Below are 56,764 nucleotides of genomic sequence, written 5' to 3'. Positions count from 1 at the left end.
CGTTGTTTCTTTTTCGCGTGGTCCCGATTGGTAGTTCTGGTCTTGGTCATGGCTGGTCATAATTGCTCAACTACTTGCCTATTCTGAGTTTCATCTATTTTTTAACCAATGTAAATACCCCCTTGACAATTTACCCATCACCTTAACTTGTCACTAATGGTTTTGGAGTGGATCATTGGTATATAGCGATCGCAAATGAATTGTAAATCACAAATCATGTATAATAATGAGGACGTAAATCTCAGTAGGAGTTGAGATGTCCCAAAAGAAATCGGCCGAAGAATTTGTGGAGCATGAAGTCCAAGCTTTATTGGAATTCGAAAATTTTATTGCCAGCAATCACGACCCAAGAGAACTTAAAAGAGCTGCTTCTATCCACAGGTTAATTCAAGGGGTTCCCCGCGGAACTATTCAAAATATATTGGGAGTATCATCTCCATTTATCAGTAAGTGGAAAATCAATTATGCGTTGCAGGGAAGTGAAGGGTTGCGCTTAAACCATCAGGGTTCGCGGGGACAACTTAAGCCTGAATAACGAGCGGAAGTCATCCAATGGTTAACCAATAAAAACCAGTGGGATTTATCCGAATTGTCAAATTATATAGCCGAGCGATATCAGATTGAATTTCAATCAAAAACTAGCTACTACCAACTTTTTAATTCAGCGGGAATTAGCTGGAAAAAATTTCAAAAAAAGAATCCAAAACGTGATGAATACCTCGTCAAAAAAAAGCACCAAGAAATCTGTGAAATTCTGGAAGAACACCGCTCAGCTATAGAAGCGAGAAAGCTTGTGGTGTATTTGATTGATGAGTGTCATCTATTGTGGGAAGATGTCTGTGGTTATCTTTGGGGAAGGCGCAACGAGAGAATAGAAATACCAAGGCGTGAATCAGAGAGAAAAACAAACTTATTATGGCGCAGTAAATTATTTAACAAAATACTTTGTTCTGCGAGAATATGCAACGGCAAATTCTGAGAATACAGTGGCTTTCTTAAAAGACTTACAATCTTTAAATCCCGAAGCCAGACATTTGATTATTTGGGATGGAGCCAGCTATCACAAATATAAAGAAATGAAAGCTTACCTAGAAGAAATTAATCAAGGTAAGGAGCGGGATGAATGGCCTTTAACTTGTGTCCTGTGTGCTCCTAATGCTAGGCGAGCAGAATCCAGTCGAAGATATTTGGCTTCATGCCAAGACTTGGGTGAGAAAATTTGGGAATCGGCTCAGTTATGAATGCCTTGGTTAAATGGTTTTTCAATTTTACCATACAGTCACAAAGCTTTGACTTTCTCAAGTTACACAAATTTGGTATTTTTGAACCAACACTCAAGGGAACTGCTGCTCGATCGAACCCTTAATTAATTTACGAATGATTTGCGATCGCTATAGATTTGCTAAGCAACGATTACATTGGACATTACCTAACTTAAGAACTCCCGAACAATCAGAGCGGTGGAGCGATTTAATGCCGTTGATGAGTTGGCAACTCTGGCTGGCTAAGGACTTAGTGGTCGAGAATCGACTGCCTTGACAATCTGAAGCGTATCAATTTAACTCCTGGACGTGTTGCCCAATCAATGTTGTCGATTTTAGTTGATATTGGTACTCCGGCTCAACTGCCTAAACATAGGGGAAAATCCCCTGGTTGGGAAAAAGGAAAGGCACGTACTAAAGCACCGTACTATCCCACTGTTAAAAAACGGGTTTCTCAACGCAAAAAATCTTCAAAATTAGCTGTTTAATCTTCTACCTCTTGAGTTGTTGAGTAACAGTTTGCCTTCTAGTAAAAGGCAGCTACTTTTAGCTGCTACCATTGTTTAGTCTAAACTCCAATTACTAAGCAACTGCAAGTTCATATTGCAGAACTAAAATTTCATTAGCTTTCAACATAGCCATAGCATATTCACTCCTTTGACTATCAGCAAACTCCACTAAATACTGACATTCCTTTCCCGTATCATACACTTCAACAATAGTTCCCACAAGTCCAACTGGCAAACTAGAAATAGATGCGTATTCTGGTTCCACTGGCGCTAATCGCGTATTTGAAATCGGCTTGAGAATTGCAACAGAATCCAAAACTCTAAAGTGTGTGATCATAGTTTAAGAAAAGCTGAAATTCAACAACGGTTAGAATTAGTTGAACTAATTTCCCAGAAGTACCTTCTCAAGGTTTTTAGGGGCAGGTTTAGTTAGGATATACGCAATCGCAGCGAGTTTACACCTTTCACGCACCCGCCCTCCCCACGCTAGGATTTACCCATTACTTAGGCCTTAAGTTCGCGCTGCTAAACTCAGAAGCCACAATCATCGACCCAATCCCCGCATCCGTAAATATTTCTTGCAGCAAAGCATGAGGAATTCGGCCGTCAATAATGTGAGCACCCTTCACACCCTGAGCCAAACTCCGCACACAACAATTAACTTTCGGAATCATCCCCCCAGAGACAACTCCCGACTCAACCAACTCTCTTGCTTCTTGAATATCTAACTTAGCAATCAGACTATCCGGCTTGTGATAATCCTCTAAAATTCCCGCAGTATCAGTCATCAAAATCAACTTTTCCGCTCCCAAACCAGCCGCAATTTCTCCAGCCACCGTGTCAGCATTAATGTTGTAAGATTGACCGTTTTCATCGGCTGCCACGCTCGACACCACCGGAATATAACCGCTGTTCACCAAAGACTCCAAAATCTGGATTTTCACGCCGCTGACTTCACCCACAAACCCAATTCCCTCGCGGCCATCTGGACGAGCTTGAATCAGATTGGCATCCTTGCCACACAATCCCACTGCTTTGCCACCAGCTTGGTTGATTAAGGAAACAATTTCCTTATTTACTTTCCCCACCAAAACCATTTCTACAACTTCCATTGTCGCCGCATCAGTCACTCTCAAACCATCCTTGAATTGCGGCTCAATTCCCAGTTTTTCCAGCCAAATATTAATTTCCGGGCCGCCGCCGTGAACCACAACCGGACGCATCCCCACGCAAGCTAGCAGCACAATATCCCGAACCACCTTGTCTTTGAGATTGCTATCTTTCATCGCCGCACCGCCATATTTGACCACAATGGTGCGACCGGCAAAGTGTTGAATGTAAGGTAGTGCTTCGGACAGCACCTCTACTCGATTAGTGTCCGAATTCCTAACAAAATCGCTTTGTTTGAGCATGGGTAAATTACAAAAGACTAAAAACTTAATTCTAAACTTTAATGGCTAAAGCACATATTAACAGCCACAAAAATCACTTTTTCCCTTGAAGTTATCGACGCACAGGGTCGATCGCCTTTATTGAACCCCATCCTCAACAAATTCATAGGTTTTTTTAATAAAAGCATTAAAAATTATGTATTATAACTTATACATTTTTTGCTACAGTCAAGAAATGTATAACTCCCTAGATTTACTTAACGTTTTATGTTAACTGCTGTCGCCCAAGACTCCCAAAACCTTCAGTACAACCTACCATCAGACGCTGACTCGTCCCCCCGGATGACGGTATTTTGCGATTTAGACGGGCCCATAGTCGATGTGTCCGATCGCTACTATGCCACCTATCAAGAGGGATTGGCCGATACTCAAGCAGCTTATCTTGCTAGGGGAATCAACCTCAACCTTCAAATCCTCAGCAAACAGCAGTTTTGGCAAATGAAACAAAACCGAGTACCCGATGCTGAAATAGCCAAAAGTTCCGGCTTGTCGGGAGAAGAAATTCACGTTTTTCTCGGATGCGTCAGTCAGATTGTCAATCAGCCAGACTTGTTGCACTTAGATCGCATCCAGCCGGGAGTGCAATGGGCGATCGCACTTCTGCACTCCCGCGGCGTGCGGCTGATTTTAGTCACCCTGCGACCGAGAAATCAAGCCGTTCAACTGTTGCAAAATTACGGTTTAGCCAGACTGTTTACCAGCATTCGCGGAACTCAGATGCCGGATGCCGCCTATCACAACTATACAGCCTTAAAAACTGAATTGTTGGCTGAAGTTGCAGAAGAATTTGAGTCATCGCTGGGTTCGGCTTGGATGATCGGAGATACAGAAGCAGACATCCTCGCAGGACAAGCATTAGGAATACCTACAATTGCCGTTACCTGCGGAATTCGCAGCCGCTATCAACTGCAAAAGCACCAGCCTAATTTCATTCTCAGCGACTTGATTATTGCCGTCCATCACTTATTAGGTTCGGGCCAACAAGTAATAGTAGAATGACTCAGTTAACCGTAATTAGTTAACAGTTAACTGTTGACTGTTAACTAAGGACTAATGACTGAGGACTAATGACTGACTAAGACTTTTCTACATTCCTAGTCATTTCCCACAAGCGATTCAGGGGAAAATAAATCACCGGAGCCCAAAGACTGCTAAGAATAGCAGAACACAAAGCTACTCGCTGGTGATAGCTCCAAATTTCCAGTAAAGCCCGATCGCCCATAGTAAAAAATTGCAGCCCCATCACCGTTTCCGCTACCACCGCCATCCCAAACACAATTAACGCGATCGGAATCGGATCTCTCTCAACAATATCTACCGGAATCGACCAGGTTTTCTGCAAAACAACTGTTAGGACTCCTACAACAACTAAACTCACAGCGTGGCTGGGGTGAGGAGCCGTCATCGCATCTTGAAGAAACCCCAAAACCAAGCCCATGCTAGCAGCTCCCCAAACTGTACGTTTCCGCTTAATACTCCAAGCTACCAACCAAATTAACAGCCAGTTAGGTCCAATTCCCAGCAATTCCATTCCCGGCATCCGAGTGGGCAATATCAGTATGCACAGCATCACAGATAGAAATGTAACTGCGAAGTTGAGAAATTGGCGCGCTTGCGAAGACATCCGAGGTAAAGCTTTCATTGTTGCTGTTCTCCCCCAGATGGTTCAGAAGATTGACCCTCCGAAGCCTTTGGTTCGGCTTGCTTAGAGTGGGGGTAAACCAGCGCCCACTCCAGAGAATTCATTGGTGCAGAGAACTCAACAACAGCTTCGGGAGCCGGAGTTTTATTCATATCCACCGAAACCACTTTTCCCACCGGCAAACCCGCAGGGAACAACTGACTGAAAGAAGAAGTAGAAACCACATCTCCAGGCTTGACATTGGGAACATTATCAAAAAATTCCATCACAGCCTGATTTCCGCCTTTCCCGCGCATAAAACCCATGTGGCGACTGCGGGTAATTCCCACACCCAATTGGCTCGTAGCGTCGCTGACTAACAGCACCAAGCTAGTATTAGGAGTAACGCTGACAACCCGGCCTACCAAACCGCCGGGACCCATCACAGTAAAATCTGTTTTGATGCCATGATTACTGCCGCGCCCCAATGTTACTTGCTGCCACCAGTGGTCGGCGCTGCGGCCGACAATAGGAGCTACAATCCCTTGAGGTTTCTTAGCCGAAACGTAACCTAAAAGCTCTTTTAGCTTCTGATTCTGAGTTTCTAATTCTAATACCTGTGCTTGCAATTCTTGAGTCCGCGCCGAGATGAGCTGCTCTTGCCCAGAGCCGTTGGCTTGAAAAGGACGAGTCACCAAATTGTAAACTTCAAACACGGCATTACCTTGTGTTTGTCGAACTCCCCAAGCGGCAGTTACAGCTAAACCTAGAAGAGCAATTGGCAGTCGCAGATCCCACCACTTTCGGAATGTATTTTTTAGCATAATTTCACTAATCTAAAATTGTTAAGTCAGGATTTTAGATTTGAGATTGCAGCCGTATTTCTAAATCCACAATCCCAAATTTGTTAACTACATATTGCGCGACGACTGCCCGCTGAAAACCCGTTCCAACTGTTTGTTTTCCAATACCCTACCAGTTCCCAAAACCACGCAGCACAGCGGATCGGCTGCCACGTGAGTGACAATTCCTGTTTCGTGACTGATCAGAGTATCTAAACCTTTCATTAGCGCGCCACCACCAGCCAGCATAATTCCCCTGTCAATAATATCTGCTGCTAATTCCGGGGGGGTGCGTTCCAAAGTACGCTTGACAGCTTCCACAATTACTGAAAGCGGTTCCGACATACTTTCGCGAATTTCTGGGCCTTTGATAGTAACAGTTCGCGGCAGACCCGACAGTAAGTGCAAGCCTCGCACTTCCATCATTACGTCGTCATCCTCTGGAGTTGGATATGCAGAACCCACCTGAATCTTAATTTCTTCCGCAGTGCGTTCGCCAATGACCAGATTGTGAACTTTTTTCATGTATTGGACGATCGCCTCATTGAGTTCGTCGCCGGCTACCCGCACAGACTCACTGATCACCGTACCTTGCAAACTCAAAACCGCAACTTCCGTCGTACCTCCACCTATATCTATAATCATATTGCCAGTCGCCTCAGCAACAGGCAGTCCAGCCCCGATCGCCGCAGCGATGGGTTCATCAATTAACCGTACTTCTCTAGCACCGGCCTGAGTCGCCGCCTCAATGACAGCACGCCTCTCGACTCCGGTGACACCGCTGGGGATGCCAATAATTATCCGCGGCGAAACTAAGCTTCGGCCTTCGTGAACCCTGCGGATAAAAGTCTTGAGCATCAATTCTGCCGTATCGAAGTCTGCGATTACCCCATCGCGAAGCGGGCGAAGTGCTATGACGTTCCCTGGCGTGCGCCCGAGCATTTTCTTAGCTTCTTCTCCAACAGCCAGAGGTATTTTTAAGTCTTGGTCAATCGCCACTACAGAAGGTTCCTGCAGAACAATACCTTTGCCCGATACATAAACGAGCGTGTTAGCAGTACCGAGGTCGATACCCATATCTCTAGATAACGAAAATCGATTGAGAAGACCCACTGATTTGTACCCCCCCCAAAAACTAAAATACTATTGTGTGCAATAATGTTGTTACAAAAGTGTAACCGAGGTGGATTCTATTACGTTTTTCATCCTGAGTCTAGTCAGAAATGTACATTGTCGAGCTCAGGTTGAGCGTAGACTCGCCAATCATCCACCATAAATATGTTCTGGTAACTAGGTGTAAAATCAGGATGAAGCCCTCACAAGCACTGTTCCAAGTTCAGTTTGGAGGCTAGTGCGCCTGTGGACTGTTTAACTACATCACCGATCGACCACATTCCCAAAAAAGTTTATGAGTCTTAATGTTGTGACTTTAGTAGGCCGCGTCGGCGGCGACCCGGACGTGAAGTATTTTGAGTCGGGTACAGTTAAGTGCAAGTTGACGCTGGCAGTGAGAAAGCGCTCGCGCAATACCGACGAACCAGACTGGTTTACTCTGGAAATATGGGGCAAAACAGCGCAAATCGCTGCTGACTACGTTCGCAAAGGCGCTCAAATAGGGGTAACAGGCTCTTTGAAGTTCGATCACTGGCAAGACCGCAGTACAGGAGCTAATCGCTCGATGCCAGTAATTAAAGTAGACCAGTTAGACTTGCTGGGTTCCAAACGCGATAATGAATCGAGTATGTCGCAAAACCACAGCGAATTTTAGTGTTTGCGGAATTGGGGAAGTAATATTTGTGAATTGGGTGGGTGCTCATGACTTCAGAAAAGTTAGAAATTGTTCAAACTGAGTACCAAGCTGGGCAAGTAGCTTTTGAGAATGGCCGGTATGCTCAAGCTGTGCAGAGTTTAGAAACAGCTACCGGTTTAGTTGATCGAAATTCCCGGTTGGGCGGTGAGGTGCAGATGTGGCTAGTGACAGCCTACGAAGCCTCGGGCAATACAGAAAAGGCGATCGAGCTTTGTCGCAAGCTCACCCGCCATCCCCGCCAAGAAACCCGCCAGCAAGCAAAGCGCTTGCTGTTCATTCTCGAAGCTCCCAAACTCACTATCCCTCCTGAATGGATGGTGAAAATTCCTGATTTGGCAGCTTTAGATGAAAATCAATCAATCAGTTTTCAAGCTAATCCAAACGCTGATATCAAGTACGCTAAACCCAAGCCCGCCGTACCAGAGCCTGTAGATTTGAGTCAGGTTAATACGAAAGATAATAGGTTTATCTGGGTGGCGTTAATTGCGATCGGGCTAATTTTAGGCGGATTATTTCTTAGTTATTAATAATCATTTTTTCATTTACACAAACTCTATCTGTAGAGTGCGCAGTGCGCACCTCACCTACTGAGAGAAGTTAAGCAATGCCTTTTAGCAATTATAAAAGTATCAGCGCGGTCGCCAAAGAATTCCAAATTAATTACCTGCGGGATAATTTCATTGTCGAAACAGAATTTGCAGTCAGCGATGTTTTTCGGAATGAATTTGAATTGATCTTCAATGACGGAGTATTTGACAACTCGGAAATCGCCATTTGTGAAAATATCATTTATCCTGTATTAAAAGAAGTTTGGAAAAATTATCGCCGTAATTTTCTCCTCTGGAGTCACCAAATCTTAGCCTATAATGAGAATCTGTCAGGAATTCCAGATTATATATTGGAGAAGCGATCCCCCTTGGCACAGTAGTTTTTGACAAGCCCTATTTGATATTAGTTGAAGCCCAGAAAGAGAGCGCATTTGATGAAGGATGGAGGCAGTGTTTGGCAGAAATGATCGCTGTGCAGCGACTTAACAATGAACCCAAACAAACTATCTTTGGTATTGTTTCTAATGGGGCAATGTGGCAGTTTGGCAAACTGAAATTAGAAATGTTTACTCAAAATAAAATTTTCTAGACAATTCAGGACTTAGAGCGGCTGTTTGCAGCCGTTAACTATGTTTTTAAACAGTGTGAATTACAATTAGAGGAGAAGGAAGTTCGGCAACGGATTATTTAACGGATGTAACGGATGTAGCCGAGGTTAGGAAGAAGGAATAAGGAAGGCACTACCAGTGATTTTGACACGGATACACGGATTAATTATCGAGCATGAGGCAGGAGTCAGAAGTTGAATAGCGATAATTGCTAAAATAAAAAAAAACAAAACCAGAAAGGCGATTATTGTGAGCGATTCAACCATAGAACAGATATTGAAATTGGCCTCTCAGCGCGCCGATGCCGCCGAGGTATACTACCTGTCGAGTCAAGACACCCCTATTGAATTTGAAAACAATCGCCTCAAATCCCTGCAAACCAAAGCACTGCAAGGCGTAGCACTCCGGCTGATTTACCAAGGCAAAATCGGTTTTGCTAGTTCGACAGATTTAACGCGGATAGACGATTTAGTAGATGCAGCGATTCAAACAGCCGAAATCGGCGACCCCGCAGAATTTGAACTCGCCTCCAACTTCCACCTAAAAGGCCCGGAAACCACCTACACTCCACCCACAACTCAAGAATTAGTCGAAAACGGCAAAAACCTGATCGAGCAAGTTCACGCCTACAATCCCGATATTATGGTAGATGTCGGCTTTCACGTCCGCAGTGGCAGAGTGAAAATTGCCACCACGCAAGATTTGTATGCCGAAAGAAGCAGCCAAATAGTCAGCGGCTCGCTCTCAGGAAATTTGGTACAGGGAGAAGACTTTATGCAAGCATACAGTTACGACGTTGCGCGCGATCGTCCCCTCGACACCAACAGCATCCTCCAATCACTCCTCGAAAAATACCGCCTCGCCGAAGATTCAGCCACCATCGCCAGCGGTTCCTACCCAGTATTATTTACCCCCAGAGCCGCCGCTAGCACCCTCGGCGGCCTCTTTGATACCATCCTTTCAGGCCAAGCAGTAGTTCAAAAAGCCTCTCCCCTAGCCGACAAAATCGGCGAAACCTTATTTGACGAACGCTTTACCTTTTTTGAAGACCCCACTTTAGGCCCTTCTGCTTGTCCCTTTGACGACGAAGGTACACCCACCACCCGCAAAATCTTGATAGACAAAGGTACTGTCACCGGATTTTATTGGGATCGCAGGTGGGCCGCTCGCGCCGGTGTACAATCAACCGGCAATGGTTTTCGTGGCGGATTGTCTCGCCCAGGCCCTGATTTGACTAACTTTTGCATTTCCCCAGGAAATACCGCCACTCAAGACTTGATTGCTAGCATGGATGAAGGTCTAATAGTAGAGCAGGTTTTAGGTGCCGGTCAGTCCAATCAGTTAGCTGGCGAATTTTCTGTCAATTTGGACTTAGGCTATAAAGTAGAAAAAGGCAAAATTGTGGGTCGCGTCAAGAATACAATGGTGGCAGGCAGCATTTTTGAAGCGTTTAAAAATTTGGCAGATTTAAGCAGCGAAGCCGAATGGGTAGGCGGTGCAGCCTATTTGCCAAGTATGCTGTTTCAACAGTTGGGTGTAGCTTCGAGGCAATAAGTTCAGTGCGTTTTTACTCGTTACCAGGCTCTGCCTGGTAATACATATCATGAGGCTTTGCCTCGAATTTGGATGAAAGCTTGCGAGGCAAAGCCTCTGGACATGGGTTCCCAGGCAGAGCCTAGGAACCAGTTAAACAAACATAGAAACAGTGTCGGCAATTCAACGCTTTGCTAATTCATGCAAATAGGGAAAAATAGGGAAAAATTTATAATGAAAGAGCCAAATGTCAAGGATGGAACGGGGAAGAAGAAAAAGCACTTTTTCTTTCTTTTACCTTTGGTTTTTTGCCTTTTAACTCTAGTGACTGGATGCGTTCAGTACGATGTTGGGGTGAACTTTGAGAGTCAAACTCGCGGCGAAATCGTGCAGCACATTAAACTAGGGGAAAGGTTGACGAGCTTCAGCAGCGAAACTGTTGCAGAATGGTTGAAAAGCGTAGAACGCCGGGTGAGGTTGCTGGACGGAAAAACTAAACGGCTTTCCCCCACAGAAGTTCTAGTGAGGATTCCTTTCAATAATGGAGCCGAGTTACAAGACAAGTTCAACCAATTTTACAATCCGATCGCACCAACCACAAAATATCGGGTCGCAAGTCCGCTAGAAACAGATTTGCCGAAGTTTGAATCTCACCTTAGTGTCAAGCAGAATAATTTATTATTGGTGCTGCGAAATCGGTTGAGTTTGGAATTGGATTTGCGCTCTCTTTCTCTGCTTTCTTCTAATGGCAGTCTGCTGCTGAGTCCGGGGGGACTTTTGGAGCTAGACTTTAGCTTGAACACGCCTTGGGGGGCCGAAAGTATTGAAACGGTCGCCGGTGCGCTGGTTCCCGAAAGCTATCAGCAGGGAAAACAGTTAGTTTGGAAGCTCAAACCCGGAGAAGTTAACTATTTGGAGGCGATATTCTGGATTCCCAGTCCCGTAGGAATTGGGGCGCTGATTATTGCCTTATTTGTAGCTGCGGGCCTTGCTTTGAAATATCAAATATTGCCAGCACTGGGAATCGGCAAGAAACCGCAAAACATCGGTCAAACCTAAACAGGATATGCCCTAGAGGGGCGGGTTAACCAATATTTTCAATCAACTCTCAGAACTCCAATAAACCCGCCCCTCCCCGGATATTATGGTTAATTGACCGGATTTGATATTATCAAAAAAAAATGATAACATCTGTCAAAAAAACTGTTGACAAACGGTAAATAATTTGCTTAACCTGAATTGAGAATTAGGAACAGAGAAAATGCGATCGCTAAATTTCTTCTTCATCTTTCTGATTTGCTTGGCTCTAGTATTATTCAGCATCGAAAATACAGAGCCAGTCGCGATTCAAGTTATCAAAGGCGTCCAAGTTAAAGCTCCGCTGTGCGTAGAACTAATTGTGGCGGCTGGATTAGGGGCAACCCTAGCGTGGCTGTTCAGTCTGTGGTCGAGAATGCAGCGAACCCTCGCCTCGCGCCAACAACTCCGCCAAGTTCGCGAAAAAGAGCAGCGGATTCAGGAATTAGAACAAAATCTTGAACGCTATAAAGCAGAAGTAGAAGGCAAACAACCTTTGTTAGAAAGTGCAGAACCGATAAGTTTAGAAATAGCAGCTATTGAGGGCACAACTGCTGAAATGACAGCCAATTAACTTGATATGCTCTCTCGTTTTCTCAGAGGCAAAATCTAAAATCTAAAATATAAAATCTAAAATCTAATGGCCGTTTCCCGAGACCAAGATGGGTTAGAAACGATTTCCGAGGGGATCGCAATTTTAATTGACCTAGCCGAACGGGGAGAAATTGATCCTTGGGACGTTAAGGTAGTTGAAGTGTTCGATCGATGTCTGAGCAAGCTTACGAACGCCTGCGATGCCGATCAGAGTAAGGATTTCTCCGATTTGTCCCACTCCGGCCAAGCGTTTTTGTACGCTTCAATGCTGGTGTTGCTCAAAGCAGAAAGTATCGTCCTCTCCGAACCCCCCGCGAATCCCGACTCGGCCGACGAGCCGGCAGTAGAAGACGCAGAGCACTCAGGCGGGCGACACTTGCCGCAGCATTTAGAGCGACAATTGCGCCGTCGCGGTGTAGCTCAACTACCGCAAAAACGCCCGGTGACTCTCCCAGAACTGATTGAGCAGTTGCAGCTAATGAAAGCAGCAATGGAGCAGACAGTTACTCCCCGACGCCGCCCTACCTCAAAAATGCGATCGCAAGCGGCACAGGCTATCTTTGAGCTAGCTCACCAAGAAAATCTCGTAGAAACTGCTAGTGAACTCGAACGGTTTCTGACTCAGCGGGGCGCGGAAATTGACGAGGGTTGGCTGGACTTGGACAAATTGCTAGAGCTCTGGCATCATAACGATTTGCACTCTCCTGTCAACCCAGAACACCCGGTATCGACTGGGGAAGTTCACTTGCCAAATCATGACCGTGTGGGTATTTTTTGGGCGTTGTTGCTGCTATCGGCTCAGTCTAAAGTAGAGTTGCTTCAAGAGGAGTTTTATCAAGACCTCAAAATCCGCGCGCTTTGAGCTTGCAGGGTATTAGGTTATCGGGCGAAGCGAAACTAATAACTGTGCCGCTGCGTCGGTTAAAATTCCAGACAGAACCTCGCTCGCCGACATTCTGCTGCTGAGTCTCGAATGCGGACAGCGGGAGTGCGAAGTTTTTGCTGATTCCCGATTCCTGGTTTCTTAAATCAAGCAAATAGGGAAGAGTCATTGATAGCCTGGTACGATGTCGCCTATAAACAGGTCAGGATTTTGCCGCGCTCGATCGATTCGATCGCAACCGCTAGCATCTAATTGTTGAGTTTATATCAATTAACAGAGGGTTGAGGAAGTTAAGAATGAAAGCGATGATTCTGGCGGCCGGTAAAGGCACTCGCGTCCGTCCCATTACTCAGACAATACCCAAACCGATGATTCCCATCCTGCAAAAGCCAGTGATGGAGTTTTTGGTTGAATTGCTCCGACAGCACGGATTTGACCAGATTATGGTCAATGTTTCCCATTTGGCAGATGTGATTGAAAACTACTTCCGTGACGGTCAAAAATTTGGGGTACAAATTGCCTATTCTTTTGAAGGGCGAATTAAGGAGGGAGAACTTATTGGAGAAGCTCTGGGTTCGGCTGGTGGTATGAAGCGGATTCAGGACTTCTCGCCGTTTTTTGATGATACTTTTGTGGTGCTGTGCGGCGACGCTTTGATTGACTTGGACTTGACTGCTGCTGTGAAGTGGCATCGGGAAAAAGGGGCGATCGCTACTATTGTTATGAAATCGGTTCCCCGCGAAGAGGTTCCCAGTTACGGAGTGGTCGTAACAGACGAGTCTGGCAAAGTTAAAGCTTTCCAAGAAAAACCTTCTGTAGAAGAAGCTCTGAGTACCGACATTAACACTGGTATTTATATTTTTGAACCGGAAATATTCAAATACATCCCTTCGGGTCAGGAATATGATATCGGTTCGGAGTTATTTCCCAAGCTAGTAGCAGAAGGCGCGCCTTTTTACGGAATTAGCATGGACTTTGAGTGGGTGGATATCGGCAAAGTTCCTGACTATTGGCGGGCAATTCAGAGCGTGCTGCTGGGACAAGTTAAAAATGTTTCGATTCCGGGAATTGAAGTGCGCCCCGGCATTTACGCTGGTTTGAATGTAGCTGTCAACTGGGATAAGGTTGATATTACTGGGCCTGTTTACATTGGTGGGATGACGATCATTGAGGATGGAGCAAAAATTGTCGGCCCGACAATGATTGGCCCAAACTGTTGGCTTTGCAGTGGCGCCACTGTGGAAAACAGCGTGATTTTTGAGTATTCCCGTTTGGGCCCGGAGGTGCGGTTGGTTGACAAACTGGTGTTCGGGCGCTACTGCGTTGATAAAACCGGGGCTGCGATCGATTTGCAAGCGGCGGCTCTCGATTGGCTAATTACTGACGCTCGCCAAGTTTTACCAACTCAGCAGGGAGAAGAGCGGCGGGCGATCGCAGAAATTCTCCGTCCTGAATAATTGGTAATTGCTCAAGGTAAGGTGCGCTAGGCGCACCCTACTTTTACATTTATAAGCTCAGCTTTTAATTCTGGTAATGTGCTTAGGTTGCACCTCACATCTTCCACCATTCTCGCTTAACAGGCTTTCCGGCCTGTTCCACAAGAAAATCTACTCTTTGTGGAACAGGCCGGAAAGCCTGTTCATAAAAGGCTTCTTGACAGTGGTGCAACATCTCAGTTACACCCTACATTTTAAGACTGAAGATAAGTATATTGGCTGAGACTCCGCTCGTAATTTTGCAGCAAAAGCTGGGCCTCGGAAAGAGTAATTTTATTTTGCTGCAAAGCTGCTTCTGTCTGACGGCGAATGCTTTCAACCAAATTTTCTGAATCATACTGTACGTAGCTGAGGACTTCTTTCATAGTGTCTCCTTTCACAACGTGTTCGATATGATAGCCAGAAGGTGTTAGCTGAATGTGAACTGCATTAGCATCGCCGAATAAGTTGTGAAGGTTGCCCATAATTTCTTGATAAGCACCTCCCAAAAATAGCGCCAAATAGTAAGGTTCTCCAGGTTTGAGAGTATGCAGTTCCAAAACCGACTTCACATCTCGCAAATCGATGAATTGGTCGATTTTGCCGTCGCTGTCGCAGGTAAGATCGGCTAAAATACCGCGTTGAGTTGGTTCTTCGTCGAGTCGGTTAATTGGCATAATTGGGAATAATTGGTTAATTGCCCAACTGTCCGGTACTGACTGGAAAACAGATAAGTTGATGTAATAAATGGACGCCATCACCTTTTCTAAGTCTTCCAAATCGTCAGATACATATTCTTTTTGCCGCGCGATCTTCTGTATTTTATCGCAGCAAGCCCAGTACAACTGTTCGGTTTTCGCCCGTTCCGCAATTCCCAAATAGCCTAAGTTAAATAAACTGACTGCTTCTTCCTTGAATTGGATAGCATCGTGATAAACTTCTTGGTAATTTTCGGGACTAATAGATTGGTAAATTTCGTAGAGATTGCGCGGAATTTGGTGCGCGTTTTCATCTACTGGTTCTGGTACTTCTCTGGGGACATCGCTAGTACCGAGTACGTCAAAAACTAACACTGATTGGTGAGAAGCGATCGCCCGCCCGCTTTCGCTAATGATAATGGGAACCGGGATTTTCCGCTCGTCGCAGGCATCTTTCACTCCCGCTACTACGTCGTTAGCGTAGTTTTGCATATTGTAGTTTTTGGAAGCGTGAAAGTTTGTTTTAGACCCGTCGTAGTCAACGCCGAGTCCACCTCCTACGTCCAAGTAGTTCATATTAGCTCCCAATTTAGCTAATTCTACATAAATGTGGCTGGCTTCTCGAATGGCGTCTTTGATGACACTAATTGAGGAAATTTGAGAGCCGATATGGAAGTGCAGTAACTGCAAACAATCGAGCATTCCAGCTTTTTCTAGTTCGCCGACTGCACGGATAATTTCAGGAATTGTCAAGCCAAATTTTGCCCGATCGCCCGTGGAACCTCCCCAGCGGCCAACGCCTTTGGTAGTGAGTTTTGCTCGCACTCCCAAAATCGGTTTAATGCCTAATGTTTTGCTCGCGGCGATTGCGAGTTCTACTTCCTCTATTTGCTCCAGCACAATTACGGAAGTTTGCCCTAGCCGCTGCGCCAAAATAGCAGTTTCTATGTATTCGCGGTCTTTGTAACCATTACAAATTAACAAAGCGCCTGGAGTTTTCAATGTCGCCAAAGCTATCATTAATTCGGGTTTAGATCCGGCTTCCAGTCCGAAGTGATGGGGTTGACCAAAACGCACCAAATCTTGAATTAATTGTCGGTGCTGGTTGCATTTAACTGGAAACACACCGCGATAGACATTTTTGTAATTGTACCGAGCGATCGCTCTGGCAAAACACGAATTTAAGCGCTCGATCCGGTCTTCCAAAATATCAGAAAATCGAATCAGCAGGGGCAAAGCCAAATTTCGCTGTTTGAGAGAGTCTACCAGTTCGCACAAGTCGAGGGAACCGCCGCGATCGCCCTTGGGAGAGACTGTAACGTGACCGGCTGCATTGATCGAAAAATACGGTTCGCCCCAACCTTGAATTCGGTAGAGTTTCTCACTATCTTCTATTGTCCAAGATGCTTGTGGCAGTTGAGCTGCCGTTACCAAGGCACTGTCTGGTGTCGCCAAACTCGTGGCTGTTGGCGAGTGAGTCGATAGCGGATCGAGATCGGAGAAAGCAGCGGTGGCTGGGGAACTCATCTTATCGGAAACCTCTTTTAGGAGTGGTCAAATAGATAGTTTATCGCACATATCGGGTTTCCTGATGCAGTTGAAAAATCACTTTGGGTACACGGGCTGGCGATTTTAGATTTTAGATTTTAGATTTTAGATTTTAGATTTTAGAATTGACTCTACAGATGGATGAAGGTGGGGGATTGAACTAAAATCTCAACCGTAATTGCTTTCCTGGACTTATTTCTTCAAGCAAGTATCCGTATGGAGGTGAATTCGGAAACCTGGTTTCCGAGTTCACCTGCACCAAGAGAGTGGTCGGACGATCGATCGCCCGACACACACTAACCAAAAATCACCTCCGGCGGCGCCATGTCAGCCCCCATCCTCAATCCCCCGTTATTAGACTTCTTCAAACCCGGTTGAGGTGCTTTTTCTGGGGTCTTCTGAGCCGGTGCAACTGAGGCTGGCGGTGTCACCTGCGTTGGAGGTACTGCCTGTGCTCCTGGCACCACGGGTTGCTGTGACAGCCAACCCAAGCCCCCTACAGCCCCAGCCATCAAAGCGGTGTAGCCGATGTACAAATGCACCGGACGCATTTGAAAGCCTTCGCCTGAGTCAGAATCGGAAACAGACACATACATACTGGGAATTGGACTCGGAGCGGGTTTGGGCAAAGCATTCGCCATAGCGCTGCCGTCTAGTCCCAAGGCGTCGCCCAGTCTGCGGATAAAACCTCTAACGTAAATATCTTGGGGCAGTTTGTCGATTTCCCCATTTTCGATCGATTCGATGTGGTGAACCGGCACAAGAGTTTGACTGTGGAGTTGCAGCAGAGATAGGGAGCGAATTTGCCGTCCCTTACGCAATTCTCCACCCAACTCCCGCAGGCACTCTTCTCGCTGTTGAACTGCTATTGCTGCTTCTTCTTCCTTGGTGAGTTTTTTCGGCTTTTTGGGAAAACCGAACCCTGGGAAGGATTTTCCGGGGAGGGTGACAGTTGCAGGTGGAGCCGACTCGACTTTAATTTCGTCTTGGGGCGCTTCTTTGCTGTCTTCAGAGGTGTTACTTTCTCCATCGGAATTTTCTGTGTCGGACTCGGTTTGGGGCGGCGCTTCCACACTAGCGCTGCGCCAATAGAAGACAGGAGCAGCTACTGGTGGCTCCAATTCTTGAATTTCTGTCACCGTCTCAATGGCGGGACTTACAGCAGTAAAACTCTCTGGGGCTACTTGCGGTTCAATTTTGTTTTGTTTGGGAAATCGATCGAATGCGAGCTTGACGGCTTCTCTGCTAACTGCTCTAATTAAAATTTCGGCAGCGGAGGCTGCTTCACCCAACATTGTTTGCAAGCTAGCTAGAGCTTGGCTATAGGTGTCGCTACATACGAGTTCAGCTTCTATTTGACCTAGGACAGAACGAAAACTTTCTTGAGAAATTTCAATAGTTGGGTGATCTGTCACCCCAAAATAAGCCTCGGGTTTCAGTGCCATGATATTCATGTTGTCTTGGTAGAAGGTATCTGAGTACGTTCTTCGACAGGTTGGCAGTGATTCCGGATGTCGGTTGGGGGAGAGTGGGAGAGTGAGAGAGAGTGAGAGAATGAGAGAGTGGGAGAGTGGGAGAGGCGCAATTCCCACTTACCAATTTTCTATTGCTTGTGGATGCGATCGAGCAACCACAGAGCCCCGAAAATCCCGACAAAATGGGCAACAGTGGCGTGAGTATTGGCGAGTACCACAAATATATCTAGGGGCTGAATAAATCGGCCCACATCGACTGCGGCACCGAACAAGGCTTGCGGCTGAGCTAGAGATTTGGCTAAAAGCGTGCCGCTGATGGCTTCTGCGCCGATCAGCGTCAGCACCATTCCTGACAAGTTGCTCATCAGTGCCAGCCGCACCTCTTTGATGGTGTCTGCTTTTTTGGGGCGGACAGCGTTACCGGGCGATCGCAGTTGTCTCGACAAGCGGGTGAAGCGGAAAGAGCGATATACGCTGTAAGCGAGTACGGCCAGCCCGCAAAGGGCAAAAAATACGCCGCCGCCGGTGCCGGCACTGGTTGAACCCGCAGCGGCGCTAGCCCTGGGGAGGGCGAAGGGGATGGCAAAGAGCAAAATGATCGCCGCTACCACCCCTAGCACTACCTGTACCCAGAAGCAAACCCAGCCTGTTGTACGAAGGGCAAAGGCAACTCGCTGTACGGCGACAGGAAGCTTATCGTTATCTAACTGATTAGTCATATTTTGAGCGGGTATAATTAATTGGCATTAGTTGGTGGCAGTTTTTTCTCTTCCGGGACGGTTGACGGCGGTTAACCCTCTTTATAATAGAAGTAGCAATGTTTAAGATTTGTAACTAACATTGAATTTCACATTTGAATAGCGTCGATCGCCAGGTACCCAAAGTAATGACACAACTACAACCCACCGTCACTCCCAAACTGGAACAGCCAAAGTTTGGCTTCAACAGCTACGCGGAACGCCTTAACGGTCGAGCCGCGATGATCGGTTTTTCTCTAACTTTAATTATCGAGTATGTCACAGGCCAGGGCTTGCTGTCCTGGTTAGGTCTCAACTAATTTTAGCAATGGCGCGGTCAGCCTTACACTTTGTCTTGACTCGAACGACAGCGGGTGTGACTTCTGCTGACCGCGACAAATTCGGGAATTGATTAAAATATTAATTAGAAACAAGCCCAGCGACTTCTCTGTCGAGAGAGATCTGTTCCCGAATGCAATCGCTGGCTTTTGGAGGTATATATGGGGTGGAATTTTGATTTGACAAGCTTGGCAATTTTGCCTCGCTCCCGTACAATTCCCCACAGGCGAGAAGATTAATTTAGGTAAAGCTAGTCTTTGAGCTAGAAATCCCGATCGTTCCGCCAACTCTAAGTTTTAGAGCTTGTAAATAAATATAGAACAGAGTAAAACCAAATGAATGCTTCGTGGACGCGACTTTTGAGGTCAGCTTACCGTAGAGAACCAATTACCAGCTTTGTTGTGACAGTGGGCGTTGTCGATGCAGCCATCGGCAGCATGGGTGCGAGTGGCTCTTTATTGGCTTTTGGACTGGGTACGGCTGGGGTGGCGATGGGTCTCCGCTGGTGGCAATTTTACCGCTCTGGAGCCGAACAACCCGCACCTGCTCCTGAATACTATCTTCCTCCTCAGTCTTCTAGACCTCAGTTGCCCGTGCTTAATGTGTCTAAGAAAAATCCTCCTTATTAAGATTACCGGGCAATGGTGACTGGGCGAGGTGCCGATCGACTCCCTGGATCTGAGGCACTAAAAGATAGGGCAAGAAAGTCTTTCGATCTTGGATGCTTGGTGTATGAATATTTCTGTTGCCGAGAAACTGTACAAAATTGGCTCTGTAGCTGCCTGTAGTGGTTTGTCGGTGAAAACTGTTCGTTACTATGAGGAGATGGGCTTGCTGTCTCCTGCGGTAAAGCGATCGCCCGCTGGTTATCGCTTGTTTGGCGAAACGGTATTTAATAGGTTGGCGTTTATTAAACGCTCTCAGGCTCTGGGTTTGAGCCTTCAGGAGATTAAGGATATTTTACAGGTTCGCGATCGGGGAGATTTGCCTTGCTCTGAAGCGAAGCAGCATCTCACGGCTAAGGTAGAGGAAATTTCCGTGCAAATTGCAGCCTTAGAAACTTTGAAGAGGGAGTTGCAAGGCATTCTCAACTGCTGGCAAGAGCAACCCTCGCAGGCGAGCATTAGTAGCACGATTTGTCCGAACATTCAGCGGGATTGAGCAGCAGAAAGATACAAAAAAAGGGAAGGAATTATCGGTTTCCTTCCCTTGATGGTTTTGTTGGTGGTTTTGTTGGTGGTTTTGTCGATCGTGTTGAGCTTTTAACTGTTTTCGCAGAGTTTGCTGTTGCTTTTTGAGTTGCCGAGCCCTGGCTGAGCCGCCTTTACCTTTGGAGTTTCTACCCTCGCTGCGAGGAGACTCCCAACTTTTTAGTCTCATGTTTTTCATTCTATGCACTACTTCTATACTACACCGCCAGATTTTCACTGTCAAGTATTTTTTAGACTGATATTTCCTAGTGTCAACTTTTGACTGATGGGGATTTGCTACAGACATAGGGATTGTGCGCCCATAAGCACCCTACAGCCCGATGGTACCCCCATAAGCACCCTACAATTAGAGTTTTTTGTCGGATTCCGTTAACAGCCCTAATTGTGTATATTTATCAGTCCAAATATCCGGCGGGTATTTCAGCATCTGTAAAAATTGGCAGCGTTTCCCAAATTTTCACCCATTCCGGCAATTGGGCTACTTTTTTTAGCTGGAGCGACATTTCTATTAAGGAAAATCCTAAATTGTGGAAGTCTTGAATAAGTTCGGCTTTCAAGAAAATTTCATTTTTAGCTAAATCGGGAGCATTAGTCGCAATGACAACGCTGTTGCCGGTTTCTAAGTTGCATATATAAACTTGTGCGAACACAGTTTGAATCGTTTTCACCGCTGCCGCATTAAACTCTTGTTTGTGGAACAGGTGGACAACTAGAACACCTGCGCTTGACAAGCGAGTTTTGCACAGTTGGTAAAATTCTTGTGTCACCAGTCTATAGGGCATATAGCCGCTGCCAAAACCAGCATCCACGATAATTATATCGTTTTTTACTGTGGAATCTTGTTGGGCTAGATATTCGCGCCCGTCTTGAATGACTACTTTGAGTCTGTCGTCGAATTGAATGCCAAAAAATTTTTGAGCTACTTCGACTACTTTTTGGTCAATATCTGTACATTCGACTATCGCGTTAGCGAAATAGTGGTGAAAAAATCTGGGGAGGCTGCCGCCACCAAATCCGATTACATAGATTTTTTTTGGGTGAGTTTTCCAGACTAATGCTAGCAACACGGATCGGGAATAGGGAAAGATTAAATTTAGTGGATTGTTGAGGTCTAGGATTGATTGAGCTACATTTGTGATTAAGGTTTCTCTGTCTGCTAAAAGCAGTAATAGCACTGATTTGATTTTTTTTACGGCGATGCAGTTGTCGCCGGAGTTTTGTTGAAATAGGAAGCCGTCTGGCTGTTGCTGAAGCCAATTGATTTGTTGGTGAATAGCTGCTAAATTGCTAGTTTGTCGATCGCCTTTATAATCAGTCATACGATTTTAGATTTTAGATTTTAGATTCAGGGTAAACGTATCTTAACTTTAACCCCCAAATATGTTACAGTTATATGCGACTATTTTTTTGTGTAGTTTATTCTAGTTCATGAGTGTTATCAATGCCAAGAGGTTTTAGTAAAACTGTAACTTCCCAACAAAAACAAATAAATTAATGGTCTTCAGTGAATATTTTAACTGCCATTTTTTTAAAAAATTTTCCCACCTGGAACGACCCAAAAATAGAAAGAAGTAAAGAACATTTGCTCAAAGATATTAGATCGATTGCGATTCTAGCTATCATCAGCGGTGCCGACGGATGGGTGGTAATATAAGCCTATGGCAACGCCAAATATGAATGGTTAAAAAGCTTTCTAGAGTTACCGAATGGTATACCATCTCATTCACGTTTAGTCTCCTTATTTGCCCGAATTGAACCGCAGCAGTTTCAAGAATGTTTTTTGAGTTGGGTAAATGCGAGAATCGGGGAATTAGAACTAAACGTGATTGCCATTGATGGCAAAACAATGAAACTATCTTATGACAGAAATGAGCAGCAAAAATCGCTACATATAGTCACTGCATGGTCTTCATCTCATCAATTAGTGTTAGGCAAAAAAAAAGAGATAAAAAATTTAATGACCTAGATGAGTATGAAGCCGTAGAAGGGCGGCTGAGTGTATCGGAGTTAGTTTGAATAATTCATGTAGGGGCGATCACGCTTTTTGACAATTTGGGATGTAAGGGCGATCGCAATTTTGTAGTAACTAGGATATCAGCAGCTAGGCTTTGGGCTTAATCTCTGGGGATTTAAAACTTAATTGGTAATATGGATAAAATCAGGGCGATTCAGTTTTAATTCTGTTGCTTATTAGCGTGTAGTTGTTCTGATAACCGGCAAGCTTTTCTTTAGCTTTAGCTTCCACAAATGTACCTTGAGGAATAGAACTTAACAAGTTGATCGCCTGCTGCAATTTTGATTGAGCATTCTGCCAGACTTCTTTAGGATGAGGTGGATTATTCACCAGGACTGCAGCTTCCCATGCTAGTTTTTGGGCGGATTCTAAATTAGTGGCTGCTTTCTGTTCAGTGACAATTCTATTAGTAATCGCCTGATAGTTAGTTCGATAAACACTTAGCTTTTCTTGAGCTTGAGTTGCAACAGGCGAATTGTCGGGAATTGCCTCTAACAATTTGATTGATTCCTGCCACTTCCCTTGTACTTGCTGCCAATTTTCTAGTGGATGAGGTGGATTTTGAGTCATAACGGCAGCTTCCATTGCTAGTTTTTGAGCTGCTGCTAAATTTGTTGCTGTTGGGTCTGGCTGAGGAGCCGGTGTTAAGGTGGGTGAAGCTTCAGAATTTGTTTTTTGCTCTCCAACATTTAGAGGAATTCCCGAATTTGGTATTGTCTGCTGACTCGGTGAAATTTGAAAGGTAGTTTTCCAGCCGACAAAACCCAAAACTCCTAGAGTCAGTGTGGATAGTATCAGTATCCAGCCACTTCTACCCCCGCGTCTTTGCTCTGAAGACATGGTACGGTCAATAGAATTTAGAGATTCTCCTGTCTGTGTGGCTCTTTCACTTTGCTTACGACTAGGTTTTTTTTGTTCCTTGTGACGGCGTTCTTTTTCTAGGTGCTTAAGAGATTGTTCAGCCTCTCCTCTTAACCTATTAGCCCGGTCAATTAAAGCATTAGCTTTTTCTTTTAAAGATACACATTCATTCAAGATAATTCCTAATGTTGTAGTTTGATCCTCATAAGATATAATAAGCCCATGCTCTTCATCAAACCATTCTATCGCAAACACTGATTCCCCAAAGTAAGATATAAAAGCTTTTATGCGCTCAATTGGCTCGACATTACGTTCAAGATTGTGTACGATACTATCCAGTTTGGGCTGAACCTGTTTTAGCTGTTCTTGGGCTACCTTTATTTGCTGAACTTGTTCCCTTAAAGTTGGCTCTTCATCAAAGTCTATGTGAATTCTTAAATTTTCATCAATTTGCCTTACTTCTTCTGGAATACTTAGAGATTTCCTTTCCCATTCTAGCTTGATCAATAATTGTGAATCAGTTAAAATATTTTCTGCTATATTCTTTAAACCATCCCCCCACTCAATTAAGTTTTCAACATTTTGTATTAAGTCAGCAAGAGACGTTTCCTTATCTGGCTCGCCCAATTTTTCAGCAAGTAAGCCACTCCCTGCCGATACAAGTACATCTACTAAAAATCCACCAGGTATGAACCAGCCCGCAACTGCTCCTAACAAAGGTATCGCTCCCAAAAATCCTTTATTGAATCTTTCATTATTTAATACTTCTTCAAGTTCCTTGCCAATAGTATTTAGTCGCTTTATAAGATTATCGATCTTCCCAATTTCACGTCTGATTTCACTAGGATTGCCAATAGTAAGTTTCATTTCCTCGGCAATTTGTGGCAGTTGGTTTAGAAGGTTTTCAATGTCAGCCATGATTTACTCTCCTTTAGAGTGGGGGAATCCCCACTCTAGTTTATCAATAATGGTTTAACAGCTAGCTAATTAAAACTTCCACTCGTGGTTTGGATCTGCGAGAGCAGCCTGCACAGAAGATAAATTAGCCAGTTCTTTAAACGGGCTAGACTTCGCAAGTTCTGTAATCGAATCTAATGCTAATCCCAGTTGTTCATTATTACCAGATGCTATTGCTCGATCGACCACATCGAAAAGTTGATTAAAATTTTGCGATCGTTCATCAAAGGAGCGATCGAGGTACTCCATTAACAAGTCACGTTGAGCTTTAATCTTGGCGAGGCTTTCCTTTTCCCAAGCTTGGATTTCACGGCGCTTTGTCCGCTCTTGTTCAGCGATTTGCTTGTACTCAACGTAATGTGCCATAACTTGCTGCAAGGCATCAGCACAGCTAACAAACGCGGCCATTTTGCTCATTGTTAATTTCCTCAGAGATTTCGGTATTTTGCTTGAATATTCGCCACGGCAGAATTCAGATTTCCTTGGCTGTCTAACACAGGGGTTTTCATAATTTCTACAAGTGCTTTCACTAGCATTGCTGCCTGTTGAAATTTAGCAGCATCCCTATGCCGATCGAATGGTCTGGACTCAAGTTCATCAAAAGCTTCAGCCACGCGATTGTCTAAATCAGACACCAATTTGCCTAATTCTTTGACTCGCCGTTCGACTTGTCGGATGAAATCTCTAGCCTCTTCAATTTTGGCAACTTCAACGTTAACCTGATCTTCGTATTCACGTGCTTTCGTTAAAAATTCCTCACCTTTACCTGCAATTTGGAAACCGCCAACAGCTAAAGCAGGGCCAAGTGCAATACCTCCGAGTACAGCGCCACCTAGTGCCATGCTGCCACCGCCTAACCACGCCGCCACACCAGACATACCGAGTTGAGAAACAGCTACATTGGTACTGAACAAGCCAAAAAATTGAGGAACTGCAACTGTCCCAAAAGTTTGCGCCACGCCTACTGCTGTAGCACCAGCAGCCGCACCTGCCCCTGCGGATGAAGTCACACCTTGGAATACTTCCTGACCTTCCAGCGCGACAGTTTTATATTCTTTTAGCTGCTGAATTGATATGCCTTCTAGCCCAGCTAAAAATTTCATATCACTTTGGGAAGCTTTCTGGCCAATGCGTTCGATAAAAGCCACAAACTGCCCAATAGTACGATGCCTTACACGAATTTGTAGTTCGCCGTACACTTCTGCTAATCTGTTGGCTGCTTCCCAGTCTACTTTTAGATCGCTGACTGCTTTCTCGTGTCGGTGTTGGGATCGTTCTCCTATTTCCTGGGCTTCATTCATTTTGCCCATGCCTTCAGAGCCTTTAACCGATCCATACACAGCCCCAGCCGCAGCTAAAGCGCCCATAATAAACGGAATTACAAAAATCATAAACCACTCCTTTTATTCCTAGTAAATCAATCACCCAAAGACACGTTTAGCTCCCAATTTTTATCCTCCATCTCTTGATATGAATATGTCAAATCGCCTCGCCTACCGATCTGAATTGTGTAAAACTCTGCTTTTCTTATACCATTCACTTCGATAGCAAATTGGCAGTGGTTATCAGATATTATTTTACCTATGCCTAACTCTCCAGTCGCAATAGTTTCTCCTTTATGATCTTTTACTAGCACCTGCCTACCACTTTTAATATCTCCGTAACCTCCTTTTCCATTACAAAACTGACCCACTCCACCGAAGAAGTCATCCTTGAGTGTTAGTGAGCCTTTAATATTGTGATTGAAACTGAAAAAAGGTATTCCTTTAAAGGTGAGAGTTGCTAAGACAAGAACTCCTACTATAATCAAACGTTTTTGACGCTCTGGATTTTCATTAAGATAATTTTGGCCGATGTCTACAAATTCTTTAAATTTTCGTTCTCTAAGCAAATCAATAATCGGAGTCAATAGATCAGTCAAATTTGCAAATTTATCTGTTGATAATTTTTTTGAATCTGAACTAACCTCTGCCTTTAGCTCAAACTCTCGATTCCAAGCCGGAAAATCCTCACCCGCCTGCTGCCCGTAAACCTTCACAGATGCGATCGCCCCCGCCTTCAAATTCGTCAACTCCCTGCGGACAATCCTAACAGCCGCTTCCTCATCAGGAACCACATCCGACTCCAGCATCACTTGCAAACAACCGTCTTGCAAACTCGCAGTCGCACTAATCCCCTTATTCTGTAACGGAAGATTTAACAGAGATGCGATCGCCTCCACATCCCCAAGCTTAGCCCGTTCCTTCAAACTAAGCTGATTTGACTCCGTATTCTCACTAGAACTTGCCCGCCCCTCTGTGACATTTGCAACAGGCAAATTTTGCCCCGCCACTTCAAACTCTTGACTCCACGCCGGTACCTTCGCGCCCGTCTGTCGCCCGTAAACCTCGACTTTCTCAATCGAGGCAGCCCCCAAACCAGCGATCGACTTACTCACCCACGGGGCCAAGACTTGCTGACTAGGCGCTTCTGCCGCTTCCAGCATCACCTGTAAACAACCATCCTTAAGGGAAGCTGCGGCGGTGATGCCCTTGGCTTGTAGCTGGCGGTTCAGCAGAAGCGCGATCGCCTTTGCATCTCCCTGTTTCGCGAGTTCCAAAATATTCGGTTGTGTCATAACAGGTAGATACAACTAGCGCTTAGCATAACTTTTTGTTGTCTTAAGTATAAATTCTTTCCTAAATACCCAAGCTTGTCAAGCCAGATAAAGTCATATTTAGTAGTTGTTTTCATGCCAACTAGGTCATCAAAAGTCACATTTAGTTGGTTGCTACTGAAAAAGTCATATTTAGTTGGGTTACAATCAGGTGAACCCCTTGCATCTACGTGACCGATGGACGTTGAAGAAGCTTTAGAATTTGTAGACCATCTAGCTTTGACTACTACGGGAAAACATTTAGATAGTCTGCAAAAAGCTATATTACGTGGCGCTTGGGACAATCAGAAATATAAAGAAATTGCACAGCATCACAACCGTTCAGAGAAATATGTTAAAGAGGTTGGCTTTAAATTATGGAAACTTTTATCAGTTGCATTAGGCGAGGAACAAGTATCTAAAGCAAATTTTAGAGCAAAGCTGGAAAATTTACGAGTTGGCAATATCTCGCTTTTTGGCAATGGCTGTATTCATATTGGTAACATCTCTGCTGATAGTTCGCAATCCTCAAAAAAATTACAACCTGAACCGCAAGACAAGGATAGATTTAACGAAAAAACAAGCAATTCCGAACCGAAAGTACATTTAGACTTATCCGATGCACCAGAACCCAACCTATTCTATAACCGCACATCCGAACTCACCACCCTCGAAAACTGGATTTTAGGCCGCACCCGCCTCATCAGCATCTTAGGCTTATCCGGTATTGGCAAAACCGCCCTTACTCTCCAACTAATCTCACAAATTCAACACGAATTCGATCGCATTATCTGGCGAAGTCTCCGCAACTCCCCACCGCTGGCGTCACTCCAAACCGACTTAATTCAATTCTGTAGGGGCGGTGCCCCCGTGCCCGCCCCCTATCCCGAAGAAAGGGCAACCACGGGGGGATTGCCCCTACTAGAATATTTACGATCGCACCGCTGTCTGATCATCCTCGATGATGTCCAAACAATCTTCAGCAGCCAACAACTCGCAGGAAATTACCAGCCAGGATATGAAAATTACGGCGCATTCTTTAAACAAATAGCAGAATCATCCCACAACAGTTGCTTAATTCTCCTGAGTTGGGAAAAACCCAGAGAAATCGCTACCTTAGAAAGCGAAAACCGCCCCTGCAAAACTCTGCAACTCAACGGCTTAGGCCCCGAAGCACAAGAAATCTTTAGAGAAAAAGGTTTAGCAGAACCGGAGAAATGGTCAGAACTAATCGACCTTTACCGAGGCAATCCCCTATGGTTAAATATAGTTGCAACTATGATTCAAGACTTATTAGGCGGTAGCGTTTCCGAATTCCTCTCCTATGATACCCTATTCTTAGGTGACTTAGAATCTCTGCTGCACCAACAGTGCGATCGCCTAACCGCATCCGAACAACAAGCTATGGGTTGGCTAGCAAGTACCCCCGAACCAGCAGACATCTCAAAAATACCAGAAAACCTGCAACTATCAAGGGCAGAACTATTAAATGTCATGCAATCTTTAGGACGACGGTCATTAGTTGAAACTGTCCAACAAAATGGGCGATCGCACTTTACTATCGCGCCCGTAATCAGAGAGTATATAACAAACAAAAAATGAAAATCGCCACCTGGAACGTCAACTCAATCCAGTAGTAATAAATATGTAGTGAAGTTTAATTACAGTAATTGAATACATATGATAATTTTATAAATGACACAATCAAATTTTGTGATTTTAATATTTCTTTACGCGCTCGAATGTAGATTTAGTTACACTTCTGCTCTCATGACTAAACTATTGCTGGAATCCTTAATATCTGCCAACATTAGTTGAGTCATGTAATATGCTATTTTTACGACCAGACTGCCCTGATTGTGGTTCAAATCACATAGTGAAAAATGGTAGAATTCATAATAAAAAACCAAAATACAAATGTCAAAGTTGCGGTCGCCAATTTGTCGATAATCCGACAAACAAAGTAATTAGCTCACAAACAAAAGATTTAATCGATCGACTTCTTTTGGAGAAGATTTCTTTGGCTGGTATAGCTAGAAGCACGGGTGTTTCTCAAAAATGGTTACAGGATTATGTAAATAATAAATATGCCTCAATCGAACGCACAGTAAAGGTTAAACCTAAAAATAAAGTCAGATTGAATGTTGAATGTGATGAACTGTGGTCATTTGTAGATTGCAAAGAAAATAAGCAATGGGTGTGGTTAGCAAGGGATAGAGAAACCAGAGAAATTATTGGTGTTTATATTGGCGATCGTAGCCAAGAAGGAGCCAAACAATTATGGAATTCTCTACCTCCTGTATATCGACAATGTGCTGTTTGGTATACAGATTTTTGGCAGGCTTATGCTTGTATTTTTCCTTCGCTACGCCATCAACCAGTTGGTAAAGACAGTGGAAAAACTAATCACATTGAAAGATTTAATAATACTTTGCGCCAACGTGTTTTTCTGCTCGTAAGAAAAACTCTTTCATTTTCTAAAAAGTTAGAAAACCATATTGGTGCTATTTGGTATTTTATCCATCATTACAACTATGTTTTGAGCCAATAAATATCTAATCACTACATATTTATCACTACCCAATTTTCGATGGCTTAATGTTTGGCTTGAATCATGAGGATGGTGGAGTGCTGGAATTTTGGCTAGTTTTGGTGGGAGATGGGCCTAGTTTTGGTTCGTATGTAGCTAATGCTGCGCTAAGTTTTTGGATTTCTGGCCATAGCTCTACTATCAAGGCTTCTTTTGCCTCGTTCGATAGTTGCTTTAAGTCGGGGAGTTTTTCCATTCCTTGATCTAATGTCTATCTTGTCTTCTTGTCAAGGGGGTTGAGCAATTACAAATAAAATTACTCTATTTTGCAACTAACCCTAATGGAAACATTAATAGGACTTACGCATAGGGGGATAGAAACCGGGTATTTTACGACAATAGTTGGTTGTGACCTCTGATTCGGTAAAAAACCCGGTTTCTTCGATGGGAGTGTGTAAGTCCTGAGTAAATCAATAAGGGCGGGCAGTGCCAGTCCTCTTACTTCTCATTACTCCGAAATACCGACTTACCCTTCGCTTTCAGAGTATTAGCCGCATCTGCTAAAGTCTGCGCGAAAGGCTGCTGCGAGTGCATGAAAACGCGAGCGGTATTGCGTCCCGGCATCCCCGAAATTGAGCCACCCGGATGCGTTCCCGCCCCCGTGAGGAACAAACCATCGATCGGCGTTTTGTAATTCGCCAACTCCGGCAAAGGACGGAAAAATATCATCTGATCTAGCGTCATATCAACGTGATAATAATTCCCTTTCAAAGCCCCCAAACGCTCTCCCAATTCTGCCGGACTTTCCACGTGGCGTCCTATAATAGAATTTTTGATATTTGGCGCGTATTCTGCTAATTTATCAATGCAGCGATCGGCAACTTTGTTCTTCAGCTCATCCGTCCAACCCGTACCGTGCTGGCCGGTTCCTTCAGCATTTTCGATCATGTAAGGAGCAAAAAATTCAATCCAAGCCGTATGATGTCCGGGGGGAGCCATTGACGGGTCTAGTACCGTCGGAAACACCACATACATCGATGGGTCTGAGTCGGGGATTCTGCCAATTGAAGGGTCGCTGTGAGCGATTTCAACGTGTCTCACCGAGTCGGCAATTAAAACCGAACCGATTAAAAATTCGTCCCGATGATTCCAGCGCTCAAACTTGGGCATTTCATTTAGAGCTAAGTCTATTTTGAGAATAGTCTCGTTGTTGTTAACAATTTTTCGCTCCAATCTTTCCCGCAAATCCGGGTCGGCACTGTCAACATCGCTGGAGTCCATTAAGTGCAGAAACAAGCGCTTAGCATCAATATTAGAAATGACACCTTTTGTCGCGCGGTATTCCGTGCCGTTGGCAACTCGAACTCCCACAGCGCGACCGTCATCAATTAATATTTTCTCGACGTGCTGGTCGGTAAGTACCACACCAGAGTAACTTTTCACTACATTTAGCAGTGCTTGCACTAATGCACCCGTCCCTCCGCGCGGTCTTGCCATGCCGGGATTGTGTCTCATTGCCAGCATAATTGCGCCTACAGCAAGGGTTTTTTGCGAAGGAGGCGCGCCGAGTTCTGAGGCGAATCTTGCTAGGGGTGCTTTGATAAATTCCTCGTCAAACCACTCGTTGACAATGTCTTCAGCGCTGGTGAGCATCGTGCGAATAAAGTCCAGCGTTTTGTCGGGGGAACCGATGACTGACAATAAATCTTTGATCTTTGAAATATCGTAGTTGCCCAGAATATCTATGATGGATTTTGGTGGCGCATTAAACATCGGAACCATTGCACCTAAAGCCCGCTGCCAAAAGTCTGTATATTCGGCATATTTTTTAGCATCGCGCTCGTTGTAGCGCGCAATTTCAGCACAAGTTTTTTCTACAGATTTGTGTGCTAAGAAATATTTACCGTCGGGATGCGGACAAAAGGCAACTGGATCGCAGAAAAGATATTCTAAACCGTGTTTTTCCAGTTCTAATTCTTCGACAACTGGTCCTAAATGGATAAACTCGTGGTCGATTGCGCACATATTGAATTTAAAATCCGGCAATTCCGGAATCGCAGCTTCAGTAGTTGCCGCGCCGCCGGGAACCGAACGTTTTTCTAACAACAGAACGGTATATCCAGCTTTCAGCAGATAAGACGCACAGACGAGTCCGTTGTGACCTGCGCCTATGATAATGACATCATACGTTTGCATAGATGAAGTTCTAGGGAGAGGATATTTTGCTTATTTTACAAATGTTAACAACTTTGCCGTCTCTACCAATAGAAATAGATTCATTGTCAGTAAGCCTTTTTAGCATATTACAAAAGATGGAGCTTTGACAAAACGCTGTTGTGTAAGCGCCTTATTTCTTCTTAAATTTACAGAGCTATCGCCTTTCTTATATCGCGCCAATATTGTACTCTATTTAGCCACATTTATTTGCCTTCAATTAAAAATTTAAGCAAACGAAGCAAGAAGGAAAAAGGAAGAGGAAAGGGGGCAGAGGGAATAGGGAATAGAAACAGTTTTGAGATTGCTTTTTTCCTGGCAACACGGCGATTGGAAGGAGTTAAGCCCTAGGAAAATTACGTACTCCACACTCAAAACTGCTAGCCAATTACCTATTAGTACAGTGAGAAATATTACTTCAGTTCCCGCAATGCCGCCTCAGCTTTTTGTACACCATCATTGTTGCCTTGCTGGCGGTAAGTGTCGAGGGCTTGTTGAAAAGCTTCAATTGCTTCGGATTTGCGATCGCGCGCTTGGAGTGCCTTACCCATATTGTAATAAGCTTCTGCCCGGTTTGGGTCAAGCTTAATCACTCGCCGAAAAGTAGTAATCGCTCCTGAAAAATCTTGTTTTTCCAGTTGAATTTTCCCCATTCCTGCGTGTGCTTCCACTAAATTAGGTCGCACCGCAATAGCCCGCTGATAAGCTATAAGCGCTCCGTCGAAGTCGTTTTGAGCCTGGAGAAGTTCGCCAATTTCTAGCTGCACTTCTGGATTCCGGGGCTCCAATTTGGCAGCTTCTTCAAAAGCTGCTAGCCCTTCGGAAGTATAACCGGCACGCAGCAAAGCAGTGCCTAATTTTAACTGGACACCTGCTTGTTTGGGAGCGAGTTCGGCTGCTTGTTGGAGCACGGTGACAGCACTGGCAAAACTTCCCTGCTGGATCAATACTAAACCCATTGAAGAATAAGCTTGCCAATTTTTCGGATCGAGGGCGATCGCCTCTTGGTATGCTTTAAAAGAACCGCTGTAATCTTTTTGCTGAAAGAGTACCACTCCGAGACCGATTCGGGCATTGACATTTTTGCGATCGAGCACAGCGGCGCGGCGGTAAGCTGTGGCTGCTGCGGGATAGTTTTGTAAATTCGCCATAGCATATCCTAATGCGTATTGGAAGTCAGCATTATTCGGTTCGAGACCGATCGCTTGTTGGTAAAATTCTACTGAGGCTTGATAGTTGCCCTGACGCGCTTCTAAATAGCCAATACCCGAAAAAATGCGGGGGTTTTCCGTATCTAAACGCGCCGCTTCTTGATAAATGGCGATCGCCCTAGTGTAGTCTCCTAAATCTACAAACTCGCGCCCTTGTCGCAGCAGATCATCTAAATTTGAATTATTTTGAGGGTTGACTTGAACGGATATTTCTGCTGAGAGCGCTATCTGCGGCGCTGCGACAGCGAATCCTGCTACTAGCAACGTACTGAATACCAAGAGACTTTGTTTGTGCACGGCCATGTGTTTCAAAGAGTATGTGGAATGGAAGAGCGAGTTGCTGTCAGCTTGGCAAGCTGACAACTTATGATTTACCAGGAATGTTTGAGTGGCGAGATGTAGTAAATCTACAGAACAAGACCCACTCAAAATTTTCGCGATTGAGGCCAACTGATGATTGTAACAACAACTGATATCATCCAAGGAGCAGAAATTCAATCTTACCTGGGAATTGTAACTGCTGAGGTTGTCTACGGCACCAATGCCCTGCGAGATTTCTTCGCGGGCATTCGCGACATCATCGGCGGACGCACCGGCAGTTACGAGGAAGTGTTTCTCAAAGGACAGCGAGATGCCCTCGCGGAACTGGAAAAACGGGCCCAGCGCCTCGGCGCCAATGCCGTAATCGGGGTGGAAGTTGACACCGGCACGATTAATGTAGACTCAAACGGGGCTTTGCTGCTGATTACTGCCGTTGGAACGGCTGTAAGATTGCGTTAAGCTGTTTTTTCTGTATACGTCCGCATTTTCTGTATACATCCGGCAAGTTTTCCAACGGGATAAAATAGTTATCAGTCATCAGTCATCAGTCATCAGTCATTAGCTAATAGCGGGTGGCTGGGGGCGGATGACTTTTTCGTTTCTTTCTTCAGACATAGATACTGGTTATTTCCGCAGGCAGATATAGTTTCTATCAATCTCAGCCACAATCAATGCTTAAGTGAAAGATTGTTAAAAATTAAAGCAAATCTCAGAGGAAAAAAAAATCTATGTCATACGTAAATAGACCTGTAGATAACGTTGGTACCGAACCCGTGGTCGTAAATTCAGTGATGGAATACCACGATCGAGTACGTTGGGGCCCGATTTTTTCTGGTTTGGTAATTGCGATCGGCACACAACTGGTGTTAAGTGCATTGGGCGCTGCGATCGGGTTGAGCAACATTGCTGGTTCAGGAGCTCCGCGCACTATTGCCGGGGACGTGGGTACCGGCGTGGGAATTTGGTCAATTATTAGTTTGTTAATTAGCTTGGCCGTTGGCGGTTGGGTAACTGCTCGCGCTTGCGGCCCGATGAACCGCAACACAGCGCTTTTAAATGGAGCAATTTTGTGGGCAACGACCTTAACAATTGGCTCTTGGCTGTTAGCAAATGGCGTGGCCGGCACTTTTGGCGTAATAGCTGCGAATGCGGGAGAAGCAATTAATCAAGCACAGCAGGGCGGGGTCGATTTGCCGAACCGAGCACCTAACGTATCTGCTCAGGATACTCGAAATATTGCTGGTAATGCTGCAAAAGCTGGTTGGTCGTTCTTGTTCGGCTCACTATTGGGTTTAGTTGCTTCGATGGTAGGAGCATCTGCCGGCGCCCGCACTCCCCGGAATTACTCGTAAAAGTTTCGTCAGAGACGGAAAGTTCATATTCAGGAAAGCACTTTTGTTAAGGTGCTTTTTTGTTAGTTTTTCCTTCCCAGGTTCTAGCCGGAAATGAATTTCTGGAGGCTCTGCCTCCAGGTTTTTAAGTTGAGGCATAGCCTCTGGATCTGTGTTACCAGGCAGAGCCTGGTAACGAGTATAAGAACGAGAAAAACGACAGAAAAAAGTGTGAGGCGTACCCTACCAATTAAGCGCTGAAGTATTTGGCTGCTGGGTGATAGGTGATAATTGCGGTTGTTGATTGTTCGGGATAAAGTTGTTCGCTTTCATCCATGTAGAGGTTGATGCGATCGCACTTTAACAATTCCAGTTGCTTGTACTGATCCGCCATATTCGGACAAGCGGGATAGCCGAAACTGTACCGCGAACCGCGATATCTTTGGGCTAGCATATCGCGAATGTTGTCCGGTTCTTCGCTACCAAAGCCCAATTCGCGCCGAATTCGCGCGTGAGTCCATTCTGCTATTGCTTCCGCTGTCTGTACCGCTAATCCATGAAAGTAGAGATAGTCGGTATATTGATTATTAGCAAATAGCTTTTGCGCGTACTCTGTAGCAATCTCTCCCACTGTCGCTACTTGCATCGGAAATACATCGATTTTACCCGATTCTTTGGGCGCAAAGAAGTCGGCAATGCACAGCCGTCGCGCCGATTTTTGCCGGGGAAATGTGAATGTTGCAGCGGGTGTCGATACATCTTGCCCGCCATCCATGATTTCTGGATCGTACAAATGCAAAGAATTACCTTCAGCTTGACAGGGAAAATACCCGTAAATTGCTTGCGGCTGCAGTAAATTTTCGGTGATGACTTTGTGTTTCCACTCTTCCAAGATGGGATAAACTTTTTCCGCTAAGAAAGCGTCGTATTCTTCCCGCGATTGGTCTTTTGGCTTGCGGAATTGCCACTGACCCGCAACTAAAGCTTGCAAATCTAAGTGCCAGAAAATCTCCTCAAAGGGGATGTCTTCTCCCTGCAACAGTTTCGTTCCCCAGAAGGGAGAATTCGGGCGATCGATATCTGCTGAAACTGCCTCGGATCGCCTGGTATCTATTACCACAGGAGTGTCTGCTTTCTTGGCATCTTCTACAGAATTTTCTGGCGCAGCTTTAGCTTCTTTAACCGCGCCATTATCCTGTCCTATTTCATCTAAAAATCCTTGCAAATCTTCCCATTTACCCGCAGATTTTGCAGGCATGAGTTTGTCCATAAAGTGCAAGTCGGAAAACGCATCTTTGCCGTAAACGACTTTACCTTTGTAGGTATTTTGGCAGTCTTCATGTACAAATTTGGGAGTCAAAGCCGCGCCGCCCAAAATTACCGGAACGGTGATGCCTTTCTGGTTGAATACTTCCAGATTTTCTTTCATGAATGCGGTGGATTTTACCAGCAAGCCACTCATGGCAATACAGTCTGCTTTGTGCTTTTCGTAAGCTTCGATGATATTGTCAACCGACTGTTTAATTCCCAAGTTGATCACTCGGTAGCCGTTGTTTGATAAAATAATATCAACCAAGTTTTTGCCGATATCGTGAACGTCGCCTTTGACAGTAGCGATGATGAATGTCCCTTTGGCATTGTCCCCGGATTCGGACTTTTCCATGTGCGGTTCTAAATAGGCAACTGCCGCTTTCATTGTTTCTGCTGACTGCAAAACAAAGGGCAGTTGCATTTGTCCCGAACCGAACAATTCTCCGACTACTTTCATGCCGTCTAACAGGAAAGTATTGATAATGTGGAGAGGCGGATAGGTTTCTAATGCTTTGGCGAGTTGGATATCTAGTCCAATGCGTTCGCCGTCGATGATGTGCTGCTTCAGGCGTTCTTCTACCGGAAGGCTTGCGTCTTCTGTCCGATCGCGCTTGGTAGTTTTGCCCGCAAACACCGTTGTCAGCTCGCCCAAGGGGTCGTAAACGCAAATTTCGCCGTCAAACTCCCGTTCGTCGTAAATGAGTTTACGGCAGATTTCTTGGTGTTTGGGGTCGATTTTGGCGAGGGGTAAAATCTTATTAGCGCTGACAATTGCCGAGTCCATCCCGGCTTGCATCGCTTCGTGCAAAAACATGGAATTCAAAACTTGCCGCGCCGCCGGATTCAAGCCGAAGGAAATATTAGAAACTCCTAAAATTACGTGACAGCCTGGTAATTCTTGGCGGATGCGGCGGATGGATTCGATCGTAGCTTTGCCGTTTTTTCTGTCTTCTTCAATCCCGGTGGAAATGGGCAATGCTAGGGTATCAAAAAAGATTTCTTGGGGGGGAATGCCGTAGGCGACGGCGGCGTTATAGGCGCGTTGGGCGATCGCAAATTTTTGGTCAGCAGTTCTGGCCATTCCGTCTTCGTCAATTGTACCGATAACTATGCCCGCGCCGTATTTTTTCGCCAACTCCAAAACTTGATAAAAACGCGGTTCTCCGTCTTCGTAGTTAGTGGAATTCAGCAAACATTTGCCGCCCGCAACTTTTAAGCCTGCTTCCATCTTTTCCCATTCGGTGGAATCCAGCATTAAAGGGAGAGTTGCATTAGTCACCACGCGGGAAACTAATTCTTTCATGTCTCGCACGCCGTCGCGGCCGACATAATCAACGTTGACATCGAGAATGTGCGCGCCTTCTCGCACTTGTTCCCTAGCCATTGCTACTAAACCATCCCAGTCTTCGGCGTTTAGCAAATCGCGGCATTTTTTGGAACCGCTGGCGTTGAGTCTTTCGCCGACAATTAAGAAGGAATTTTCTTGTTCGTAGGGTTGGGCGGTGTAAATTGAAGCGGCGGATGGTTCCCAAGTAATTTCGCGAATCTTTGGTTTAAGAGTTTTGCCAATTTCTGATAGTTCGCGGATGTGATCGTAGCGGGTTCCGCAGCAGCCGCCGATGACTTGCACGCCTAAGTCTTCGACAAAGCGCATCAAGGCCATTTTTAATTCTATTGGCGTGAGTTTGTAATGCGCGTGGCCGCCGATGTTTTCGGGTAAACCAGCGTTGGGAACGCAGGAAACGACGAAGGGCGAATGTTCGGAAAGGTATTTGACGTGTTCGGCCATGCGATCGGGCCCGGTGGCGCAGTTGAGGCCTAAAATGTCTATGGGATAGGGCTGCAAAATGGCTAGGGCGGCACTGATGTCGGAACCGACTAACATTGTGCCGGTGGCTTCCATTGTGACTGATACCATTAACGGAATTCGCGCACCTTTTTTCTTAAATACTTCTTCAATGGCATTTAATGCTGATTTAATTTGCAGCACATCTTGACAAGTTTCGACAATAAATAAGTCAACGCCGCCGTCATAAAGTCCTTCTGCTTGTTCGGCAAAAGCGGCGGTGAGTGTGTCAAAATCAATGTGTCCTAATGTTGGCAATTTGGTGCCTGGCCCGATCGATCCTGCGACAAATCTAGGTTTTTCTGGCGTAGAAAATTCGGCGGCGATACCCTTGGCGAGTTCGGCTGCTGTTTTGTTGAGATAATATGCTTTGTCTGCCAAATCGTATTCGGCGAGTACGATGGAAGCGCCGCCAAAGGTGTCTGTTTCGATGACATCGGCCCCTGCTTCGAGGAATCCCCGGTGCACGTTGGCGACGGCTTCCGGCTTGGTGTGGACGAGATATTCGTTGCAGCCTTCGTATTCTTTGCCGCCGAAGTCTTCTGCGGTGAGGTTTTGGACTTGCAGGTTGGTTCCCATCGCGCCGTCGAAGACGATGACGGGGCGTGAGGGGTGGTGGAGTCGATCGAGGAATCTGCTATTCATAAGCGGTCAAAAAAACGCCGGTGCTATATATTTACAATTTTATCTATTGTGCAATATTGTCAACAATTATGTGACTGTTTGCAAACGACTAATTACTGAAGGATTTAATGCTGCTGACAATAGTTCGATCGTACCTGTAATTTTAGCGATCGCCCTGGATAATTGTCAAAATTCTGTGGTGGGCGAGGCTGCGGGGGAAAAACGGGCTAGTTGTGAGGGCTTTTTTCGCTTAACTGTTGAGGAATTTGGCTAAAATGCGATCGCCACAATTAAACGAGTTATATAGCAATCCTAAATGACTCGTAAATTTTTACCCCACCCCACTCCTCCCCGAACCCGCTGGGAGTCCGTAATAAATTCACAAATGATGCGAAAATTGCTCTATAGCTAAAGCATTAAGATTTCTTTCTCATTTTTCTGTTAGAAGGTCTTTTAGGCAGTCGCTTAATTTCACTTTCTCCTCCTTGGACTTCTACTTTTTTTACAGTTTCTTCTACTTCTTCTATATTTTCTAAATCACCAATTTTAACCTCGCCCCCGATGATTTCTTCCTCTTCCTCAGCTTCCTCCGCATTCTGTTGATTTGCGATTAACTGCACGGCTAACCCAGAATTTTGAATCGGCAATTGTGCAATTTCTTGACTAATTTCTGCTTCTCCAATCCGCTGCTCAATTTCGGCAGCCACTAAATCTTCCTCGCAAGCAGGAAAATCATCAATTTCTTGACTAATTTCAGTTTCTCTAATTTCCTTGTCTACTAGCTGCATTGATAACTGCTGCTTTTCCCTTGACAATTCCTCAACCTTAGTCCCAAGCATTCTAATCTGTTCGTTGAGAACGCGAATTTCTCGGTTTTGCTGCTGAATCAGTTCTTCGGCATCAGCAATAGTTCGATTTCTATCTAATATAACCTCATTTCTAGTTTCTAATTCCAAAGCGCTCATAGCTGCTTTAATCACATTATAAAAATGCGGTTTAGATACATCAACTTGTTTAGCATTATGGCGGCTTTTCCCCAAAAGTCCAATTTTTTCTCCTTGCTTAACAGCCAAAACAAAACCTTGATGATTTTTTATTTTTAATTCCTTGACAAAATCTACTTGAACTAAACTGCAAATATATTTGTGACAGTCAAAATAAAATTCTGCTTTCATCAAAAAGCACCCCTTTCTGCTACAGTCCCGCAGAATTATAGCATGAACAAGGTTAAAACTCGAACAAAATTTATAAAAATAGGGTGGGCGCGGAGGTCAGTACCCTAATTTATAAATGTATGCGATGTCAAGAGTTGTTCAGGACTTATGCAAAAAATCGTTTGACGCGCTACTTCTAGCAGTAATGGGGACATTGCGCCCTACAAAATTAAGTTTTGCTGGCAGGAATTTAAATATTTTGGCTTAGCAAAATTAGCTAACTGCGACATATTTGATAAATTAATTAATTGCTTTATTTGCTGACATAAGCGATTTCCCATCCGTGACGATAATAAGCTGTTTCTAAATCAACCCTTTCAGTTTTAACATCAGGTGGTAATTCAAACAAACTTAATTGAATGGGTTCATTAGTTTTTTTGCCATTGTTAAACTTGTTTAAAAGTCTGGCTTCTAAATCTTGGTGCGATTCTAAATTGCCATCGGACAGAATATGATTAATCTGCAAGTTAAAATTTTTCAAATTGTAGCAAACTAAAATAGTCCGATGACAAGTAATCGGGTCTTTTTCCGCACACATTAAACTGATTTTATAATTGGCGGCGCCTTTTAGCAAGCGCTGAATTCCTGCGGAAAATAGAGAAGTTGCTGCTATGCGATCGTATAAAGCTTTACCGCTAGTATCGTAATAGCTTAAATCCTCCGGTCTCGCGCCCAACTCTTTGCCTAAAAAAACATATTGAATGCCGACACTTGACAGAGAAGCTTTAATTTCGGATTTATTAAAATGAGGTAAATAGCGGCTAAACGGATGCGATCGCACGTCCGCAACCGCCGTAATTCCGTGTTGTTGCAGCAGCAAAATAAACGCTTCAATACTCAGATTGGAGTGTCCGATCGTAAATAATTCCATTGCTTCGATCTTACTATGCAGTCTTTGCCTTGCGGATGAAAGTTTGTGCAGCCCAATTTTTGCAATTGGTAGACTTCAAGCTGTAGGTTTCTTTAGCAACTTTTGAATTACAAGTTGCACAGCCAGCAGCATCAAACCCAAAGATGCAAAAGCAAAAACACCCGCGCCCAAAGCCACAATCCCCATGACTAAAGTTCGCACAGCCGCGCCAATATTAATCGCAGTCACATTGTCAGAATGAATGGGCGAATTGGCAAAAGTTTGGACGATCGACAAAGTTAGCGCGTACAAAGCCGCCGCAAACCCGCCCGCGATCAGCGAACCCATCACGCACCGCAAAATCGTCGGCGGCGTGGAAGATGCAGAGGTTGCATCTCCAGCCGAACTCAGAGGTTTAGAAGTAGAATTTGGATTAGTTAAATCAGTCATGGCGATTTTAGATTTTAGATTTTAGATTTTAGATTTCTGGTTAATTCACCAAAACTAAAATCGGTCTTGCATGACATATTATCAGTTCTTCGATCTCAATAGACTCTGCGAAAAGTTAGATTCATCTTGACCCTCGGCTGTTAGACAGGTTTAACGGCCGATCGCGATCGCACCCTCTTGAAGTTACACCCTCGAAATCGGCGGTTTCGTCTCGTTTCCCTCCGAAAAAATCTGAATTCCAGTATTGCTAAACTGCGCTACCCAAAAATCCAAATCTGGAGAAGCGATCGCATTTTTAACCCGTTCCATAACTTGCTGAGCCTGCTCTGAAGACTCGGCCAGCGCAAACACCGTCGGCCCGGAGCCCGACATCATCGTGCCCAAAACCCCCGCCGACTCAAAAGCCTGCCGCAACTGCAACACCTGCGGGTACACGGGCAAAGCAACTTTTTCTAAATCGTTGTGTAGCAATTGACCAATTTTCGATCGATCTTTTTGGGCGATCGCCCCCACCATCGGGCCCGAATGCAGCCGTTCCCGGCGGCACACCAAATCTTCCGCTGCACAATAGGAACTACTGAACTGCTGGCGATAAGTTTGATACGCCCATGCGGTAGAAATACTGAGGTTACGGTACTTGGCCAACACCACATAAAAGCCACCTAAATCAGGCAGCGGCGACAGTTTATCTCCGCGACCAGTTGCCAAAGCCGTACCTCCGGCAATGCAAAAAGGCACATCAGAACCCAAAGTTCCCCCCAACTCTTGCAACTCCGACTGAGTAAGTCCCAATTGCCACAGCAAATCCATCCCGACTAAAACCGCAGCCGCATTGGCCGAACCGCCGGCAAGCCCCGCCGCCACTGGAATCTGCTTGTGAATGGCAATCTCGACTCCGCCGTATTTCGCCAAAGCATCGGGGAATTGCTTCGCCAACAAATCCGCCGCCCGGTAGGCCAGGTTATTCTTATCAGGAGGGACTTGCGGGTGATCGCAGCGCACGCGAATCGTGTCCGTACCGATCGCGCGCAAGTCAATTCGATCGGCTAAATCTATGCTTTGAAGTACCATCGCCAGTTCGTGATATCCGTCGGGGCGATCGCCTATGATTTCCAAATACAGATTGATTTTTGCTGAAGCTAGCAGAGAATATGAACGCATAGGTGATTAAGCCGCAGGTGAAAGAAACCCCTGGTTGAAATTAATTGACACCAGTCAGAGTCCATTTTCTCACAACTCAAAGGAAATATTATGCAGGAAATGTGGAAAACTTTTTTTACTTCCGGGCCATTTATTCCTCACGGCCACTGCTATCTCTGGCATACCCCATTAGTCGGGCTTCACATTGCCTCAGATTCTATCATTGCACTCGCGTATTTTTCCATCCCCATTACATTGGTTTATTTTATTTCAAAACGCGAAGATTTGCCTTTTGATTGGATCTTTGCCCTGTTTGGAGCCTTTATCGTCGCCTGTGGCATCACTCACATATTTGAACTCTGGACACTTTGGTATCCTAACTATTGGCTTTCAGGAACAATGAAAGCAATTACTGCCCTTATTTCATTAGCTACAGCCATACTTTTGGTAGACTTAATGCCTCAAGCCCTAGCACTCCCCAGTCCCGCACAGTTAGAATCCGCCAACCGACTCCTAGAAGCTGAAATTGTCGAGCGCCAATTAGCAGAAGCTGCCCTAAAAAAAGCTAAAGAAGAATTAGAAATTCGCGTTGAGGAACGCACCGCAGAGTTAAAGTCTCAAACGCAACATCTAGAATTTGCCAATCGACTCCTAGCATCGGAAATTGTCGAGCGCCAATTAGCAGAAGCTGCCCTAAAAAAAGCTAAAGAAGAATTAGAAATTCGAGTTGAGGAACGCACCGCAGAGTTAAAATGTCAAACTCAACAGCTCGAACAAGCCTTGTCTGAATTGAAGCAAGCTCAATCCAACCTAATTCACAGCGAAAAAATGTCATCTTTAGGGCAATTGGTCGCTGGGGTTGCTCATGAAATCAACAATCCGATTAACTTTATTTACGGCAATATTACTCACACCCGCCAGTATGCCAATAGTTTGCTAGAACTGGTGAATCTCTATCAAGAGCAATATCCGAATCCCATACCCATAGTTCAAGAAAAAATCGAGTCTATAGATTTAGACTTTATCATCTCTGACCTGCCAAAAATATTAATTTCTATGATAAACGGCGCTGAGCGGATTTTTGGTATTGTCAAGTCGCTGCGAATTTTTTCTCGCCTTGACGAAGCAGAAATGAAATTAGCCGACATTCATGAAGGAATTGACAGCACACTGATGATTTTGCAAAGCAGATTGAATGCTAAGCCCGGTTTGGAGAATATTCAAGTTATCAAAGAATATGGCAATTTACCCCGAATAGAGTGCTACCCCGGACAGCTAAATCAAGTGTTTATGAATATCCTGGCTAATGCTATTGATGCTTTAGAAGATGACAGCCACAGCGAGTCGATTGCAGCCCATGAAACGAATCCCCGCCTCATCAAAATCTCTACCAAACTTTTAGAAAGTGAAGTCGTAGAAATCCGAATTAGCAACAACGGGCCAGAAATCACAGAATCCGTGAGGAACCAGTTATTTAATCCATTTTTTACCACTAAACCAGTAGGTAAAGGCACGGGATTAGGTTTATCAATTGGCTATCAAATTATCACAGTAAGACATCAAGGCGAATTGCAGTGTATTTCTGCACCGGGGAAAGGTGCAGAATTTATTATTAAAATTCCGATTAGCCTGCAATAAACCTTTAAGAATCCCCATAAAACCTCAATTCAACTGTTAGTAGTCAGACCAAATAGGGGTTTTTCGTAAATAGGAATTACGCCCGATTGTTGAGCAACCATTTTTTTTACGAAAAGACTCGTTGTACACAGCAGATTCGGTAAAAAACCCGGTTTATGGGCCCCGATGCGTAAGTCCTGATAAAAAAAGAATTCCCAAATACGCCACTTATTTAAGAAGTCGGGTATCTAACACAATCTTGAATTTTAAACATCTGAGAGCATATTATTACTCAAACTTACCCATTGATCCACGCTTAAATCTTCAGCGCGAGATTGAGGATTTATCTGTAACTCTTCCAGCAAGTGAACGAGTTTATCTAAGTCCACAGCCCCTTTCAAATTATTTCGCAGCATCTTGCGCTTGCTACCAAATCCCAACTTAACTAAATTCTCCAAATAGCGCGGATTAACCGCCGCAGTTTCTATCTCTCTGGGAAGCAGCCGCACCACGGCGGAATCGACTTTTGGCGGCGGAAAAAAGTCTTTAGACGGCACATCACAAATTAACTCGCATTCTGCTAAATACTGCACACGCACTGACAGCGCGCCAAAAGCTGTCGAACCCGGTTTAGCGTAAAGCCTTTGGGCCACTTCTTTCTGCACTAACAGCACGATCGCATCGAAGGGTTTAGCCGCAGGAACAGATATCGTTCCCAGCAGTTTTTGCAGAATGGGGCCGGTGATATTATAGGGAATATTGGCAACAACTTTATTGGGATTTTGGAATTTGGGAAAGGCTGTTAGTTCAGCCTCTAAGTCCATTTCCAAGATGTCGCCTTGCAGCAGTAAAAAATTGTCGGTTTTGCCGAGTTGTTTGGCTAGCTTGAGACACAAATCTCGATCGATCTCCACAGCAACAACAGACTCAGCCGCAGGCAGCAAGCGTCGAGTCAAAATCCCCGTGCCCGGCCCAATTTCTAGGACGCGATCGCGATCCAAAGAAGCCGCTTTCACAATCTTATCTAAGGCTTTCTCGCTTTTGAGCCAATGTTGAGCAAACTGTTTCCGGGGTCTGGTCGATCGCATTTTTTGAATTTTTGGAGAAATCTTAGCCTGTCATTCTATCACAGCTCAATATCTTTTCCTAACCTACGGTCATGTTTATTTTTGTTAACAGGGGTTGAACTAACCAAAAAACATGGGCACTATAAAAGGATAAACGATAAAAAATAAATTAATTTATTCCCAATTACCAACAGCACGACACGGAAGGCACGGATACACGGATAGCTGTTTTTCCAAATAACCAATAACAACTAACCAAGAACCAATTACCAATTCCCCAAAAATGAAATTCCAACGAGTATTTGGTACATTACCCAAAACCACAGCCAGCGCCCCCGGCCGAGTAAACCTGCTGGGCGAACACACAGACTACAACGATGGATTTGTACTTCCAACAGCGATTCCCCAGCGCACCACAGTACAAATCGGCTTCAGCAGCGACGATCGACACCATGTTTATTCAGCAGAATATGACGAACTCATAAATTTTTCAGACGACGATACCATACCGCAAAAATTCGTCAGTTATATCTGTGGCTGCCTCAGACTTGTAGAAAAAGAAGGATACAAAGTACCGCCAATAAATCTCTACATTACCTCGACTGTGCCGATCGGAGCCGGTTTGTCCAGCAGCGCCGCTTTAGAAATAGCAACCCTCAGAGGAGTGCGCGCGCTGCTGAACCTCCCCATAGACGACGTGCGGCTAGCTCAAATCGGACAGCAAGTCGAAATCCGATATGCCGGCTTGAACTGTGGCATCATGGATCAAATGGCGTCGAGTTTAGCAGACACCAACACCATGCTATTGATCGACACCCGCAGCCTCGAATGCCACCCGATACCTTTTCCCACAAACACAGAAATTTTAATAATTGACAGTGGCGAAAGCCACGAACTGGCAGCAGGAAGCGGCTACAATCAGCGACGCGCCGAGTGTGAGGAATCAGCGCGGATATTGGGAGTTAAAGCTCTCAGAGATATCGCCGATCCGCAAGCAGTGGAAGTATTGCCGGAACCCCTCAGAAGACGAGCGCGCCACGTGGTTACTGAAAACAACCGCGTACTCGAAGCGGTAAAATCATTGCCAGCAAAACGTTTTGGCGAGTTAATGAATGCTTCCCATGCCAGTCAGCGCGACGACTACGAAGTTTCGGTGCCGGCAGTAGACACGCTGGCGGCCATCTTGCAGTCAATTCCGGGAGTCTTCGGCGCAAGGCTGACGGGCGGAGGTTTTGGCGGTGCTTGCGTAGCCTTGGTGGAGAGTGGGAAAGCGGGTGCGATCGCATCCGAGGCGATCGATCGCTACCAGCGCGCGGGTTATAGCGGCCGCGTTTTGGTTCCAGAAGTTAAAGTTAATTCTTAACTCCAGAACTATCTCCCGACAGGGAAGGCCAGCGCACAGTGACGATCACCGAATCCTCCTCGGAAGACCAATAATGAGGCACTCCCGGCTGCCAGAGAGCATAATCTCCTTCGCGAGAAAGCAAGATTTCTTGCTCTGGAAATTGTAGGCGAAACCGCCCTTTTACCAGGATAGAAAGCGTGGTGGCTTCCGCATTTACCGCCCACTGAGTCCTACAATCTCCGGCGGGGTGAGCGCCCCATTTTACCTCTAAAACAGCAGTCGATCGCGGGTCATCTTCAGGCGTCATAAAATGACCGGCAAACCAACCGCCCCGACTTGCACCTTCAACGCCCGCATTTCCGAAAACCACTTGAGATGACATCAGCTAATCAGGTAAACAACAAATAGCTTGAGAGCACAAACTCTACGTTTTGTACTCAAGGACATCCCACTTGATCGCTCGTGCCGTAGGGACACTCCAACAGTCCATAGGTGTCAACTTAACGTACAACCGAGAGTCCGACAGGGGTTGAAACCCCTGCCTCAAAGCTAAAGTCGTCTGAAGACGACTAATGAGTTTTTCAGTTAGTCCGACAGGGGTTGAAACCCCTGCCTCAAAGCTAAAGTCGTCTGAAGACGACTAATGAGTTTTTTAGTCCTCTTTGAGAGGACTTTAGCTATGAGACAGGGAATTCATTCCCTGGCGGACTAAGGGGTGGGCGGGAGGACTGGTGGACAAAAAGCTTAAGTTGAACACCTATGGGCTTGGCCTAAGTCCCTACACTCGCCGTGTCGCTACAAGGGCTTACCACCAAAAGTGCGATACTTACTTGCGGCCCGAAGATTGACCTTCCGTAGTCGCTATTTCCCCAGCTTCCATCAACTGCTTAAAGCGACGTAAATCATTGGCAATTTGCTGTTCGGGAGCTTCGCCAAATAGTTTAGCAGCACCAGCACCAATTGCACCGCCGGGAGGGTTGTATTCGATGACAACTTTTACCTCAGTTCCGCGTCCTGCGGATGCCGGTTGAAAGCGCACAAAACCCGAATTGTCAACATCAGCTCCTTCCACAGATGCCCAAGCAATTAAGCGATTTTCTTCTTCGCGCACAATCTCTGCATCCCATTCCACACTATTGCCCATCGGCGCGCTGGCAATCCAGTGAGAACGTTTTTCATCGATGACCGTAACGTGTTTGAGATGCTTCATAAACCGAGGCAAATTTTCAAAATTGCGCCATAAACGGTACAATTCATCAGCCGGTTTGTCGATCGTCACCGTCTTTTCAACTTTAATGCTTTGATTCGGATCTGCAGCAGACTGCAAACCCTCCACAACCCCCAGACCGCGCGCCGCTAAACCGCCGCCCGCAACTGCCAGCAAAGCACCTCGCAAAGAACGCTGCGACAAACCAAAAAGCACCAGCGCCCCGCCACCAATTAAAGATGCCCAGCGTTCGGTATCGCCGCTGCTACTTTGGTTTTGTTTGTCGGAATTTGTCATTGAAGTAGATTCCATTGGTTTCAACCTGGTAAATTAATAGCGAAAAATAGCAGCTAAAGGCGCCTCGTCCGGCACTTTTTCCGGCGGCACCGCGTAAACAGTTCCGCCGTTGAGAATAGTTTGAATTGCTGCGGCATTCAACAAATCTTCGTCGCCCAGTTCTGCCTCGGGGTGGATTTGCACCGAGTTCGTCTCGGGATTAAAGCTACCCCACTGCTGAACGCCAAGAGCAACAAACAGTCGATCGACTCGTCCAAAATAAGCAGCCGAAACAGCTTCTTTCAAGTCAGCAGAAATTTTATCGCTTCCTGTCAGATCGTGGTATTGTGCGATCGCCTCTGACTGAGCCTGCAAAAACAAAGGTTCTACCAGCGGCAAAGCTTCGGCCCGCAATTCTTCCGGCTTGAGAAGTTTCTGATTGCCTGTAATTCCTTCTTCAAATAAATGCGGGTAGGTATTGGCTTCTCGGTAAAGCGGGAGCAAATATTCAACTCCAGCTAACACTAAAGGAGCTTTTTTATTACGCAAATATTCGTGCAGCGCCGCATCGATTATGTGGAAATACTGCAATATTTCCTGCTGGGGCTCATCTCGATCCGGACTTCCTTGGCCGTGAAAACTTCCCGGCTGCTGAAAAGAATTATTAGTGCCTCCTTTTGAAGTAGCAATCCGAAACTGACCATCTTTAGCTGTCGGGTCATATTGCAGAGCCTCCTCAAGGCTTTTCGGCAAGTTTTCAACTTCAACTTCCCGAGCACTGTAAGCCGTACACTCAATCAGCCTCACTTCCTTTTTACTGAGAGCTAAAACATAAAAGAAATTATCTCCTGTCAGCAGAGGCATCAGCGGTTTGACGTGAAAATTGTCGCTTACAACCACTAATTCGTCAAAATTCACCGGACAGGTATAGTAGCGAAAAAATCCAGAACCGACAAAAATCGCCAGCAGGTTGCTTTGATTTTCCCAAAAGTTTTCCTGGTCAATTTCGGCTCGGACTGGCTCTAGCAATTGGGCAGCTTCTTTTTTGTCAAATCCGTACTCTACTATTTTGTCTTCAGCCTCTCTGATTAAATTTTTGAACCGAATCGGATTTTGTTGAATTTCTGTTCCTTGAGCGACTGGCATATAAATAGAGACGCACAATCCAGGAGATTGTTGTACCAGCGCTTTGAGTTCCTCTACAGATATTAAGTTCACCGCTGAAACTCCTTTGCTAAGGGGTTTTGTAATAAAAACAACCGATTCTTTAAAATGTATCTCTCCTGACATGGCCCCTGCGTCTGCCTAAAGTAATGATCGCCTGCTGTAGAGCCTTTCATCCCCGAACTAAAACGGGGTTTGCAGCCGCTGTTCCAATCGAAGTGCTTATGACCTAAGATAGACGCGCCTAAGTCGGGCATTACTTTACCATAATTTAATTTATTCGGCTTCAAATACTCGTTATATATAATAATGAAAACAAAAATTTTTCTGGGGTTGCTCTGGGCAACATTTATTGCCTACACCTTACTGCTAGCTCCTCTAGATCCGCCCGGAACGCTAACAGTTATGGAAAAAATGCTCAAATTCCAGCTAGAAGGAATCAACCCCTACCTTGTCACTATATTCGCTCTCATGGGAGTGTGGCCGATGGTCTACGCTTGCCTCCTATTCATTGATGAGAGAACCCAAAATATATCCGCGCTTGCCTGCTTTCCTCGCTTCCAACGGCGCCGGCATCATCGGCTTAATTCCCTACTTACTCCTCCGCCAGCCCCAGCAAGAATTTTCCGGCCGCAAAGATATGTTAATCAAAATATCAGACTCCCGCTGGACAGGCATTGTACTTTTACTAACTACTATCTGGCTGTTAGCTTGGGCTTGGTTAAATGGAGATTGGGGAGATTTTGTCAAGCAGTGGCAGTCAATTCCTTTTGTGCATTTAATAACTTGGGATTGTTGCTTGATGGCTGTAATATTTCCCTCACTTCTGGGAGACGACATGGCACGCCGCGGACTCGCGGACGATCGCATTTTTTGGGCAGTGTCTCTAGTTCCGCTGTTAGGGCCGCTAACTTATCTTTGTCTACGCCCCCCCTCTGCCAGAATCTGCAACTGAAATCGCCACTTTCCCACTCACAGCCCGAAATTGAAACATTGAAAAATTTGGTAGTGTTCAAGATGTAATGAATATTCAAGGCCGGGCGGGATTAACAAACGCTCAAAAAGCGACATTGAGAGGGTTAGGGGCGATCGCGTAGTCTGGGTGTACCGTAGAGAAAGATTTTAATTGTCCTGAAAATCTCGATCGACACTGATGAGGTCACTCTATGGAGCCAAATGATACATCGGCCCGCTACGACAGAATTGCCCAATGGTGGCAAACTCAGCATCAAGATTCAACCTACGGGATTGCCCAATTAGAACGGGCGATCAAATTTACTTCTAAACAGCACGCAGCACTTGATGTCGGGTGTGGAAGCAGCGGGCGTTTTATCAAGAGCTTATCCAAGCATGGATTTCAGCCTGAAGGACTTGATATTTCTAGCGAAATGATCGATTTAGCCCAGCGGCTACATCCAGAAATCACGTTTTACCGGGAAGACATTTGTGATTGGCTGCCGCCGAAACTTTACAGCCTGATTGCAGCGTGGGATAGCACGTTTCATCTGCCAATCAACAAGCAAGCGCCTGTGATACAAAAGCTATGCGATGCGCTTGAACCTAATGGAGTGATCCTGTTCACTTGTGGCGGCGGACATACAAGCAGCGAGGTTTCGGGAGCATTTCAAGGTCAAGATTTTGATTACAGCACTTTGGGCGTAGATACTTTTCTGCAAATTTTGGTTGAGCATCATTGCACCTGTCGCCATCTCGAATATGACCAGTATCCTGAAAATCATGTTTATATAATTGCCCAAAAGACCTAATTTATCATCGGCACGATTAAGCTGTGGGATGTCGCAACTGGTGGCTGTGTTAGGACGTTGATGGGCGATCGACTTTATGAAGGTATGAATATTCAAGGGGCAACGGGATTGACGAATGCTCAGAAATCGACATTGAAAGCGTTAGGGGCGTTGGTGTAACGTGTGTCGAGATTAGGGCGATCGCCATTTAGATCGCCGCTGCGATCGGATATTCAATTACGAATCATTCTGAGGTGGATGTAGAGCGATAGAATGCAGGACTCCTCGAAGATTGACTACTCCTTCTCGGTTGAGTTGCAGCCGATCGATGGTAGCGCGTCCAGTCGGTGTTAAACCCAACATTTGAGTCGAATCGCTGCTCCAAGTAAAGTGTTCGCTCCAGTTATCCCGTCGAGGATGATAAAGTGGGACGGAGCCACCTGTAACGGGGTCGATCGCCTCACTATGACTGTATTTGAAATTGTTGCACCCTTGACAAGCGATCGCCAGATTATCCAAATCACTGGTGCCACCTTTGGAGCGAGGGATAATGTGTTCAATGGAGAAGGGGTCTGGAGAGAATTTAGCTTGACTGAGACAATACTCGCAGCAACCATTGGCGCGTTGTTTAATGAATTGTCGTTGCTGCTGGGTGAGGCGGGATTCAGGCATAATCAACGATCTCGGGATGAGGATTGATGCCGAGGGTTTGCATGAGCTCCGTCAGAGGTTGGTTGCGGAAGGTTGCGAGTTGAATTAAGGCTTGAATGCGGGCAACATTGAGTTGTTCAAGGCGATCACTCATTTGGATCAGTTGCTTGTGTTCTTCGGGAGTCAGGGTTTCGGCATGACGCTTGGCGATGAGGGCATGGTATTCTTCCCAGGTTTGTGCACTAAAGCCGATGTTAATTTGTTGCAGCAAGTCGGCTTCTGTAGGTTGGGTGGTTGGAAGTCTAGGCTGGAGGCGTTCTTGCAGGGCGTTGAGGATGTAGCGATCGGGTTCAACGCCTTGTCGAGACGCTTCAGTGCGGATCTGGTGTTCGAGTTCGGGAGAGAGGTTGAGGGTGATGGTGGTCATGGTTATCTTGGCAGCAACATCTATTCATCATTTTAGCGATCGGGCTTTCACCTTATCTCGAACTTCATCGCCTGGGACTTCTCGATTTTACTGCCCGCGTCCTGGTTTGCAATCTACGAAAGCTAATGCTTCTGTGTCGAGAAAACTGGCGATCGAAATGGCGATCGGATATTCAATTTTCGCAGGACGCGCAATTAGAGCAGCTTTAATTCGTTCTGGCAAACGTCCCAAAATAACTTCGGCATCAGGAGAAAGTTGTTCTTGAAGTTTAGCTTGCATGACATTCACCTTTGGGTTGGAATTTGATAGATACATTCAAGCCACTACCCAACTCAGATTTAGCGGTCTAACGTTGCCAATCACCCGCCGCAAATTACCTCAGACTGCCACCGACAGGATCTCGACGGTCGGGTGCATTGGCGTTGTTCGAGTGCGCGCATCTCTTGCCGTATTTTGATGCTACCGCAAAAAAGCGCGTAACTTTTCAAGTTCATCACCCTGTAAACACTTAGCAAAAGAACGGTGGATCCGAGCATTTGGATGGGGGAGAAAAGCAAAAAATCTTTCACGATTCCCTATCTCAACGAACTCGGATATTGAATTTGCTGTAGAGATATTGAATTGGCTTTGAATCACTTGCTTTGCGCGTGCCCCCAGTACCACTATCACTTTTGCTCTTGCTAGTTCTAAAACTCTCAACAAGTAGGCTTCCACACATTGCTCCTGTGATTCTTCTACACCAGTTTCGGCACGAGACTTACAATGCACTATCTCGGTAAGCGCATAATCAATGCCTGGACTAACGTTCCGTTGAAGTAGCTCAATCGCACGTTGTCTAACCGCTGCCCAAAATCGAGTAGAGCGACTATATTTCCCGTCTTTTAGCAAGGATTTTGTACCATCAACGATCCAGTGCTTACGTCCTCCTCCAAAACGGTAATTGAAATAATCGTGTACTTCGCTACATGACCAATCCCAAGTTGGGTAATCTTCATCAGAGCCAATTGATGGATTTGAACTCAGGAAGAGAATGGGTGCTTGCTCTATCTGTCCACTCCAAGGTTCAGGCACTTGAAATTTTTCTAACCCAATTGCATTTTGAGAGTCAACAATTTTACGACATGGATTTTCAACAGAAAGATCTTCTTGACACTCTCGTGCATGGGGACAATGAACAATTTCACTTAGCAGAGTTTTTTCAGACATTCCCGAAATATATAAACTGATTACGAGTTTACGAAAATCTAGCAGTCGAACTTATAATTGTATCGCAGTTGCGGTACAATACCCAATAGAAGAGAAAAATACCGCCGATCGATCGCTGATGTATGTCACCAAAAGTGGCACTAATTCACATAGCAATTGCTGCCGTTCGATGAAAATTCAACCAAATTGTCATGCGGCTAAAACAGGACGATCGAGCTTGCGGACTGCATACAGAAGCGTAGCTTTAATATAGTCAATTTCCAAGTCGGGAAATTCTTCGATAAACTTAAAAATTTGCTCACCCGCAGCCAGCAACTCTAGGATATCGATGACTCGAATCCGCATTCCCCGGATGCAGGGACGACCGCCACATTGTCTTGGGTTCACTGTGATTCTGTCAAACAGATAAGCAACGGATGCTGGCATTGCTTAAAATTGTTTAAAATCTTTGTCTTTAGCTTACTTCATTTATCGCCCGAAACTCACGCCGCGATCTAATTCTGCGATCGCTATGCTGTAATAGAGATCAGTCCCTTCAAACTTCCATAGTTTATGACCGCAGCAGTATCTATTGACATTGGTACGCTCATTACACGCACTCCCGGACTGCATGGTGGATGTCCCCACATCGTCGGTAAGGGCGTTACCGTTCGCCGAATTGTAACCTGGTACAAGCGAGGATTGACTGCTGAAGAGATTTGCGATCGCATCGGACATCTCACCCTCGCCGAAGTCTACGCTGCATTAACTTACTATCATGCCAACACCCAAGAAATTGAAACTGATTTGATTAATCAAGCAGCAGAAGCCAAGCGTCTTGAAGCTTTGTACAGCAACTTTGGTAAAGAAGCATGAGTGAGATTAGGCTTTACCTAGATGAAGACTCCCAGGATCAGTCCCTACTACGGGCATTACGGGCACGTCAAGTCGATGTAACCACAGTCAACGAAACTCAAACAGAAGGATTAATCGACGAAGAACAACTTCGGCTAGCTGCCAGTCAAAACAGAGTTTTGTACAGTCACAATATTGGAGACTTCTGTCAGTTACATACTGAGTTCCTTGGCAGAGAGGAATCTCATGCTGGCATTGCGCTGAGATCACAAGACTATTCCGTGGGCGAGCAAGTTAGAGTCATTATGGAACTAACTGCTAATAAGACAGCAGAGGAAATGGTGAACCAGTTAGAGTTTTGGGGTAAATACTTGAAAAATAGCTAAATACCGAGAGCCCCGACTTCTTCAAGAAGCCGGGGCTCTAAAAGCAGACTACATCACAACTGCACTAATCAAAGTTTGCACATTTTGTACAAGAGCAGTAGTAAAATTATGAGTCGCAGGCAAACTGTCAACCACTATTCCGGCACACAATAGCATCAGATACAGAATAGAGTATTTGAAGAGCGATCGCGCAACAATCTTATCCTCTGGAGTCTGCAACAGCAACCAAGCTTTTTGGGCAAAAATAGCACCCAGGAAAATAGCTGTTCCCGCATACAACGCGCCCGCTAAATGCAGGGGATAAACTAGCAGCAAAGTTGCAGGAATCATCAATAGCGTGTAAATCCAAATTTGGCGGGCTGTCTCTTCGTCGCCCTCAATTACAGGTAACATCGGGACGCCTACTTCTTTGTATTCATCGCGAATCATCATTGCTAATGCCCAAAAATGCGGCGGTGTCCACAGGAATATAATCCCAAACAGCAGCCACGCACCCCAACTCAAATCTCCCGTAACCGCAGCCCACCCAACTAGCGGGGGAATCGCCCCTGCTGCACCGCCGATGACGATGTTTTGCACGCTGTGACGCTTCAGCCAGTGGGTGTAAATTAGGACATAGAAAACGATGCCTGACATCGCTAGCAATGCGGCTAATAAGTTGGCAACAACTGTGAGCAATGTAAAGGATATTGTAGCTAGGGCGATCGCAAATATCAAAGCATCCCGCTTCTTGACACGCCCGGAAGGAATCGGTCGCCACCGGGTGCGCTCCATAATATAATCGATGTCACTGTCGTAGACACAATTAATCGTATTCGCCGACGCAGAAGCTAAAGCACCTCCGGTAATAGTGGATACCAGCAATAGCGGATCGACTTCTCCTTTGGCGGCCATCCACATTCCTGCTGAGGTTGTTATTAGCAGTAGTAAAATAATTCTGGGTTTTGTTAGTTGATAGTAACTTTTCACCACTTGCGAAAAGTTTTCGTGGAGGCGGGGGCTGTCGTTGGTAAGGATTTCTTGCATCGGTTGTAAGCTGTTAGTAATTATTTGCGAATTCGTCATTAGTCATTAGGTTGGAGTGGCGGGTTTTACGAGATATATTTGGTGTAGCTACAAGGATTCATAAACCCGCCGCCTCTTACTTTAGTCTGATCTCTCAAGCTGATAAAACTCGATCGCGCCAAGCTAAAACACTAAAAGCTATCAGGGTTCCCAGCAAAGCAGCACCGACTGCTTGGTGGGCGACTGTCAGCGGTTCTACCTGAAGGTGCAGCCGGAAAGTTGCTAATCCCAGAACTAATTGAGCAATGAGGCAAACACTCGCCCAATTAGCCAGTTTTCGCAAATTGGGACTCAGTGCAGGCTGCCGCCAAGCCATCACTGCTACTGCTAAAGTCGCTGCTGTAGCTGGTACGATACCGGCGATGTGGCTGTTCATTACCGAGCACAATTCTGAGGAGTCCAAACATTGGTGCAGTGCCCATCTAGAGCCTACTAATGCTCCTAGCAAACTTTGCAGGTAAACTAACAATACTGCGATCGAACTTACCCAAGCTAATTTGCCGACATTTCCTGTAGCTTCGTAGGGAGTCAGCATGAAACCGATGACTAGCAGGGCGCCAAAAAATAGTAAAGCTGTTCCCAAGTGAGCGGTAACGATGTCAAATCTCAGCAGTTGTGTTACTGTCAAGCCGCCCAATACGCCCTGAAAAACGATTAGAAATACTGCCCCAGCGCTCGCCCAAGGCAGCCATTTTGGCAGGCGGCTGCGGTAAAACAAAGATAGTCCTAAAAGTGCGATCGCACTCAAGCCAATTGCCGCTGCGTCCAACCGGTGAAACCACTCCAGAAATACCTGCAAATTCATTTGCGCTGCGGGTATTAATTGACCGTAGCACAGCGGCCAGTCGGGGCAAGCGAGCCCCGCATTCATGACTCGCGTGGCGCTGCCTACGGCCATTAACAGCCAGGTTGCGATCGCAATTTTCCACACTAGACCGCGGATAATATCTTTTGGCTGCCACTGCACTCCTGCTGCTGCGTTTGGCTGATTTAAAACTGAGTTTGCCATGAACTTTACCTTAGCCTTTGTTATCGATCGAACTTAATGAAATAGCGAGCTTTTACTTTTGCTGAGCTTAGCGGAGCTTAACACTCTTTTTCTGTGACAAACCGTCATATATACTACCTTAGCGACATCGCAATCCAATTAGTTTGTCTTTAGATATTTTTCAACTTTCCTCTTTACATTACAAAGTATTGCAGCTATTTTTATAAATTTCAACAAACTTTAATTATTTTACCGAACCCTTTGCTGTTACAGCCTCCCTCCCTGTCCCCCTCGCGGAGAAAAATAAAGATATGATTAAGAAAAGCTTTTTTTCAAATGTTTATGATATATAGCCAACTTTAACGTAAAAATTTTTAACTAAATACAGGACTGAAGAGTTACCCCCTAAGTGTTTTTCAAGGTAGTTCTCAGGTTTACTCACGTCAGAGTGTATAATTCAGTTCCAACACTCAGCGTTTTATCTAATCCACCAGTTATCATTTCTTGCCTGCATAACTACATTTGGAATGGAGGAAGTGGCGCTCTTGCAGGGTAGGGTTCACTAATCTTTGAAGCGGTAACTTATACAAATTCCTGCACTTTTCTGGTGGAACCACCTTGAAAGCATTCAGACTAAAGAGTGCGATCGCCCGGATTTGACTATGCCAATGTTACTGAATTATATCAGATCCGGGCGATCGCATATAATAAGGGAATAGTGACTACTGGATTTTAGGCTTGCAGGATGCCTCAGCTCCGAAAGCATCAATTGATAGATCCAATCACTCTATCTGACGCACCCTACATCAATTCGGGATCGCCAAGTTAAAATCACTTTTTCTCCTTGGTCAATGTTTTTGACTCCCTCCTAATAACTAATGACTAATGACTTCGTTATTTCAAAAATCTAAAAAGGTAAAATTATGTCCCAAAAAAACGAAACCGCTGTTCTGGTATTATCGCTCCTAATTACGATCGGGCTAGTACAGCTCGGCGTAAGTAGACAGACTATATTTGTGGTAGAATAACATAGTTAGTTTAGACCAGTTTCGGTAG

At 45.3% G+C, this 56,764-nt stretch carries 57 protein-coding genes and 2 pseudogenes (1 of these 59 cut by a window edge); 26 read left to right on the top strand and 33 right to left on the bottom strand.

The genetic code is table 11. The features are described from left to right. A pseudogene (locus QUA90_RS21545) lies at positions 1-50 on the bottom strand (IS4 family transposase) (it extends 1,302 nt beyond the left edge of the window). 206 nt (positions 51-256) lie between these two features. Between QUA90_RS21545 and QUA90_RS21540 the strand changes: the two are divergent. Continuing rightward, a pseudogene (locus QUA90_RS21540) lies at positions 257-1,366 on the top strand (IS630 family transposase). A 478-nt stretch (positions 1,367-1,844) separates the two neighbouring features. Here the strand turns inward: QUA90_RS21540 and QUA90_RS21535 are convergent. After that, the gene (locus tag QUA90_RS21535) at positions 1,845-2,036 is read right to left on the bottom strand and encodes a DUF4926 domain-containing protein (protein WP_445300128.1); all 192 of its coding nucleotides are present in this window, start codon (positions 2,034-2,036) and stop codon (positions 1,845-1,847) included. A 235-nt stretch (positions 2,037-2,271) separates the two neighbouring features. Further along, positions 2,272-3,183 carry an acetylglutamate kinase gene (gene argB, locus QUA90_RS21530; RefSeq protein WP_333034924.1) on the bottom strand — a complete coding sequence of 304 codons (912 nt, stop codon included), beginning with the start codon at positions 3,181-3,183 and terminating at the stop codon, positions 2,272-2,274. Between the two features lie 246 nt (positions 3,184-3,429). On the opposite strand from argB, the gene QUA90_RS21525 reads away from it, so the two are divergent. Continuing rightward, on the top strand, positions 3,430-4,221 hold the full coding sequence (locus tag QUA90_RS21525; RefSeq protein ID WP_333447639.1) for an HAD family hydrolase: 792 nt from the start codon (positions 3,430-3,432) through the stop codon (positions 4,219-4,221). 76 nt (positions 4,222-4,297) lie between these two features. Here QUA90_RS21525 and mreD read toward each other — a convergent pair whose 3' ends face one another. From mreD to QUA90_RS21510, 3 genes are all read right to left on the bottom strand, one after another. Next, the gene (mreD, locus tag QUA90_RS21520) at positions 4,298-4,864 is read right to left on the bottom strand and encodes a rod shape-determining protein MreD (RefSeq protein WP_333447637.1); all 567 of its coding nucleotides are present in this window, start codon (positions 4,862-4,864) and stop codon (positions 4,298-4,300) included. Further along, positions 4,861-5,667 (bottom strand): rod shape-determining protein MreC, encoded by an 807-nt coding sequence (gene mreC / locus QUA90_RS21515; protein ID WP_333447635.1) that lies wholly within the window; start codon positions 5,665-5,667, stop codon positions 4,861-4,863. Before mreC ends, mreD begins: the two co-directional genes overlap by 4 nt. 87 nt (positions 5,668-5,754) lie before the next feature. After that, the gene (locus QUA90_RS21510) at positions 5,755-6,762 is read right to left on the bottom strand and encodes a rod shape-determining protein (protein ID WP_006632285.1); all 1,008 of its coding nucleotides are present in this window, start codon (positions 6,760-6,762) and stop codon (positions 5,755-5,757) included. A gap of 331 nt (positions 6,763-7,093) precedes the next feature. Here QUA90_RS21510 and QUA90_RS21505 point away from each other — a divergent pair, with 331 nt between their 5' ends. The 9 genes from QUA90_RS21505 (at position 7,094) to QUA90_RS21465 (ending at position 14,195) form a co-directional block, all read left to right on the top strand. Then, a complete protein-coding gene (locus tag QUA90_RS21505; RefSeq protein ID WP_333447633.1) occupies positions 7,094-7,453 on the top strand; it encodes a single-stranded DNA-binding protein in 360 nt (119 codons plus the stop codon). Positions 7,454-7,500: 47 nt separating this feature from the next. After that, on the top strand, positions 7,501-8,022 hold the full coding sequence (locus tag QUA90_RS21500) for a tetratricopeptide repeat protein (RefSeq protein WP_333447631.1): 522 nt from the start codon (positions 7,501-7,503) through the stop codon (positions 8,020-8,022). A 77-nt stretch (positions 8,023-8,099) separates the two neighbouring features. Continuing rightward, positions 8,100-8,423, top strand: coding sequence for a hypothetical protein (locus QUA90_RS21495; RefSeq protein ID WP_333447629.1), 324 nt, complete (start codon positions 8,100-8,102; stop codon positions 8,421-8,423). Between the two features lie 17 nt (positions 8,424-8,440). Continuing rightward, entirely contained in the window at positions 8,441-8,632 is a 192-nt protein-coding gene (locus tag QUA90_RS21490; protein WP_333447627.1) for a hypothetical protein, read from the top strand. A 268-nt stretch (positions 8,633-8,900) separates the two neighbouring features. Further along, positions 8,901-10,205, top strand: a complete 1,305-nt coding sequence (locus QUA90_RS21485) for a TldD/PmbA family protein (RefSeq protein ID WP_333447625.1) — start codon at positions 8,901-8,903, stop codon at positions 10,203-10,205. Positions 10,206-10,418: 213 nt separating this feature from the next. Further along, positions 10,419-11,243 carry a DUF3153 domain-containing protein gene (locus tag QUA90_RS21480; RefSeq protein ID WP_333447623.1) on the top strand — a complete coding sequence of 275 codons (825 nt, stop codon included), beginning with the start codon at positions 10,419-10,421 and terminating at the stop codon, positions 11,241-11,243. 202 nt (positions 11,244-11,445) lie between these two features. Then, on the top strand, positions 11,446-11,835 hold the full coding sequence (locus QUA90_RS21475) for a LapA family protein (protein ID WP_333330700.1): 390 nt from the start codon (positions 11,446-11,448) through the stop codon (positions 11,833-11,835). Between the two features lie 66 nt (positions 11,836-11,901). Continuing rightward, positions 11,902-12,717, top strand: a complete 816-nt coding sequence (locus QUA90_RS21470; RefSeq protein ID WP_333330697.1) for a segregation/condensation protein A — start codon at positions 11,902-11,904, stop codon at positions 12,715-12,717. 317 nt (positions 12,718-13,034) lie between these two features. Next, entirely contained in the window at positions 13,035-14,195 is a 1,161-nt protein-coding gene (locus tag QUA90_RS21465) for an NDP-sugar synthase (RefSeq protein WP_333084974.1), read from the top strand. 233 nt (positions 14,196-14,428) lie between these two features. Here the strand turns inward: QUA90_RS21465 and speA are convergent, their stop codons facing one another. From speA to QUA90_RS21450, 3 genes are all read right to left on the bottom strand, one after another. Further along, positions 14,429-16,438 (bottom strand): biosynthetic arginine decarboxylase, encoded by a 2,010-nt coding sequence (gene speA, locus QUA90_RS21460; protein ID WP_333330694.1) that lies wholly within the window; start codon positions 16,436-16,438, stop codon positions 14,429-14,431. A gap of 317 nt (positions 16,439-16,755) precedes the next feature. Beyond that, positions 16,756-17,904, bottom strand: a complete 1,149-nt coding sequence (locus QUA90_RS21455; RefSeq protein WP_333330690.1) for a helix-turn-helix domain-containing protein — start codon at positions 17,902-17,904, stop codon at positions 16,756-16,758. A 158-nt stretch (positions 17,905-18,062) separates the two neighbouring features. Continuing rightward, positions 18,063-18,653, bottom strand: a complete 591-nt coding sequence (locus tag QUA90_RS21450) for a DUF3611 family protein (protein WP_333447621.1) — start codon at positions 18,651-18,653, stop codon at positions 18,063-18,065. A 167-nt stretch (positions 18,654-18,820) separates the two neighbouring features. On the opposite strand from QUA90_RS21450, the gene QUA90_RS21445 reads away from it, so the two are divergent. The 3 genes from QUA90_RS21445 (at position 18,821) to QUA90_RS21435 (ending at position 20,171) form a co-directional block, all read left to right on the top strand. Continuing rightward, positions 18,821-18,991, top strand: coding sequence for a hypothetical protein (locus QUA90_RS21445; RefSeq protein WP_172186391.1), 171 nt, complete (start codon positions 18,821-18,823; stop codon positions 18,989-18,991). 354 nt (positions 18,992-19,345) lie between these two features. Beyond that, positions 19,346-19,639: a hypothetical protein gene (locus QUA90_RS21440; RefSeq protein WP_333390499.1), complete on the top strand. Its 294-nt coding sequence runs from the start codon at positions 19,346-19,348 to the stop codon at positions 19,637-19,639. Between the two features lie 103 nt (positions 19,640-19,742). Continuing rightward, the gene (locus tag QUA90_RS21435) at positions 19,743-20,171 is read left to right on the top strand and encodes a heavy metal-responsive transcriptional regulator (RefSeq protein WP_333447618.1); all 429 of its coding nucleotides are present in this window, start codon (positions 19,743-19,745) and stop codon (positions 20,169-20,171) included. 445 nt (positions 20,172-20,616) lie between these two features. Here the strand turns inward: QUA90_RS21435 and QUA90_RS21430 are convergent, their stop codons facing one another. Further along, positions 20,617-21,540, bottom strand: a complete 924-nt coding sequence (locus tag QUA90_RS21430) for a fused MFS/spermidine synthase (protein WP_333447617.1) — start codon at positions 21,538-21,540, stop codon at positions 20,617-20,619. 392 nt (positions 21,541-21,932) lie between these two features. Here QUA90_RS21430 and QUA90_RS21425 point away from each other — a divergent pair, with 392 nt between their 5' ends. Then, positions 21,933-22,187 carry an ISAs1 family transposase gene (locus QUA90_RS21425; protein ID WP_333447650.1) on the top strand — a complete coding sequence of 85 codons (255 nt, stop codon included), beginning with the start codon at positions 21,933-21,935 and terminating at the stop codon, positions 22,185-22,187. 192 nt (positions 22,188-22,379) lie between these two features. On the opposite strand, the gene QUA90_RS21420 is transcribed toward QUA90_RS21425, so the two are convergent. The 4 genes from QUA90_RS21420 to QUA90_RS21405 all read right to left on the bottom strand — a co-directional run bounded on the left by QUA90_RS21420 (position 22,380) and on the right by QUA90_RS21405 (position 26,670). Continuing rightward, on the bottom strand, positions 22,380-24,014 hold the full coding sequence (locus QUA90_RS21420; protein WP_333447615.1) for a hypothetical protein: 1,635 nt from the start codon (positions 24,012-24,014) through the stop codon (positions 22,380-22,382). A gap of 69 nt (positions 24,015-24,083) precedes the next feature. After that, on the bottom strand, positions 24,084-24,470 hold the full coding sequence (locus QUA90_RS21415; protein ID WP_333447613.1) for a hypothetical protein: 387 nt from the start codon (positions 24,468-24,470) through the stop codon (positions 24,084-24,086). A gap of 11 nt (positions 24,471-24,481) precedes the next feature. Then, positions 24,482-25,444 carry a hypothetical protein gene (locus QUA90_RS21410; RefSeq protein ID WP_333447611.1) on the bottom strand — a complete coding sequence of 321 codons (963 nt, stop codon included), beginning with the start codon at positions 25,442-25,444 and terminating at the stop codon, positions 24,482-24,484. Positions 25,445-25,470: 26 nt separating this feature from the next. After that, complete coding sequence (locus QUA90_RS21405; RefSeq protein ID WP_333447610.1) at positions 25,471-26,670, bottom strand: hypothetical protein; 1,200 nt, start codon at positions 26,668-26,670, stop codon at positions 25,471-25,473. A 216-nt stretch (positions 26,671-26,886) separates the two neighbouring features. On the opposite strand from QUA90_RS21405, the gene QUA90_RS21400 reads away from it, so the two are divergent. Both QUA90_RS21400 and QUA90_RS21395 read left to right on the top strand, forming a co-directional pair. Continuing rightward, the gene (locus QUA90_RS21400) at positions 26,887-28,290 is read left to right on the top strand and encodes an NB-ARC domain-containing protein (RefSeq protein ID WP_333447608.1); all 1,404 of its coding nucleotides are present in this window, start codon (positions 26,887-26,889) and stop codon (positions 28,288-28,290) included. 226 nt (positions 28,291-28,516) lie between these two features. Continuing rightward, a complete protein-coding gene (locus QUA90_RS21395) occupies positions 28,517-29,239 on the top strand; it encodes an IS1 family transposase (protein ID WP_333447606.1) in 723 nt (240 codons plus the stop codon). A 61-nt stretch (positions 29,240-29,300) separates the two neighbouring features. Here the strand turns inward: QUA90_RS21395 and QUA90_RS30495 are convergent, their stop codons facing one another. The 3 genes from QUA90_RS30495 to QUA90_RS21385 form a co-directional block, all read right to left on the bottom strand. Then, positions 29,301-29,474, bottom strand: a complete 174-nt coding sequence (locus tag QUA90_RS30495; protein ID WP_445242853.1) for a DUF6444 domain-containing protein — start codon at positions 29,472-29,474, stop codon at positions 29,301-29,303. A 242-nt stretch (positions 29,475-29,716) separates the two neighbouring features. Further along, on the bottom strand, positions 29,717-31,414 hold the full coding sequence (gene crtO / locus QUA90_RS21390; RefSeq protein WP_333082303.1) for a beta-carotene ketolase CrtO: 1,698 nt from the start codon (positions 31,412-31,414) through the stop codon (positions 29,717-29,719). Between the two features lie 431 nt (positions 31,415-31,845). Then, positions 31,846-32,946, bottom strand: a complete 1,101-nt coding sequence (locus QUA90_RS21385; RefSeq protein WP_333390256.1) for a tetratricopeptide repeat protein — start codon at positions 32,944-32,946, stop codon at positions 31,846-31,848. A gap of 150 nt (positions 32,947-33,096) precedes the next feature. Between QUA90_RS21385 and QUA90_RS21380 the strand changes: the two genes are divergently transcribed. Continuing rightward, positions 33,097-33,423: a YbjQ family protein gene (locus QUA90_RS21380; RefSeq protein ID WP_006634531.1), complete on the top strand. Its 327-nt coding sequence runs from the start codon at positions 33,097-33,099 to the stop codon at positions 33,421-33,423. Positions 33,424-33,692: 269 nt separating this feature from the next. After that, positions 33,693-34,316, top strand: coding sequence for a hypothetical protein (locus tag QUA90_RS21375; protein WP_333216668.1), 624 nt, complete (start codon positions 33,693-33,695; stop codon positions 34,314-34,316). 229 nt (positions 34,317-34,545) lie between these two features. Here QUA90_RS21375 and metH read toward each other — a convergent pair whose 3' ends face one another. Further along, on the bottom strand, positions 34,546-38,097 hold the full coding sequence (gene metH, locus QUA90_RS21370; protein WP_333447605.1) for a methionine synthase: 3,552 nt from the start codon (positions 38,095-38,097) through the stop codon (positions 34,546-34,548). Between the two features lie 70 nt (positions 38,098-38,167). Here metH and QUA90_RS21365 point away from each other — a divergent pair, with 70 nt between their 5' ends. Next, on the top strand, positions 38,168-38,350 hold the full coding sequence (locus QUA90_RS21365; protein WP_333447603.1) for a hypothetical protein: 183 nt from the start codon (positions 38,168-38,170) through the stop codon (positions 38,348-38,350). Positions 38,351-38,492: 142 nt separating this feature from the next. Here the strand turns inward: QUA90_RS21365 and QUA90_RS21360 are convergent, their stop codons facing one another. From QUA90_RS21360 to ispE, 4 genes are all read right to left on the bottom strand, one after another. Then, complete coding sequence (locus tag QUA90_RS21360) at positions 38,493-39,251, bottom strand: hypothetical protein (RefSeq protein ID WP_333447602.1); 759 nt, start codon at positions 39,249-39,251, stop codon at positions 38,493-38,495. 292 nt (positions 39,252-39,543) lie between these two features. Beyond that, entirely contained in the window at positions 39,544-40,161 is a 618-nt protein-coding gene (locus QUA90_RS21355) for a DUF488 domain-containing protein (protein WP_333447600.1), read from the bottom strand. Positions 40,162-40,236: 75 nt separating this feature from the next. After that, positions 40,237-40,590 (bottom strand): DUF3082 domain-containing protein, encoded by a 354-nt coding sequence (locus tag QUA90_RS21350; RefSeq protein WP_333039267.1) that lies wholly within the window; start codon positions 40,588-40,590, stop codon positions 40,237-40,239. 183 nt (positions 40,591-40,773) lie between these two features. Beyond that, positions 40,774-41,751 carry a 4-(cytidine 5'-diphospho)-2-C-methyl-D-erythritol kinase gene (gene ispE / locus QUA90_RS21345; RefSeq protein ID WP_333447598.1) on the bottom strand — a complete coding sequence of 326 codons (978 nt, stop codon included), beginning with the start codon at positions 41,749-41,751 and terminating at the stop codon, positions 40,774-40,776. Between the two features lie 90 nt (positions 41,752-41,841). Between ispE and QUA90_RS21340 the strand changes: the two genes are divergently transcribed. Then, entirely contained in the window at positions 41,842-43,368 is a 1,527-nt protein-coding gene (locus QUA90_RS21340) for an ATP-binding protein (protein WP_333326665.1), read from the top strand. 245 nt (positions 43,369-43,613) lie between these two features. Here the strand turns inward: QUA90_RS21340 and rsmA are convergent, their stop codons facing one another. Continuing rightward, positions 43,614-44,435, bottom strand: coding sequence for a 16S rRNA (adenine(1518)-N(6)/adenine(1519)-N(6))-dimethyltransferase RsmA (gene rsmA, locus QUA90_RS21335; RefSeq protein WP_333386304.1), 822 nt, complete (start codon positions 44,433-44,435; stop codon positions 43,614-43,616). Positions 44,436-44,697: 262 nt separating this feature from the next. Here rsmA and galK point away from each other — a divergent pair, with 262 nt between their 5' ends. Beyond that, positions 44,698-45,777 (top strand): galactokinase, encoded by a 1,080-nt coding sequence (gene galK, locus QUA90_RS21330; RefSeq protein WP_333447596.1) that lies wholly within the window; start codon positions 44,698-44,700, stop codon positions 45,775-45,777. Here the strand turns inward: galK and QUA90_RS21325 are convergent. From QUA90_RS21325 to QUA90_RS21315, 3 genes are all read right to left on the bottom strand, one after another. Continuing rightward, on the bottom strand, positions 45,767-46,141 hold the full coding sequence (locus QUA90_RS21325; protein WP_333447594.1) for a signal peptidase I: 375 nt from the start codon (positions 46,139-46,141) through the stop codon (positions 45,767-45,769). The genes galK and QUA90_RS21325 overlap by 11 nt on opposite strands. A gap of 444 nt (positions 46,142-46,585) precedes the next feature. Then, complete coding sequence (locus QUA90_RS21320; RefSeq protein ID WP_333447592.1) at positions 46,586-47,278, bottom strand: SRPBCC family protein; 693 nt, start codon at positions 47,276-47,278, stop codon at positions 46,586-46,588. Between the two features lie 18 nt (positions 47,279-47,296). After that, positions 47,297-48,460 (bottom strand): baeRF3 domain-containing protein, encoded by a 1,164-nt coding sequence (locus QUA90_RS21315; protein ID WP_333447590.1) that lies wholly within the window; start codon positions 48,458-48,460, stop codon positions 47,297-47,299. Between the two features lie 460 nt (positions 48,461-48,920). Here QUA90_RS21315 and QUA90_RS21310 point away from each other — a divergent pair, with 460 nt between their 5' ends. Continuing rightward, positions 48,921-49,361 (top strand): hypothetical protein, encoded by a 441-nt coding sequence (locus tag QUA90_RS21310; RefSeq protein WP_333386293.1) that lies wholly within the window; start codon positions 48,921-48,923, stop codon positions 49,359-49,361. Positions 49,362-49,572: 211 nt separating this feature from the next. Next, entirely contained in the window at positions 49,573-50,172 is a 600-nt protein-coding gene (locus QUA90_RS21305; RefSeq protein WP_333447588.1) for a class I SAM-dependent methyltransferase, read from the top strand. A gap of 216 nt (positions 50,173-50,388) precedes the next feature. Here QUA90_RS21305 and QUA90_RS21300 read toward each other — a convergent pair whose 3' ends face one another. The 5 genes from QUA90_RS21300 to QUA90_RS21280 all read right to left on the bottom strand — a co-directional run bounded on the left by QUA90_RS21300 (position 50,389) and on the right by QUA90_RS21280 (position 52,861). Then, a complete protein-coding gene (locus QUA90_RS21300; RefSeq protein ID WP_333447586.1) occupies positions 50,389-50,823 on the bottom strand; it encodes an HNH endonuclease in 435 nt (144 codons plus the stop codon). Continuing rightward, positions 50,816-51,229 carry a hypothetical protein gene (locus QUA90_RS21295; protein WP_333245659.1) on the bottom strand — a complete coding sequence of 138 codons (414 nt, stop codon included), beginning with the start codon at positions 51,227-51,229 and terminating at the stop codon, positions 50,816-50,818. The genes QUA90_RS21300 and QUA90_RS21295 overlap by 8 nt, the downstream gene beginning before the upstream one ends. Positions 51,230-51,316: 87 nt before the next feature. Then, entirely contained in the window at positions 51,317-51,508 is a 192-nt protein-coding gene (locus tag QUA90_RS21290; protein ID WP_333326687.1) for a hypothetical protein, read from the bottom strand. A 180-nt stretch (positions 51,509-51,688) separates the two neighbouring features. Beyond that, positions 51,689-52,435: a uracil-DNA glycosylase family protein gene (locus QUA90_RS21285; protein WP_333447584.1), complete on the bottom strand. Its 747-nt coding sequence runs from the start codon at positions 52,433-52,435 to the stop codon at positions 51,689-51,691. Positions 52,436-52,624: 189 nt separating this feature from the next. After that, a complete protein-coding gene (locus tag QUA90_RS21280; RefSeq protein ID WP_333297618.1) occupies positions 52,625-52,861 on the bottom strand; it encodes a DUF433 domain-containing protein in 237 nt (78 codons plus the stop codon). A 126-nt stretch (positions 52,862-52,987) separates the two neighbouring features. Between QUA90_RS21280 and QUA90_RS21275 the strand changes: the two genes are divergently transcribed. Both QUA90_RS21275 and QUA90_RS21270 read left to right on the top strand, forming a co-directional pair. Next, entirely contained in the window at positions 52,988-53,290 is a 303-nt protein-coding gene (locus tag QUA90_RS21275; protein WP_333447582.1) for a DUF433 domain-containing protein, read from the top strand. Then, positions 53,287-53,655, top strand: coding sequence for a DUF5615 family PIN-like protein (locus QUA90_RS21270; RefSeq protein ID WP_333447580.1), 369 nt, complete (start codon positions 53,287-53,289; stop codon positions 53,653-53,655). Before QUA90_RS21275 ends, QUA90_RS21270 begins: the two co-directional genes overlap by 4 nt. 48 nt (positions 53,656-53,703) lie before the next feature. On the opposite strand, the gene QUA90_RS21265 is transcribed toward QUA90_RS21270, so the two are convergent. Both QUA90_RS21265 and QUA90_RS21260 read right to left on the bottom strand, forming a co-directional pair. After that, entirely contained in the window at positions 53,704-54,681 is a 978-nt protein-coding gene (locus tag QUA90_RS21265) for a heme o synthase (RefSeq protein WP_333447648.1), read from the bottom strand. Positions 54,682-54,814: 133 nt separating this feature from the next. After that, positions 54,815-55,729 carry a COX15/CtaA family protein gene (locus QUA90_RS21260; protein WP_006634563.1) on the bottom strand — a complete coding sequence of 305 codons (915 nt, stop codon included), beginning with the start codon at positions 55,727-55,729 and terminating at the stop codon, positions 54,815-54,817. Positions 55,730-56,764 lie beyond the last annotated feature (1,035 nt).

The sequence above is a fragment of the Microcoleus sp. D3_18_C4 genome (genome assembly GCF_036702355.1).
Lineage (GTDB): Bacteria > Cyanobacteriota > Cyanobacteriia > Cyanobacteriales > Microcoleaceae > Microcoleus.
This window is presented reverse-complemented; position numbering and strand designations above follow the sequence as displayed.

Coding starts and splice junctions, on each gene's coding strand:
- QUA90_RS21280 (WP_333297618.1), bottom strand. CDS start 52,861: ATGCCAGCATCCGTTGCTTATCTGTTTGACAGAATCACAGTGAACCCA.
- QUA90_RS21375 (WP_333216668.1), top strand. CDS start 33,693: ATGTCATACGTAAATAGACCTGTAGATAACGTTGGTACCGAACCCGTG.
- QUA90_RS21455 (WP_333330690.1), bottom strand. CDS start 17,904: ATGGCACTGAAACCCGAGGCTTATTTTGGGGTGACAGATCACCCAACT.
- galK (WP_333447596.1), top strand. CDS start 44,698: ATGAAATTCCAACGAGTATTTGGTACATTACCCAAAACCACAGCCAGC.
- QUA90_RS21505 (WP_333447633.1), top strand. CDS start 7,094: ATGAGTCTTAATGTTGTGACTTTAGTAGGCCGCGTCGGCGGCGACCCG.
- QUA90_RS21325 (WP_333447594.1), bottom strand. CDS start 46,141: ATGTCATCTCAAGTGGTTTTCGGAAATGCGGGCGTTGAAGGTGCAAGT.
- QUA90_RS21395 (WP_333447606.1), top strand. CDS start 28,517: ATGCTATTTTTACGACCAGACTGCCCTGATTGTGGTTCAAATCACATA.
- QUA90_RS21405 (WP_333447610.1), bottom strand. CDS start 26,670: ATGACACAACCGAATATTTTGGAACTCGCGAAACAGGGAGATGCAAAG.
- QUA90_RS21475 (WP_333330700.1), top strand. CDS start 11,446: ATGCGATCGCTAAATTTCTTCTTCATCTTTCTGATTTGCTTGGCTCTA.
- QUA90_RS21480 (WP_333447623.1), top strand. CDS start 10,419: ATGAAAGAGCCAAATGTCAAGGATGGAACGGGGAAGAAGAAAAAGCAC.
- QUA90_RS21350 (WP_333039267.1), bottom strand. CDS start 40,590: ATGACTGATTTAACTAATCCAAATTCTACTTCTAAACCTCTGAGTTCG.
- QUA90_RS21435 (WP_333447618.1), top strand. CDS start 19,743: ATGAATATTTCTGTTGCCGAGAAACTGTACAAAATTGGCTCTGTAGCT.
- QUA90_RS21500 (WP_333447631.1), top strand. CDS start 7,501: ATGACTTCAGAAAAGTTAGAAATTGTTCAAACTGAGTACCAAGCTGGG.
- QUA90_RS21360 (WP_333447602.1), bottom strand. CDS start 39,251: ATGAAAGCAGAATTTTATTTTGACTGTCACAAATATATTTGCAGTTTA.
- QUA90_RS21260 (WP_006634563.1), bottom strand. CDS start 55,729: ATGGCAAACTCAGTTTTAAATCAGCCAAACGCAGCAGCAGGAGTGCAG.
- QUA90_RS21430 (WP_333447617.1), bottom strand. CDS start 21,540: ATGACTGATTATAAAGGCGATCGACAAACTAGCAATTTAGCAGCTATT.
- QUA90_RS21270 (WP_333447580.1), top strand. CDS start 53,287: ATGAGTGAGATTAGGCTTTACCTAGATGAAGACTCCCAGGATCAGTCC.
- QUA90_RS21385 (WP_333390256.1), bottom strand. CDS start 32,946: ATGGCCGTGCACAAACAAAGTCTCTTGGTATTCAGTACGTTGCTAGTA.
- QUA90_RS21420 (WP_333447615.1), bottom strand. CDS start 24,014: ATGGCTGACATTGAAAACCTTCTAAACCAACTGCCACAAATTGCCGAG.
- QUA90_RS21415 (WP_333447613.1), bottom strand. CDS start 24,470: ATGAGCAAAATGGCCGCGTTTGTTAGCTGTGCTGATGCCTTGCAGCAA.
- QUA90_RS21510 (WP_006632285.1), bottom strand. CDS start 6,762: ATGGGTATCGACCTCGGTACTGCTAACACGCTCGTTTATGTATCGGGC.
- QUA90_RS21380 (WP_006634531.1), top strand. CDS start 33,097: ATGATTGTAACAACAACTGATATCATCCAAGGAGCAGAAATTCAATCT.
- crtO (WP_333082303.1), bottom strand. CDS start 31,414: ATGCAAACGTATGATGTCATTATCATAGGCGCAGGTCACAACGGACTC.
- QUA90_RS30495 (WP_445242853.1), bottom strand. CDS start 29,474: ATGGAAAAACTCCCCGACTTAAAGCAACTATCGAACGAGGCAAAAGAA.
- mreD (WP_333447637.1), bottom strand. CDS start 4,864: ATGAAAGCTTTACCTCGGATGTCTTCGCAAGCGCGCCAATTTCTCAAC.
- argB (WP_333034924.1), bottom strand. CDS start 3,183: ATGCTCAAACAAAGCGATTTTGTTAGGAATTCGGACACTAATCGAGTA.
- QUA90_RS21285 (WP_333447584.1), bottom strand. CDS start 52,435: ATGTCTGAAAAAACTCTGCTAAGTGAAATTGTTCATTGTCCCCATGCA.
- QUA90_RS21275 (WP_333447582.1), top strand. CDS start 52,988: ATGACCGCAGCAGTATCTATTGACATTGGTACGCTCATTACACGCACT.
- metH (WP_333447605.1), bottom strand. CDS start 38,097: ATGAATAGCAGATTCCTCGATCGACTCCACCACCCCTCACGCCCCGTC.
- QUA90_RS21440 (WP_333390499.1), top strand. CDS start 19,346: ATGAATGCTTCGTGGACGCGACTTTTGAGGTCAGCTTACCGTAGAGAA.
- QUA90_RS21265 (WP_333447648.1), bottom strand. CDS start 54,681: ATGCAAGAAATCCTTACCAACGACAGCCCCCGCCTCCACGAAAACTTT.
- QUA90_RS21400 (WP_333447608.1), top strand. CDS start 26,887: ATGGACGTTGAAGAAGCTTTAGAATTTGTAGACCATCTAGCTTTGACT.
- QUA90_RS21450 (WP_333447621.1), bottom strand. CDS start 18,653: ATGACTAATCAGTTAGATAACGATAAGCTTCCTGTCGCCGTACAGCGA.
- QUA90_RS21355 (WP_333447600.1), bottom strand. CDS start 40,161: ATGGAATTATTTACGATCGGACACTCCAATCTGAGTATTGAAGCGTTT.
- QUA90_RS21495 (WP_333447629.1), top strand. CDS start 8,100: ATGCCTTTTAGCAATTATAAAAGTATCAGCGCGGTCGCCAAAGAATTC.
- QUA90_RS21470 (WP_333330697.1), top strand. CDS start 11,902: ATGGCCGTTTCCCGAGACCAAGATGGGTTAGAAACGATTTCCGAGGGG.
- ispE (WP_333447598.1), bottom strand. CDS start 41,751: ATGCGTTCATATTCTCTGCTAGCTTCAGCAAAAATCAATCTGTATTTG.
- rsmA (WP_333386304.1), bottom strand. CDS start 44,435: ATGCGATCGACCAGACCCCGGAAACAGTTTGCTCAACATTGGCTCAAA.
- QUA90_RS21340 (WP_333326665.1), top strand. CDS start 41,842: ATGCAGGAAATGTGGAAAACTTTTTTTACTTCCGGGCCATTTATTCCT.
- QUA90_RS21290 (WP_333326687.1), bottom strand. CDS start 51,508: ATGCAAGCTAAACTTCAAGAACAACTTTCTCCTGATGCCGAAGTTATT.
- QUA90_RS21445 (WP_172186391.1), top strand. CDS start 18,821: ATGACACAACTACAACCCACCGTCACTCCCAAACTGGAACAGCCAAAG.
- QUA90_RS21525 (WP_333447639.1), top strand. CDS start 3,430: ATGTTAACTGCTGTCGCCCAAGACTCCCAAAACCTTCAGTACAACCTA.
- QUA90_RS21310 (WP_333386293.1), top strand. CDS start 48,921: ATGAGAGAACCCAAAATATATCCGCGCTTGCCTGCTTTCCTCGCTTCC.
- QUA90_RS21305 (WP_333447588.1), top strand. CDS start 49,573: ATGGAGCCAAATGATACATCGGCCCGCTACGACAGAATTGCCCAATGG.
- speA (WP_333330694.1), bottom strand. CDS start 16,438: ATGAGTTCCCCAGCCACCGCTGCTTTCTCCGATCTCGATCCGCTATCG.
- QUA90_RS21465 (WP_333084974.1), top strand. CDS start 13,035: ATGAAAGCGATGATTCTGGCGGCCGGTAAAGGCACTCGCGTCCGTCCC.
- mreC (WP_333447635.1), bottom strand. CDS start 5,667: ATGCTAAAAAATACATTCCGAAAGTGGTGGGATCTGCGACTGCCAATT.
- QUA90_RS21320 (WP_333447592.1), bottom strand. CDS start 47,278: ATGGAATCTACTTCAATGACAAATTCCGACAAACAAAACCAAAGTAGC.
- QUA90_RS21295 (WP_333245659.1), bottom strand. CDS start 51,229: ATGACCACCATCACCCTCAACCTCTCTCCCGAACTCGAACACCAGATC.
- QUA90_RS21410 (WP_333447611.1), bottom strand. CDS start 25,444: ATGATTTTTGTAATTCCGTTTATTATGGGCGCTTTAGCTGCGGCTGGG.
- QUA90_RS21300 (WP_333447586.1), bottom strand. CDS start 50,823: ATGCCTGAATCCCGCCTCACCCAGCAGCAACGACAATTCATTAAACAA.